Source organism: Pseudescherichia sp., from assembly GCF_031979925.1.
Taxonomy (GTDB): domain Bacteria; phylum Pseudomonadota; class Gammaproteobacteria; order Enterobacterales; family Enterobacteriaceae; genus Pseudescherichia.
This window is the reverse complement of the sequence record NZ_DALZFB010000001.1, coordinates 1-57671: the sequence shown is the minus strand read 5'-3', so window position 1 is coordinate 57671 and position 57671 is coordinate 1. Positions and strand designations below refer to the sequence as shown.

General features: G+C 53.5%; 49 protein-coding genes and 3 tRNA genes (1 of these 52 running past the window's edge). 33 read left to right on the top strand and 19 right to left on the bottom strand.

Annotation, left to right across the window (positions count from 1 at the left end):
- Positions 1–35 carry the 5' portion of a DegT/DnrJ/EryC1/StrS family aminotransferase gene (locus tag RTM13_RS00260; RefSeq protein ID WP_312209207.1) on the bottom strand. 1105 nt of this gene lie to the left of the window's left edge, so only the first 35 of its 1140 coding nucleotides appear in the window; it begins with the start codon at positions 33–35; the stop codon falls past the left edge of the window.
- A gap of 225 nt (positions 36–260) precedes the next feature.
- Between RTM13_RS00260 and RTM13_RS00255 the strand changes: the two genes are divergently transcribed.
- Positions 261–3827, top strand: a complete 3567-nt coding sequence (locus tag RTM13_RS00255) for a glycosyltransferase (RefSeq protein ID WP_312209205.1) — start codon at positions 261–263, stop codon at positions 3825–3827.
- Between the two features lie 50 nt (positions 3828–3877).
- Here the strand turns inward: RTM13_RS00255 and RTM13_RS00250 are convergent, their stop codons facing one another.
- The gene (locus tag RTM13_RS00250) at positions 3878–7528 is read right to left on the bottom strand and encodes a glycosyltransferase (RefSeq protein ID WP_312209203.1); all 3651 of its coding nucleotides are present in this window, start codon (positions 7526–7528) and stop codon (positions 3878–3880) included.
- Positions 7529–7852: 324 nt separating this feature from the next.
- Here RTM13_RS00250 and RTM13_RS00245 point away from each other — a divergent pair, with 324 nt between their 5' ends.
- Positions 7853–9004, top strand: a complete 1152-nt coding sequence (locus RTM13_RS00245; RefSeq protein ID WP_312209202.1) for a GT99 family glycosyltransferase N-terminal domain-containing protein — start codon at positions 7853–7855, stop codon at positions 9002–9004.
- Positions 9005–9094: 90 nt separating this feature from the next.
- On the opposite strand, the gene RTM13_RS00240 is transcribed toward RTM13_RS00245, so the two are convergent.
- The gene (locus tag RTM13_RS00240) at positions 9095–10000 is read right to left on the bottom strand and encodes a flagellin (protein WP_312209200.1); all 906 of its coding nucleotides are present in this window, start codon (positions 9998–10000) and stop codon (positions 9095–9097) included.
- Positions 10001–10182: 182 nt separating this feature from the next.
- Entirely contained in the window at positions 10183–11088 is a 906-nt protein-coding gene (locus RTM13_RS00235; protein WP_312209200.1) for a flagellin, read from the bottom strand.
- Positions 11089–11329: 241 nt separating this feature from the next.
- Here RTM13_RS00235 and fliD point away from each other — a divergent pair, with 241 nt between their 5' ends.
- The 4 genes from fliD (at position 11330) to amyA (ending at position 15123) form a co-directional block, all read left to right on the top strand.
- The gene (fliD, locus tag RTM13_RS00230; RefSeq protein WP_312209198.1) at positions 11330–12742 is read left to right on the top strand and encodes a flagellar filament capping protein FliD; all 1413 of its coding nucleotides are present in this window, start codon (positions 11330–11332) and stop codon (positions 12740–12742) included.
- Positions 12743–12764: 22 nt separating this feature from the next.
- Complete coding sequence (gene fliS, locus RTM13_RS00225) at positions 12765–13175, top strand: flagellar export chaperone FliS (RefSeq protein ID WP_312209196.1); 411 nt, start codon at positions 12765–12767, stop codon at positions 13173–13175.
- On the top strand, positions 13175–13534 hold the full coding sequence (gene fliT, locus RTM13_RS00220) for a flagella biosynthesis regulatory protein FliT (protein ID WP_312209194.1): 360 nt from the start codon (positions 13175–13177) through the stop codon (positions 13532–13534). Before fliS ends, fliT begins: the two co-directional genes overlap by 1 nt.
- Positions 13535–13635: 101 nt before the next feature.
- On the top strand, positions 13636–15123 hold the full coding sequence (gene amyA, locus RTM13_RS00215) for an alpha-amylase (RefSeq protein WP_312209192.1): 1488 nt from the start codon (positions 13636–13638) through the stop codon (positions 15121–15123).
- Between the two features lie 41 nt (positions 15124–15164).
- Here the strand turns inward: amyA and yedD are convergent, their stop codons facing one another.
- On the bottom strand, positions 15165–15578 hold the full coding sequence (yedD, locus tag RTM13_RS00210; protein WP_312209190.1) for a lipoprotein YedD: 414 nt from the start codon (positions 15576–15578) through the stop codon (positions 15165–15167).
- A gap of 188 nt (positions 15579–15766) precedes the next feature.
- Between yedD and yedE the strand changes: the two genes are divergently transcribed.
- Together yedE and yedF are read left to right on the top strand one after the other, a co-directional pair.
- Complete coding sequence (yedE, locus tag RTM13_RS00205) at positions 15767–16972, top strand: selenium metabolism membrane protein YedE/FdhT (protein ID WP_312209188.1); 1206 nt, start codon at positions 15767–15769, stop codon at positions 16970–16972.
- Complete coding sequence (gene yedF / locus RTM13_RS00200; protein ID WP_312209186.1) at positions 16969–17211, top strand: sulfurtransferase-like selenium metabolism protein YedF; 243 nt, start codon at positions 16969–16971, stop codon at positions 17209–17211. The genes yedE and yedF overlap by 4 nt, the downstream gene beginning before the upstream one ends.
- Positions 17212–17315: 104 nt before the next feature.
- Here the strand turns inward: yedF and lysM are convergent, their stop codons facing one another.
- Positions 17316–17774 (bottom strand): peptidoglycan-binding protein LysM, encoded by a 459-nt coding sequence (lysM, locus tag RTM13_RS00195; RefSeq protein ID WP_312209185.1) that lies wholly within the window; start codon positions 17772–17774, stop codon positions 17316–17318.
- A 450-nt stretch (positions 17775–18224) separates the two neighbouring features.
- On the opposite strand from lysM, the gene RTM13_RS00190 reads away from it, so the two are divergent.
- From RTM13_RS00190 to RTM13_RS00180, 3 genes are read left to right on the top strand one after another with little or no spacing between them, the layout of a single operon-like run.
- Positions 18225–18587 (top strand): GtrA family protein, encoded by a 363-nt coding sequence (locus RTM13_RS00190; protein WP_312210091.1) that lies wholly within the window; start codon positions 18225–18227, stop codon positions 18585–18587.
- Positions 18584–19507 (top strand): glycosyltransferase family 2 protein, encoded by a 924-nt coding sequence (locus RTM13_RS00185; RefSeq protein ID WP_312209183.1) that lies wholly within the window; start codon positions 18584–18586, stop codon positions 19505–19507. Before RTM13_RS00190 ends, RTM13_RS00185 begins: the two co-directional genes overlap by 4 nt.
- Positions 19504–20778, top strand: coding sequence for a DUF6056 family protein (locus tag RTM13_RS00180; RefSeq protein WP_312209181.1), 1275 nt, complete (start codon positions 19504–19506; stop codon positions 20776–20778). The genes RTM13_RS00185 and RTM13_RS00180 overlap by 4 nt, the downstream gene beginning before the upstream one ends.
- 132 nt (positions 20779–20910) lie before the next feature.
- On the opposite strand, the gene fliE is transcribed toward RTM13_RS00180, so the two are convergent.
- Entirely contained in the window at positions 20911–21222 is a 312-nt protein-coding gene (gene fliE, locus RTM13_RS00175) for a flagellar hook-basal body complex protein FliE (protein WP_312209180.1), read from the bottom strand.
- Between the two features lie 228 nt (positions 21223–21450).
- On the opposite strand from fliE, the gene fliF reads away from it, so the two are divergent.
- The 14 genes from fliF (at position 21451) to rcsA (ending at position 33061) form a co-directional block, all read left to right on the top strand.
- Positions 21451–23136 (top strand): flagellar basal-body MS-ring/collar protein FliF, encoded by a 1686-nt coding sequence (gene fliF, locus RTM13_RS00170; RefSeq protein WP_312209179.1) that lies wholly within the window; start codon positions 21451–21453, stop codon positions 23134–23136.
- Positions 23129–24124 carry a flagellar motor switch protein FliG gene (gene fliG / locus RTM13_RS00165; RefSeq protein ID WP_312209178.1) on the top strand — a complete coding sequence of 332 codons (996 nt, stop codon included), beginning with the start codon at positions 23129–23131 and terminating at the stop codon, positions 24122–24124. The genes fliF and fliG overlap by 8 nt, the downstream gene beginning before the upstream one ends.
- Positions 24117–24833: a flagellar assembly protein FliH gene (fliH, locus tag RTM13_RS00160; protein WP_312209176.1), complete on the top strand. Its 717-nt coding sequence runs from the start codon at positions 24117–24119 to the stop codon at positions 24831–24833. Before fliG ends, fliH begins: the two co-directional genes overlap by 8 nt.
- Positions 24833–26203 carry a flagellar protein export ATPase FliI gene (gene fliI / locus RTM13_RS00155; protein WP_312209174.1) on the top strand — a complete coding sequence of 457 codons (1371 nt, stop codon included), beginning with the start codon at positions 24833–24835 and terminating at the stop codon, positions 26201–26203. Before fliH ends, fliI begins: the two co-directional genes overlap by 1 nt.
- Before the next feature lie 24 nt (positions 26204–26227).
- Positions 26228–26671, top strand: coding sequence for a flagellar export protein FliJ (gene fliJ, locus RTM13_RS00150; protein WP_312209173.1), 444 nt, complete (start codon positions 26228–26230; stop codon positions 26669–26671).
- Positions 26668–27957, top strand: a complete 1290-nt coding sequence (gene fliK / locus RTM13_RS00145; protein ID WP_312209172.1) for a flagellar hook length control protein FliK — start codon at positions 26668–26670, stop codon at positions 27955–27957. Before fliJ ends, fliK begins: the two co-directional genes overlap by 4 nt.
- Positions 27958–28062: 105 nt before the next feature.
- Positions 28063–28530, top strand: a complete 468-nt coding sequence (gene fliL, locus RTM13_RS00140) for a flagellar basal body-associated protein FliL (RefSeq protein ID WP_312209170.1) — start codon at positions 28063–28065, stop codon at positions 28528–28530.
- A gap of 4 nt (positions 28531–28534) precedes the next feature.
- On the top strand, positions 28535–29539 hold the full coding sequence (gene fliM, locus RTM13_RS00135; protein WP_312209169.1) for a flagellar motor switch protein FliM: 1005 nt from the start codon (positions 28535–28537) through the stop codon (positions 29537–29539).
- The gene (gene fliN, locus RTM13_RS00130; RefSeq protein ID WP_312209167.1) at positions 29536–29955 is read left to right on the top strand and encodes a flagellar motor switch protein FliN; all 420 of its coding nucleotides are present in this window, start codon (positions 29536–29538) and stop codon (positions 29953–29955) included. The genes fliM and fliN overlap by 4 nt, the downstream gene beginning before the upstream one ends.
- Positions 29956–29957: 2 nt before the next feature.
- Positions 29958–30332 (top strand): flagellar biosynthetic protein FliO, encoded by a 375-nt coding sequence (gene fliO / locus RTM13_RS00125; protein WP_312209166.1) that lies wholly within the window; start codon positions 29958–29960, stop codon positions 30330–30332.
- A complete protein-coding gene (gene fliP / locus RTM13_RS00120; protein WP_312209165.1) occupies positions 30332–31069 on the top strand; it encodes a flagellar type III secretion system pore protein FliP in 738 nt (245 codons plus the stop codon). Before fliO ends, fliP begins: the two co-directional genes overlap by 1 nt.
- Before the next feature lie 11 nt (positions 31070–31080).
- Complete coding sequence (gene fliQ, locus RTM13_RS00115; RefSeq protein ID WP_312209164.1) at positions 31081–31350, top strand: flagellar biosynthesis protein FliQ; 270 nt, start codon at positions 31081–31083, stop codon at positions 31348–31350.
- Positions 31351–31359: 9 nt separating this feature from the next.
- Complete coding sequence (gene fliR, locus RTM13_RS00110; RefSeq protein WP_312209162.1) at positions 31360–32154, top strand: flagellar biosynthetic protein FliR; 795 nt, start codon at positions 31360–31362, stop codon at positions 32152–32154.
- Positions 32155–32437: 283 nt separating this feature from the next.
- Positions 32438–33061, top strand: a complete 624-nt coding sequence (gene rcsA / locus RTM13_RS00105; RefSeq protein ID WP_042391443.1) for a transcriptional regulator RcsA — start codon at positions 32438–32440, stop codon at positions 33059–33061.
- A gap of 48 nt (positions 33062–33109) precedes the next feature.
- Here the strand turns inward: rcsA and dsrB are convergent, their stop codons facing one another.
- Positions 33110–33298 carry a protein DsrB gene (gene dsrB / locus RTM13_RS00100; RefSeq protein WP_312209160.1) on the bottom strand — a complete coding sequence of 63 codons (189 nt, stop codon included), beginning with the start codon at positions 33296–33298 and terminating at the stop codon, positions 33110–33112.
- Positions 33299–33418: 120 nt separating this feature from the next.
- On the opposite strand from dsrB, the gene RTM13_RS00095 reads away from it, so the two are divergent.
- Positions 33419–33607 carry a hypothetical protein gene (locus RTM13_RS00095; protein ID WP_312209158.1) on the top strand — a complete coding sequence of 63 codons (189 nt, stop codon included), beginning with the start codon at positions 33419–33421 and terminating at the stop codon, positions 33605–33607.
- A gap of 294 nt (positions 33608–33901) precedes the next feature.
- Positions 33902–34717, top strand: coding sequence for a mannosyl-3-phosphoglycerate phosphatase-related protein (locus RTM13_RS00090; RefSeq protein ID WP_312209157.1), 816 nt, complete (start codon positions 33902–33904; stop codon positions 34715–34717).
- Here the strand turns inward: RTM13_RS00090 and dgcQ are convergent.
- From dgcQ to RTM13_RS00075, 3 genes are all read right to left on the bottom strand, one after another.
- Positions 34696–36405, bottom strand: a complete 1710-nt coding sequence (gene dgcQ, locus RTM13_RS00085) for a cellulose biosynthesis regulator diguanylate cyclase DgcQ (RefSeq protein WP_312209156.1) — start codon at positions 36403–36405, stop codon at positions 34696–34698. The genes RTM13_RS00090 and dgcQ overlap by 22 nt on opposite strands.
- 139 nt (positions 36406–36544) lie before the next feature.
- Positions 36545–36727, bottom strand: coding sequence for a DUF2158 domain-containing protein (locus RTM13_RS00080; RefSeq protein ID WP_312209155.1), 183 nt, complete (start codon positions 36725–36727; stop codon positions 36545–36547).
- Between the two features lie 76 nt (positions 36728–36803).
- A complete protein-coding gene (locus tag RTM13_RS00075) occupies positions 36804–37724 on the bottom strand; it encodes a DUF808 family protein (protein ID WP_312209154.1) in 921 nt (306 codons plus the stop codon).
- Positions 37725–37893: 169 nt separating this feature from the next.
- Here RTM13_RS00075 and yedA point away from each other — a divergent pair, with 169 nt between their 5' ends.
- Positions 37894–38805: a drug/metabolite exporter YedA gene (yedA, locus tag RTM13_RS00070; protein ID WP_312209152.1), complete on the top strand. Its 912-nt coding sequence runs from the start codon at positions 37894–37896 to the stop codon at positions 38803–38805.
- Here the strand turns inward: yedA and RTM13_RS00065 are convergent.
- Positions 38780–39277, bottom strand: coding sequence for a very short patch repair endonuclease (locus RTM13_RS00065; RefSeq protein ID WP_312209151.1), 498 nt, complete (start codon positions 39275–39277; stop codon positions 38780–38782). The two genes, yedA and RTM13_RS00065, sit on opposite strands and share 26 nt — an antisense overlap.
- Before the next feature lie 457 nt (positions 39278–39734).
- On the opposite strand from RTM13_RS00065, the gene ompC reads away from it, so the two are divergent.
- Entirely contained in the window at positions 39735–40880 is a 1146-nt protein-coding gene (gene ompC, locus RTM13_RS00060) for a porin OmpC (protein WP_312209149.1), read from the top strand.
- Positions 40881–40924: 44 nt separating this feature from the next.
- Here the strand turns inward: ompC and RTM13_RS00055 are convergent, their stop codons facing one another.
- Both RTM13_RS00055 and RTM13_RS00050 read right to left on the bottom strand, forming a co-directional pair.
- Positions 40925–41551 carry a hypothetical protein gene (locus RTM13_RS00055; protein ID WP_312209148.1) on the bottom strand — a complete coding sequence of 209 codons (627 nt, stop codon included), beginning with the start codon at positions 41549–41551 and terminating at the stop codon, positions 40925–40927.
- Positions 41552–41755: 204 nt separating this feature from the next.
- Positions 41756–41845, bottom strand: a tRNA-Ser gene (locus tag RTM13_RS00050).
- 93 nt (positions 41846–41938) lie between these two features.
- Between RTM13_RS00050 and mtfA the strand changes: the two genes are divergently transcribed.
- From mtfA to RTM13_RS00035, 3 genes are all read left to right on the top strand, one after another.
- Positions 41939–42736: a DgsA anti-repressor MtfA gene (gene mtfA, locus RTM13_RS00045; RefSeq protein ID WP_312209146.1), complete on the top strand. Its 798-nt coding sequence runs from the start codon at positions 41939–41941 to the stop codon at positions 42734–42736.
- A 100-nt stretch (positions 42737–42836) separates the two neighbouring features.
- Positions 42837–42912, top strand: a tRNA-Asn gene (locus RTM13_RS00040).
- A 255-nt stretch (positions 42913–43167) separates the two neighbouring features.
- A complete protein-coding gene (locus tag RTM13_RS00035; protein ID WP_312209145.1) occupies positions 43168–44220 on the top strand; it encodes a hypothetical protein in 1053 nt (350 codons plus the stop codon).
- Positions 44221–44402: 182 nt separating this feature from the next.
- On the opposite strand, the gene cbl is transcribed toward RTM13_RS00035, so the two are convergent.
- On the bottom strand, positions 44403–45353 hold the full coding sequence (gene cbl / locus RTM13_RS00030) for an HTH-type transcriptional regulator Cbl (RefSeq protein WP_312209144.1): 951 nt from the start codon (positions 45351–45353) through the stop codon (positions 44403–44405).
- Between the two features lie 100 nt (positions 45354–45453).
- Positions 45454–46371: a nitrogen assimilation transcriptional regulator NAC gene (gene nac, locus RTM13_RS00025; RefSeq protein ID WP_312209142.1), complete on the bottom strand. Its 918-nt coding sequence runs from the start codon at positions 46369–46371 to the stop codon at positions 45454–45456.
- A 333-nt stretch (positions 46372–46704) separates the two neighbouring features.
- On the opposite strand from nac, the gene RTM13_RS00020 reads away from it, so the two are divergent.
- A tRNA-Asn gene (locus tag RTM13_RS00020) sits at positions 46705–46780 on the top strand.
- 36 nt (positions 46781–46816) lie between these two features.
- Here the strand turns inward: RTM13_RS00020 and RTM13_RS00015 are convergent.
- The 3 genes from RTM13_RS00015 to RTM13_RS00005 form a co-directional block, all read right to left on the bottom strand.
- Positions 46817–51217: a SpvB/TcaC N-terminal domain-containing protein gene (locus tag RTM13_RS00015; RefSeq protein ID WP_312209140.1), complete on the bottom strand. Its 4401-nt coding sequence runs from the start codon at positions 51215–51217 to the stop codon at positions 46817–46819.
- Between the two features lie 49 nt (positions 51218–51266).
- On the bottom strand, positions 51267–55832 hold the full coding sequence (locus RTM13_RS00010) for a neuraminidase-like domain-containing protein (protein ID WP_312209138.1): 4566 nt from the start codon (positions 55830–55832) through the stop codon (positions 51267–51269).
- Between the two features lie 70 nt (positions 55833–55902).
- Positions 55903–57671 (bottom strand): LamG-like jellyroll fold domain-containing protein (locus tag RTM13_RS00005; protein ID WP_409456018.1); only part of this gene is annotated, 1769 nt, incomplete at its 5' end.

Sequence of the window (57671 nt, the reverse complement as noted above, 5' to 3'; positions counted from 1 at the left end):
AAAAGAGGACTGGTAACAAATATATTATCGCCCATGAAAAACCTGAAAGGTGGTGAGGAGTTAGCTCATATTACTCTTCTTAAAGACGCGCTTATCGGCGAAACAGCGGCACTTTCCAGTGCTAATTAAACGCTATCCCCTAAACAGAGCGGGAAAATAGCGGATATTTGGCAACTGAACGCCTGCCCTCCTGTGGCAAATTTTATGCCTACCGGTAGCCTAACCCTTACCTGCGCGTAGGGGGCGATGACGAAATGATAATGAACGAACATGCCCTGGTGAGCATTCTCACCCCAGCCTATAACCCTGAGTTTTTTGAAACAGCGTTGCTGAGCGCGCTTAACCAAGACTGGTTAAACTGCGAGATAATCGTTTGTGATGATAGCCGCGATGATACCATCCGCACACTTTGCGAGCGTTATGCACCACAGGCCTCAATACCTATCCGCTATTTTAAAAATGAGACCCGTCTCGGTGAAGTACACAATGCACAGCGCTGCGTGCTGGAAGCCAAAGGCAAATATATCAAGTTCTTATACGACGATGATATTATTCAACCGACTTGTATTACCCGCCTGGTTCATGCATTAAATTCGTCGCCCAATAATCGTCTTGCCTCTTCACGACGCACCCGTATCGATGAAAATGGCGCACTGCTAGCTGATATCACCGCAACCGCCTTCCCCTTCGCCTGTGATGTGATTATTAACGGCGCAGATATCATCGCCTTCTTTACTGATTACATGATCAATTTTATAGGCGAGCCAAGCGTTGTGCTCTGCTACCGGGAGGACTTGCTCTCGTTTGGAGATGAACTCTTCAAGCTTAACGGTGAGTCAATGCCCTTTTTGGCAGACGTCGCCCTGTATTTAAAATTACTTAATTTAGGCGATTTGGCGTTTATTGCTGACCCGCTGACCGCATTCCGCGTCTCGGAAAACCAGAGCAGCCAGCTTGCGCACACCGATAAATACAAAGCGATGGTGAACAAGACTTACACCACCATGCCACAGGTCATAAAAGAGTTAGGCTGGTATAAAGGTGACAGAGAGCAGAACCAGATTGTGAAGGTTGCACCTATGCATGCTCCCGAACAATTTCAAGAAGAAAACCTGCTTCAGGGATTGTTACAGGCTACCCAACGTTCAGCCGAAGATTTTCAGAGCCATATCCTTCAGCAATGGTTAAACAGTCGCGTCCTGCCTCCTCAACATCACGCCTGGGCGCACTCCTTCCAGCACAATAGAAATATTCATCATACGCTGCATATATTCATCACGCAGGCTGGCAAAGAGGCAGCATCGGTCGAAGCAACCCTGGCGAGTATTCGTGCCTTTAATGGCTATGGTCTTTCACTTATCCCTGTGGTGCTGGGTAAAAGAGCAGAGCTTGCTTTTCCAGATGTTCCGCTGATAGAGGTTACAGATGGCAGCTATGTACAGGCTATCAATCACTATCTTGCCGCGAACAATACGGACTGGGTGATGTTTCTTGACGCCGGTGAAACGGTATTGATGAGCGGAATGCTGATGTTCGATTTGGCCCTTGATAGCGCGATGGGCTGCGACGCTGTCTACGGCGATGAGTTTTATCGCTCGCAAGGCAAACTCGCACGCACGGCGCTGCGCCCGGACTTCAATCTTGATCTTTTGCTGAGTTATCCTTCAGCAATGGCGCGTCACTGGATATTCCGCGCCGGTACAGTCCTTGCCTTAGACGGATTTAATCCACGCTATACCCAGGCGTGGCAGTTTGAATTTATTGTTCGTTTGATCGAGCAAAAAGGGATCCAGTTTGCCGGACACCTGTCGGAACCCTTTGTCATTGGCGAGCAGCCGATGTTAAGTAACCAGCCTGAAGAGATTGAGATCCTGGCGGCACACTTGCGTACCAGAGGCTATCTTCAGGGTGAGGTAGAGATGCCACATCCAGGTTTATATGCTCTACGTTATCATCATCAAGAACAGCCGCTGGTATCCATCATTATTCCTACCAAAGATCAACTGGCGGTCTTAATTCCTTGCGTAACCAGTCTGCTGGAAAAAACGCGCTACCGTAACTATGAGTTAATTATTGTCGACAATAATAGCGAAACGCCGGAGGCACAGCAGTGGCTGGAGGGTATTTCGACAATCGATCCGCAACGTATCCGCGTACTGCGCTATCCTTATCCGTTTAACTATTCCGCTATTAATAATATGGCGGCACGTGAAGCAAACGGCGACTATCTGGTTCTACTGAATAATGATACCGCGATTATCAGCGATAGCTGGCTGGATCACTTATTAAACCACGGCCTGCGCCCAGAGGTTGGCATTGTCGGGGCGAAACTGCTTTACCCAACGGGTAAAGTGCAGCATGCCGGTGTTGTTCTGGGACTGCGTGGCCCGGCAGATCATCCGTTTATTGGCAGCGATAATGATATAGGTGGTTATATGAATCGGCTTCAGGTCGATCAAAACTACAATGTCGTTACCGCGGCTTGCCTGCTGATCCGTAAATCCGTGTACGAGCAGGTGGGAGGGCTGGATGAACAGAACTTCACCGTTTCATATAACGATGTTGATTTATGTCTAAAAGCGCGAGAGGCGGGTTATTTAACCGTCTGGACACCTCATGCTGTGGTAATGCATGAAGGTAGCGTAAGCCAAAAGAAAGTCGATAAATCGACTCAGGAAAAGAAGCGCCAGCGCTTTATGGCAGAGCAGGATACCATGTACCAGAAATGGTTACCGATCATCGCTAACGATCCCGCTTATAATCCAAATCTGTCGCTTGAAGATGCCGGTTTTAAATTTGTGGCGGACGGAAAGAACACCTGGCAGCCCCTACACTGGAAGCCGATGCCAACCGTCATGACGTTTCCGCTTCGTAGCCACCCTGCCAGCCAGCAGCGTCTGGCGTGGCCACTTGAAAGAATGCGCACCGAGGCTCTGGTGGATGGACAGATTAATTACCATGCCAGTACCTATGCTGAGATTGCGCGCTATGCGCCAACATCATTAGTCATACAGCAACAAATCTCGCCATTTATGCAGGAATGGCTACATCGCCTGCGTAGGATCTCACCTGTATTTACCGTATTTGATTTGGATGAGTACCTCCCTGCCTTACCGGCCAGTGCCACCTCACGGGAAAAACTCCCCCCGGATATACTTAATGCACTAAGAGGTACGTTGAATAATGTTGATCGGCTGGTTGTCGCCAGTGACGCCATTGCAGAGACGTGTCGAGGATTACATAGCGATATTCGCGTCGTAGAAACACGCTTATATCCAACGCTATGGTCAGGATTGACCAGCCAGCGTGCAGCCAGTAGTAAACCACGCATCGGTTGGGTAGGCGATGCTAATAACAAGGATGATTTAGATCTCATTCATAAACTTATTAGCCAGATGGCTAACCGGGTTGAGTGGATATTCCTGGGCTATTGTCCTCCCTCCTTACGTGCCTGGGTTACTGAGTTCCATGTTTCGGTTCGTCCGGAGCATTATCCACAAAAGCTGGCCTCGCTTAATCTGGATCTTGCCCTGGTCCCTATGGCAGATAATGCCTGGAATCGTCATCAGAGTGCCATCCGTTTATTTGAATATGGTGCCTGCGGCGTACCGATTATTTGCAGCGATATCGTTAGTTTGCGTAATCACCTTGCAGTAACGCGCGTGGAAAATCGCTATAAGTGCTGGCGTGACGCGCTTGAAATGCATCTCAGCGATTGGCAGGCGGCAGGGAAACTGGGGGATGAATTGAAAAAACAGGTATATGAAACGGGCATGCTGGAAGCAGGTAATCTGTTGCATCATGCTCGCTGCTGGCTACCCGATTAATAAAAAGGGCCGGATATCCGGCCTTATTAAATGGGTGATCTCCTCTATCGTTATCTGGACAGCCACCCCTGACGCCAGTCATCGAGACCAGCATCGCGCAGATACCAGTCGCGATGCACCGCTTCACGTAGAGCATCGCCCTGCGCCTTACGCCATGCCGAGTCATTTAGATGGAGCTGAATAGCGTTCATCCAGTCCTTGAAGCGATTTTCTACCAGCGTTACCGGCAGCCCACAGCGGTAAGGTGCCAGGTTACTGGCAACGATCGGTACCCCGCAGGTGCCAATCTCCAGCAGTCGTAGATTGCTTTTACACTCATTAAACTGATTATCATCCAGTGGCACCAACGCCAAATCCAGATTCAGGCTGGCCAGTTTCTCCGGATACATATCAAAGGGTACGCCGGGATGGAATTCGCATTTTACACCGCGAGGCTTCATCCCCATAAAGACCCATTCAACCTGCCCTTCGAGCGCCTTAATCAGGGGCAGCAATATTTCCAGGTCGCCTGCGTGCGAGCTACCGCCTGCCCAGCCGACACGAATTTTTTCACCCGTCTCGCGCAGGCTGCGTAGATGTTGCCACTGATCGGGAGCCAGACGGTTTTTCGCAACGCGAATATCATGATGGAAGCGGCTATAGGCCTCTGCCAGAGGCTCGGTCGCGACCACTATCCAGTCGGCGCTTTCCATGGTCCTGCGCAGGCTCTTAATCATATGCTGTGGGAACTTATGCCTGTTACCGTTCTTAACGGGCACGTTAAGTAGATAATCATCATATTCCAGCACGATCTTCGCATTACACACTTCACGATACTGACTTATAATTGCCGGGAAACGGCTGCCGGTAACCAGCTCGAGCAGAATAATATCCGGCTGTAGCTGTGCTGCTTCCATCACGCCCGGTACGCTATTGATCAGCCCGCCCTCCGCAAGCAGATGGCGTTCCAACGCCTTGAAGGGTTGAATAATGCGGTGGTTACCACATCCCTGCCAGTCAATATGATGGGCCATCACCACTGGCAGTGGCCGTCCCGGCAGCGGCTGATGAAGGCGGGCAGCGCTGTTACTAAGGGTAAAAGGCGCATTCATCTTTTGCATCAGCGGGTGATAAGAGGGTTCTGCCAATAGCCCCTGTTTCCACTCCCGGCGCAACGTTGCGTAGTCTTTCAGCAGCGGGCGCTCCTGAACATGGAATTTATTGCCTAACAGACGCGTCGCGCCGCCCATATGCCTAACACGGGCATAAGGTGTCCAGACGTTGAGATAGCCCGATTGCTGCGCTCGTAGGCCTAAATCAACATCTGCAAAATAGAGAGGATAGGTCTCCTGGTTGAAGCCGTTAAGTGAAACAAAGACCTCTTTACGCACCATCATGCAGGATGCGCTTACTGCCGCCAGATTACGCGGTGTTTTCAGATAGTGTTGATAACCATTGCTTTGCCCATCAGCCCCGTCATAAACCACCTCTATACCATGCTGGACGCCAGGCAGATAGCCGCCATGTTGAACACGGCCGTCGTGATATTCGAGGCGTGCGCCGACCATGCCGACCTCAGGACGTAAAGCATGCTCAAGCATGGCTTCCAGCCAGTCACCCTCAATAATTTCGCAATCGTTGTTTAAAAACAGCAGGATGTCACCCCGGGCCTGCTGTGCGGCTGCGTTGTTAATCTCGGCGAAATTAAACGGGGCATCGTAGCGTAGGATCCGTACCTGGTCGATCCCTAGCGCAGCAAGATCGTTGAGAAATCGGCAGGCATCCTCTTCAACAGACTGGTTATCAACAATGAGCAATTCATAATGCTGATACCGAGTTTTCTCCATCAGGCTTTCAATGCAGCGCTTAAGCAGCGCAAAACGATCGCGGGTAGGAATGATGATGGAAACAAGCGGCGCGGCCGCCCAGCGATAGCGCAGACGTTTAATAGATGGCGAGAGCCCCTTTTCCAGCGCTGCGGTGATACCAAGGCGCTGTAAATGCGCCAGGACACTCTGCTCACAGTCGCGGCGCACTGCGTCGGACTCGCTCCAGCGTGACGGCAGCCAGGGGCTTTCCACCAGGACGTCGGGAACATGCGCCAGCGCTCCAGCGCCCTGCCCCTCGACAAACCGCCACAGCAGATCAATAAATGGCGCATGTTGATATTGCGGATCGAGGCCACCGGCCTGCAACGCTATTTCTCGGGAGAAGAGCAGGACCTGGCCAACATACGGCGTCCCCCGCAGCAAATCGATATTTACATCCGGACGTAAGGCAGGGTTTGGCTCACCATTTTCCCCGCGCGTCATTTCATCGCAGTAAAAGAGCCAGGCGTTTTGCTTATGCATACGCTGTTCAGCAAAACGGAGCAGCGCATCCTCCAGGAGCATAAAGCCTGCCGGGATAACTAATACAGCATCCGCATCGCGGGTGGTTAAAAGCGCATTTACATCTTTGCCCCACCGCTCACCGATCTTAACGCTATCGACGCTGGCTGGCGCGAGCGATTGCGCCGCTAGCGAATTAAGCGTCCGCTCATACGCTGCATTATCCAGCCCATCATCGAGCACAATGACCCCAATGCTGCCTTTTTCCGGGTAGCTTTTAACAAAGGCCAGTAAGGCCTCGCGCCGTGCATCACTGATTTTGCGGTCGGCCAACCAGCGGGAGATTGAATAGTGCGTAGACTGCTGGGCAAGTACAGTTTTTCGATAAAAAGTCAGCGCATAGCGGGATTTTTTATCAAGCGAGCGTGATTTGTCGTTTAAGGCAGATCCGAGGATAGCGTCCAGTGCACGAGGAAGGCTCCAACGCTCTGCCAGTAGCTTACTCTGTTCTCTCGTCCATGCTGCAGTACTTTCGTAACCATTAATAAGTAATTCTATCCACTCTTCTGCATCCGGATTATTACGTAACGTTATGCCGCAAAAATGGTCATACTCATTGCGTGCCAGATTATCCTGATTGAGATAGCCCTCTACGTAGCCTTCATTAACGAGAAATACGGGGATCCCCAGAACCAACGCTTTTGGTACGTAGTTTTCATTACCCACTACCACATCATACTGTGCCAGCCAGTCCGGTTCGATTTTCTGCACTTGCGCACTCAGATCCAGCCACTCCAGCGTAATGCCCGACTCGGCTGCACGCTGTTGGATCTCATACATCTCAGCCGACATTTTTGACGCAATATAGAGCACGCGCTTAGGTTTTATCCCAGCACACTTTGCGCGGTAGACAATAAAATTGGTGGGCACTGTCCAGGGCAGCGTCTGCAGCTGGGTGCTATCCACCCCAGTTTGCAGGAGAAATTCATTGGTCCGGGATGAAAGTCCAAGCGTCAGAGAGGCAAATTGGTTTTCAAGCTGGACGCCATAGGGGATATAGAGGTCGTTGTAATCACTAAAATGGCGAAAAATCATTGGCCCCGCAAGGCGCTGCTCATTAACCGCGTTAAGCATTTTTTCACTAAAAAAACCACGATAGATCCAGATAGCGTCATAGCAGGCTGCTAATTCGCCCTGGCTATCGGTAATAAGTGAAAAATGTCCACCGTCGGATAGCCTCGCTATGTCAGCCGTTAACGCTTTACCTGCAGTAGAGCAAATAAGATCGATATGCCAGCCGGTGGCCAGTAACGTATCAGCAATGTCCATTATCTCAACGGAATGGGCAGAAAACGTGTCAAATTTATCAACGCTGATCAGTAAGCTTCGCATATGTCATCCTCTACATGGCCTGCGGCGGGCATGAGTGTAGTAATGCGATATTGTGCGTGACGACAGGGATTTTGAGGGGAAAAACAGATTAGGGAAAAGGGTCTAAATCTGACGATTGCACCAAAAATCGCGTGACCGTCTGGCTATCTGCAAATAAAAATGTCAAATAATAGGTTGTTCTCCCCTTAAGGGATAGCGTGTTCATTTAAACTATCCTCAGACTAAGAATCTCCCTGTCTGAGTTTACCGCGGGTTCTGGTTCATATCCTGTTGAAGCTCAGACTGACAGGGTCTCTATAACAAGATTTCACTTCAGGCACTGTTATGATAACTGTATTTTTAGCCCCCTATCCCTTTCGCGGACACCAGGCCCCGGACTTATGGTTCTTCTATAAGGTCCTGACCTCTGTCAAAGAGCCTGTCCATTTCATATTAAGCAAGGACTATTTTAACTCCGTAGAATACTGGCAAGAGCGCTTTCGGTGGGAGCCGAAGGAATACAATCAGAGAAAACATGGCTACACGTTGCCAACTCAGCAGCAGTTAGATAACTGTCAATTCACACTGCTGGATGAAGCGTTCTTTGAACAACATTTGCAGAACTACGCTAACCCAACCGAGTTTTATAAGGCCTGGTTGACTGAAGATATACCTGAGCTTCGCCAGAAACTTAAGTACATTCTGGCGAATATTAGCCATCCTGAAGCCGTGCTGGTTTGGAACAACTGTGCGTCACTTAACCTTGCCGCGGAGGCACTGAACATCCCGGTAGTGCATTTTGAGCAGGGTTCGCTGCGTCTGCCAGACTATTTTTCAACTTTTTTCTTCGATTTTCAAGGCGTAAACGGTTCAGCCGAAGCAGAGTCCCGCTACCTCAATGCTGCAGAAGAGTGCAAGCAGCAACTCTCTGTAAATGAGTTAAGGCACTATTTTTCAAAAGCATTACATGCTTCGCCTGCGGCGCCAGAGTATGATATAGGCGTAGCCCTACAGGTAGAAAATGATTCCAATCTTGTCGCATATGGGAATTCATTTAATAACTTTACTCTGCTGGAATATATGCGTGTAAAGCACCATGCTACAATGAAAAAGATTATTGTTCGTCCACATCCCTATGCGCTTTTCACCCCAAATGCTAAAGCCTCTTTCCAGATTGATTCATCGCCATGCAGCAATGATTTCATTTCCAGGTGCCATCATATTGTCACCGTCAATTCCGGTGTGGCTCTCGAAGCGATTCTCCTGAATAAGGAAGTGACGATCCTGGGCGAGGGTCCCTTCAAATTTATAGCCGAAGCAGAAAATGAGGCAGAAAAATGCCGTCGTCTCTACTTCTACCTTTTTGCTTACCTGGTACCTTATGAGTTACTACTCGACATGGATTATTTACGTTTTCGTCTTTCAAAGCCCAAAGATAGCGAGATTATCCATTGGCACAAATCCTGTTATGAGACTCAAAAGGCGTTACTGAGCTAGCTTTTTCGCTACAAAAAAAACCCGACCATAAGGTCGGGTTTTTTGGCGATGTATAAAACATCAAAAGATGATTTATAACTTAGCCTGGAATTAACGCAGCAGGGACAGCATGGTCTGCGGAACCTGGTTGGCCTGCGCCAGTACGGAAGAGCCGGCCTGCTGCAGGATCTGCGCGCGGGACATGTTGGACACTTCGGTCGCGTAGTCGGAGTCCTGAATACGGCTGCGGGCAGCGGTCAGGTTGCTCACGGTGTTGTTCAGGTTGGTGATGGTGGATTCAAAACGGTTCTGGGATGCACCCAGCAGGCTACGCTGGTTATCAACCGCTTTGATCGCCTCATCGATATCTGCCAGCGGGCTGCCGTCAGTGGCGCCGCCAGAGCCGACGGTACCTTTCAGAACGTCAAAACCTTCTGCAGCAGTGGTACGGGTGTTACCGTTAATGGTCTGACCGGTAGTTGCTGCCGATGCGCCAGAGGCGTTGTACAGGTTGTAGTCGTTGCTTTCGCTCAGGCTGATGGAGATGGTTTCGCTGTCTTTAGAGCCAACCTGGAAGCTGTAGCTGCTGGTGCCGGAACCGGTGTTCAGCACTTTGATGCCGTTGAAGTCGGTCTGCTTGGTTACGCGGTCGATCTCTTCCATACGCTGGTTAACTTCAGCCTGGATGGAGTCGATGTCAGATGCAGAGTTGGAGCTGTTCTGCGCCTGAACGGTCAGGTCACGTACACGCTGCAGGTTGTTGTTGATTTCGCCCAGCGCGCCTTCAGCGGTCTGTGCCAGGGAGATACCGTCGTTGGCGTTACGTGCAGCAACGCTCAGGCCGTTGATGTTGGAGGTGAAGCGGTTAGCAATCGCCTGGCCAGCAGCATCGTCTTTGGCGCTGTTGATACGCAGACCGGAAGAGAGACGCTCAATAGAGGTGCCCAGGGAAGACTGAGACTTGGTCAGGTTGTTCTGAGTCGTCAGCGACAGGGTGTTAGTGTTGATCACTGCCATGGTAAATATCCTTCTTTAAATAGTGGTAATGCTATTTCGGCATGTGCCCAACGGCCTCATCGCCTTCAATAATGTTATCGACACGAGATCGTGAAGCTTTAGAGTTTCTGAAGATTTTTTTTGCCGGCGAGAAAATAAAAAAGCGCCGACAGGCGGCGCTTTGGGTAAATCATATTTGCGAATTAACGCAGCAGGGACAGCATAGTCTGCGGAACCTGGTTGGCCTGCGCCAGTACGGAAGAGCCGGCCTGCTGCAGGATCTGCGCGCGGGACATGTTGGACACTTCGGTCGCGTAGTCGGAGTCCTGAATACGGCTGCGGGCAGCGGTCAGGTTGCTCACGGTGTTGTTCAGGTTGGTGATGGTGGATTCAAAACGGTTCTGGGATGCACCCAGCAGGCTACGCTGGTTATCAACCGCTTTGATCGCCTCATCGATATCTGCCAGCGGGCTGCCGTCAGTGGCGCCGCCAGAGCCGACGGTACCTTTCAGAACGTCAAAACCTTCTGCAGCAGTGGTACGGGTGTTACCGTTAATGGTCTGACCGGTAGTTGCTGCCGATGCGCCAGAGGCGTTGTACAGGTTGTAGTCGTTGCTTTCGCTCAGGCTGATGGAGATGGTTTCGCTGTCTTTAGAGCCAACCTGGAAGCTGTAGCTGCTGGTGCCGGAACCGGTGTTCAGCACTTTGATGCCGTTGAAGTCGGTCTGCTTGGTTACGCGGTCGATCTCTTCCATACGCTGGTTAACTTCAGCCTGGATGGAGTCGATGTCAGATGCAGAGTTGGAGCTGTTCTGCGCCTGAACGGTCAGGTCACGTACACGCTGCAGGTTGTTGTTGATTTCGCCCAGCGCGCCTTCAGCGGTCTGTGCCAGGGAGATACCGTCGTTGGCGTTACGTGCAGCAACGCTCAGGCCGTTGATGTTGGAGGTGAAGCGGTTAGCAATCGCCTGGCCAGCAGCATCGTCTTTGGCGCTGTTGATACGCAGACCGGAAGAGAGACGCTCAATAGAGGTGCCCAGGGAAGACTGAGACTTGGTCAGGTTGTTCTGAGTCGTCAGCGACAGGGTGTTAGTATTAATAACAGCCATGATGGTATTCCTTTGAAAAAGTTATCAGATTCAGGCATCTGCCTACGGCTTTCTCACCGTCAATGTGATTATCGACCGCCCTCGCATAACCTTTAGAAAAAAAGATCGCTTTTTTAAAGGCGCAAACTGCCTGGTTTTTCTCCGCTTTATTTCGCCATTGTTTTTTGTAAAACACTCTAATCTTTTTGCTGTCGCTGCCGATAGAGCATCCAGTGATTGTCTCAAATGAAAGGATGTTATTATGGCAACAGTAAGTTCGCTCGGTGCGGGCACCAGCATGAGTTCGTCGTTAAGCACATTATATGATGGGCTGGAGTCTGCGGAACAAACCCGACTGACGCCTATTACTCAGCAGCAGACCTCTTATAAGGCAAAACTGACCGCCTGGGGCGTAGTGCAGACGGCGTTGACCAAGCTGCAAACGGCTGCGGATGCGCTGAAAAACACCTCCGCCATCGCGTCGGCTAAGGTCTCCAGCACCAATACCGCATTCAGCGCGACGCTGGCCAACAGCGCCACGGCAGGCACCTACTCCGTTGAAGTCAGCCAGCTGGCCGCCTCGCAGTCTTTGCTAAGCCCGAAGGTAAGCAGCAAGGACACCGATCTCGGCGACAGCAGCCTGAGTTCGCGGACAATCACTATCACCCAGCCGGGTCAAAAAGATCCCATGACGGTGATGCTGGCCAGCGATAAAACCAGCCTTGCGGACGTTCGCGACGCGATCAATGCCAAACAGGGCAGCGTCACCGCGAGCATTATTAAAGCGGATGATAATAGCTATTACCTGGCGCTGACCTCCCGCGACAGCGGCACGGCGAACGCGATGACCATCAGCACTGACGACAGCGAGCTGGCGAAATATATCAGCTATGACGCCGCCGACAGTTCGAAAAGCACGATGACCCAGCAGGTGGCAGCGAAAGATGCGATTGTTGAAATTAATGGCATCACCATCACCCGCAGCAGCAACACCATTACCGATGCGCCAGAAGGTGTAACCCTGTCGCTGACCAAAACCAACGTGGGTAGCCCGGAAACACTGACCGTTGTAAAAGACAACGAGCCAATGACCACGGCGATCCAGGCCTACGTTGACGCCTATAACTCGCTGCAGACCACCATCACTAACCAGACCAAATATACGGCGGTAGATCAGGGCAGCGATAGCCAGAGCACCTCCAACGGTGACCTGCTTGGCGACGGCACGCTGCGTAATATCCAGACGCGTCTGCGTTCACAGCTCTCTACCAATCAGGGAACCGGCGCGATCGCTACCCTGTCGCAGATGGGGATTACCCAGGATATTAACGGCAAGCTGACGGTTGATAGTACTAAGCTGACCAAGGCGCTGAACGAATCCCCGACCGACGTGCTGACTTTCCTTTCCGGCGATGGCAAAACGACCGGCTTCGCGACTCAGTCCAGCAATCAGCTGAAAGATATTCTGGGCACCGACGGCTCGCTGCAGAACGCCACCGACGGAATCAACAAAAGTTTGAAGCAGCTGTCAGAGAAATACGATCGGGTAAATGACCAGATCACCGCGACGATGGCGCGTTACAAGGCTCAGTTTACTAGCCTGAGTACGCTTATGTCGTCTCTGGACTCTACGGCCAGCTATTTGACCCAGCAGTTTAATGCCATAAACAGTTAATGAGTGACGATTGAGGTTTGACATGTATACAAAATCGGGAATTCAGGCTTATGCACAGGTCGGCGTCGAAAGCGCCGTTCTGAGTGCCAGCCCACACCAGCTGGTAGTCCTGCTTTTTGATGGCGCACTCAGCGCCATGAAAAAAGCGGCCATCCTGATCGATCAGGGAGACATTCCCGGTAAAGGACAGGCGTTGTCAAAGGCCATCAACATCATCACTAACGGCTTACGCGCAGGGCTTAACCATGAAGTTGGTGGCGACCTTGCGTCAAACCTTGACAATCTCTATGACTATATGACACGGCGTCTTCTCCAGGCTAATTTGCACAATGACCTTGCTGCCATTGATGAGGTCACGAACCTGCTGACCAACATTGCAGATGCCTGGAAGGAGATCGGCCCCAATAATCAAAATGCGCGGGACACCTACTAATGGAAGCCGATTTCGGGTTGCTCCACCACTACCAGCAACTGCTGCTGACCAGCAACATGATGCTCAGCCTTGCTAAAGAGGGGCGCTGGGATGAGTTAATTCAGCATGAGGTGAACTATATCACCGCCGTAGAAAAGCTGACCCAGCTTCAGGATACGGCAGATACCGCGCCGACTATTCAGGGGCTGCTCCGCCCCCTGTTAAAACAGATCCTCGATAACGAAGTTGAGTTAAAAACGCTGCTGCATCAGCGCATGGAAGAACTACGCACTCTGGTTGGGCAAACGTCCCGGCAACACAACCTGAATTCAACCTATGGACGTCTCTCTGGTAATATCCTTTTCCCAAGCGAGCTTTGAACGCTGCCGCCTGTAAGCGGGTGAACTATTTTAACGCCCCCACCCGCTTCGTTTTCTGATTTTCATCCATACTTCAAGTTCCTTACTCTGGAGCATGGTCGATGAAAAACCCCACCTTATTGCAATGCTTTCACTGGTACTATCCGGAAGGCGGTAAACTCTGGCCGGAAGTGGCCGAGCGTGCGTCTGGTTTTAATGATATTGGCATTAACATGGTCTGGCTGCCGCCCGCCTATAAAGCAGCAACGGGAGGCTATTCGGTCGGGTATGACACCTACGATCTTTTCGATCTGGGCGAGTTCGATCAAAAAGGCACTATTCCTACCAAATACGGTGATAAGGCCCAGCTGCTGGCGGCCATTGGCGCGCTGAAGGAGAACGGCATCGCCGTGCTGCTCGACGTGGTGGTCAACCATAAGATGGGAGCCGACGAAAAAGAGTCGATCTGTGTCAATCGGGTGAATGAACACGATCGTAACCAAATCGACGACGAGGAGATCGCGTGCGAAGCCTGGACGCGCTATACCTTCCCCGCCCGTAAAGGAAAGTACTCAAAATTTGTCTGGGATCACAAGTGCTTTAGCGGCGTTGATCATATCGAAAATCCCGATGAAGACGGCATTTTTAAAATCGTCAACGATTACACCGGTGAGGGCTGGAACGATCAGGTCGACGAAGAGCTGGGTAACTTTGACTATCTGATGGGGTCCAATATCGACTTCCGTAACCGGGCGGTAACGGAGGAGATCAAGTATTGGGCGCGCTGGGTAATGGAGCAGACCCAGTGCGACGGCTTCCGCCTCGATGCAGTAAAGCATATCCCGGCCTGGTTCTATAAAGAGTGGATCGCCCACGTGCAGGAGGTCGCGCCGAAGCCGCTGTTCATCGTCGCCGAATACTGGTCCCACGAAGTGGATCGGCTGCAACAGTATATCGATCAGGTAGAAGGCAATACGATGCTGTTCGATGCCCCGCTGCAGATGAATTTCCATCAGGCATCGCTGCAGGGTCGTGACTACGACATGAGCCAGATTTTCAGCGGCACGCTGGTAGAGGCCGATCCTTTCCACGCGGTAACGGTGGTGACTAACCACGACACCCAGCCGCTGCAGGCCCTGGAAGCGCCGGTGGAATCCTGGTTTAAGCCGCTGGCCTACGCCCTGATCCTGCTGCGCGAAAACGGGGTCCCGTCGGTGTTCTATCCGGATCTCTACGGTGCAAGCTATGACGATACCGGCGGCGACGGCGAGACCTACCACATCGATATGCCGATTATCGAACAGCTCGACCAGCTAATCCTGGCCCGTCAGCGCTTTGCCCACGGCGTACAGACTCTGTGGTTCGATCACCCGAACTGCATCGCCTTTAGCCGGAGCGGAACCGAAGAGGATCCGGGCTGCGTGGTAGTGCTCTCTAACGGCGACGAGGGTGAAAAGACGCTGGAGCTGGGAGCGAACTACGGTAATAAGATGTGGCGCGACTACCTGGGCAACCGTGAGGAGACCGTAGCCACCGACGAAAACGGCACCGGCACCTTTACCTGCAACGGCGGCAGCGTCAGCGTGTGGGTACTGGAAGAGGTGCTGTAACTGAATACGCTGAGTGAGGAGCCTCACTCAGCGTTGTTATCTTACGGCAGCGGCGTAGGCAGCGGGCTTTTAGCCAGCACCTCGGCACACTCGGCGGTTGGCCGGTCAACCCGCTTCAGGGTCATTCCCGCATATTCAAGCATTGCCCCTTCCCGCTCAAGGGAGTAAACCTCTACCTTCTGCGTGACGTTATAAAAATCATCTCCGCGCAGCGTCAGCTTGCCCGGAAGGGCAATCACCCTCTGCCACTGACGGCAGTCCAGCGTATCCCCGGCAGGGGTTACCACCAGACTGGCTATCGCCTCCGGACTCACCAGCTTGCTTTGTGGCCCGGCAGATTGCCAGTACCCGGCCAGACCTGCTGGCGCAGGGTGTTTTACCACCTCGTTATAGTTATCAATCTGTGCACAGCCGGTCATCGCCAGCAATGCGCTAAAAAATGCTACTTTTTTCATCTAATGTCCTGCCTGCGAAGAAAAAATTATTCTGGCATTAAAGCGTCACGCCCGCCAGCGATAACCTTCGCGAGTTAAATTGATCTGCACCGTATAAATGCCATTTACCGCTGGGCAAACGTACCGTTCCGTGTAGGATCGCGGTTCCGCTTTATACGATAAACCTTCTGAGTTCAGAGGCTATTACCATGTCCTGGCAACACTTCAAACAGCGCTGGCTGATTACCTTTTGGGCGCCTTTGCCCGCCGTTATCGCCGCCGGCATTCTCTCAACCTACTATTTTGGTATTACCGGCACCTTCTGGGCCGTCACCGGGGAGTTTACCCGCTGGGGCGGTCAACTCTTACAACTGATGGGCGTTCATACGGAAACCTGGGGCTACTACAAGCTGATCCATCTGGAGGGCACGCCGCTGACCCGCATCGATGGCATGATGATTATCGGCATGTTTGGCGGCTGTTTTGCCGCCGCGCTGTGGGCGAATAACGTCAAATTGCGCATGCCCCGCAGCCGGATCCGTATTATGCAGGCTGTTGTTGGTGGCATCATTGCCGGATTCGGCGCACGGCTGGCGATGGGCTGTAACCTGGCGGCGTTCTTTACCGGTATTCCGCAGTTTTCGCTCCATGCCTGGTTCTTTGCGCTGGCCACGGCGGTCGGCAGCTGGTTTGGGGCGCGCTTTACCCTGCTGCCCCTGTTTCGCATACCGGTCAAAATCCAGAAGGTATCAGCCGCCTCACCGTTAACCCAGAAGCCTGCCCAGGCTCGCCGCCGCTTTCGCCTCGGCATGCTGGTGTTTGTTGGCATGCTGGGATGGGCGCTGCTAACGGCGATGAATCAGCCCAGGCTGGGTCTCGCCATGCTGTTCGGCGTCGGCTTTGGCCTGCTGATTGAGCGGGCGCAGATCTGCTTTACCTCCGCCTTCCGTGATATGTGGATCACCGGCCGCACCCATATGGCGAAGGCTATCATCCTTGGCATGGCTGTCAGCGCGATCGGCATTTTCAGCTACGTCCAGCTAGGAGTTGAGGCCAAAATTATGTGGGCTGGCCCTAACGCCGTGATTGGCGGCCTGCTCTTTGGCTTCGGTATTGTGCTGGCAGGCGGCTGTGAAACCGGCTGGATGTACCGCGCCGTAGAGGGCCAGGTGCACTACTGGTGGGTAGGGCTGGGAAATGTCATCGGCTCAACGCTGCTGGCCTACTTCTGGGACGATCTGGCTCCCTCGCTGGCAACCCGCTGGGATAAGGTCAATCTGCTGAACACCTTCGGGCCGCTCGGAGGTCTGCTGGCCACCTATGGCCTGCTGTTGGCCGCCCTGCTGCTGGTCGTGGCCTGGGAAAAACATTTCTTTAAGCGCGCCGCCACGCTGGCGGTTAAGGAAGCGGTATGATTACGAGCACAACGATAATCCCAGATTACCGCCTTGATATGGTGGGCGAGCCCTGCCCCTATCCTGCCGTCGCCACGCTGGAAGCGATGCCGCAGCTAAAGAAAGGTGAGGTTCTGGAGGTGGTGAGCGACTGTCCGCAGTCCATTAACAATATACCGCTGGACGCACGCAATCACGGCTATACCGTACTGGATATCCAGCAGGATGGGCCGACGATTCGTTATTTGATTCAGAAATAGACCAAGGGAACGGGGACGTAGGCCGGGTAAGCGTAGCGCCACCCGGCGAATGCAGTAATGCCGGGCGACGGCTAACGCCTTGCCCGGCCTACGGCGCTGGCAGATTACTGCGGAATACGCAGCACCTGGCCCGGATAGATTTTTTCCGGGCTTTTCAGCATCGGTTTGTTCGCTTCGAAAATTTTATTGTACTGGTTAGCGTCGCCGTACACCTGTTTAGAGATAGCGCTCAGGGTGTCACCAGATTTAACCGTATAGAACTGGCTCTCTTTGGCAGTCGTATCGGCGGCTGGCGCGGCCTTGACGTTGTCAGCTACGCTGGCGATACCGGAGATGTTACCCACAGCGACCAGAATCTTCTCTTTAGCTTCCTGGCTCAGCCCTTCACCCGTTACGGTGGCCTGGCCGTCTGCAACCTGCACGTTAACTTTATCCGCGTCCGGGATACCGGTTTTGCTCAGATGCTCCTGCACCTTTTTCGCTTGATCTTCCTTGTCATCATGCCCGGAGACGGCGTCCCACAGCTTTTCACCTGCTTCTTTTACAAAATTGAAAAGACCCATTTTCAGCTCCTTACCGTTAAGTTAAGACTCTGAAAGTGTAGCAGAGGCCAGGTGAAGCGGCTGACGTAAGCATAATTTAAGGAAGTTCTGATCTTGTCCCTCTGCTTACTCTCAGCTCTATGGCGTTTGGATCATTAAGAATAGCCAATAAAAAATTGAACAAAAAATAATGATTAACTATGCCATAAACCATGTGTTTTGAAATGTTACATTGCAATTGATAAAAATAATATCATCCATATGAATGATTGCTATATATAATATTTGCGATTTTTATTAATGGTTGGCAATCTGGCGCTTTCAATAAAAGTAAAAACCGCTCATTAATATGAATAACATGATCTACATCATTTAATATCGTTTTTATGCCGCGTGTACTTTATAGCAGTAGTGACTGTACCTTTGACCACTGTTAAGCTGTATAGCTTCATGAGCTTACTGATTTTAATGATGCTAAATATATTCGTTAAGTATGCAACCGTAGGTATTTTTAACACGCTTATCCACTGGTTGGTGTTTGCTGCATGTTTTTATATCACTCATTCAAATCAATCAGTTGCAAACTTTACTGGTTTTTTTGTCGCAGTAAGTTTTAGCTTCTTTGCTAATGCACGAGTTACATTTAAGTCTTCAACTACTACTTTACGCTATCTTTTATATGTCATTTTTATGGGTATTATGAGCGCTGCGGTTGGGAAGGTTGCCGATCTCTTTTTCCTGCCGCCCATACTGACCCTAATATTTTTTTCTGCAATAAGTCTTGTTTGTGGCTTTATCTTTTCTAAATATATTGTATTCAGAGATGCAAAATGAAGATTTCTCTCGTCGTTCCTGTGTTTAATGAAGAAGATACCATTCCTATTTTTTATAAAACGGTTCGCGATTTTGAAGGTTTGAAACAGTACGAGGTTGAAATTATATTTGTTAACGATGGCAGCACAGATGCCACTGAAAACATTATCAATGCCATTTCATCTGCTGATCCGCTGATTATAGCCATATCCTTTACCCGAAATTTTGGTAAAGAACCTGCTCTTTTTGCCGGGCTGGAACATGCTTCAGGCGATGCGATTATTCCCATTGATGTGGATTTGCAAGATCCTATTGAAGTTGTACCTCTATTAATTGAAAAATGGCTCGCCGGTGCCAGAATTGTATTAGCTAAAAGAACCGATCGCTCGACCGACTGCTGCTTAAAGAGAAAATCCGCAGAATGGTTCTACAAACTACATAACAAAATCAGCAATCCTAAAATTGAAGAAAATGTAGGTGATTTCAGACTCATGTCACGCGTAGTCGTAGACAATATTAAGCAAATGCATGAACGTAACCTTTTTATGAAAGGTATTCTTTCATGGGTTGGCGGTCATGTTGAGGTAGTCGAATATACTCGCGCTGAACGCGTTGCTGGAAGTACTAAATTCAATGGCTGGAAATTATGGAATCTGGCACTTGAAGGTATAACCAGTTTTTCCACGCTTCCTTTAAGAATATGGACATATATCGGATTTATAGTCGCAGCCATTTCCTTTTCTTATGGTTTATGGATGATAGTAGGCACACTTGTTTTCGGTAGTCAGGTCCGTGGATATCCATCCCTTCTCGTATCTATACTGTTTCTGGGTGGAGTTCAGTTAATGGGCATAGGTGTTCTCGGAGAGTACATCGGCAGGATTTACATCGAGGTTAAAAGACGACCAAGGTATGTTTTAAAAAAGGTAGATAAGCAATGAGCAAAACGTTAAGAGCGTTGATATTTATGCAGGCCGCTATCGTATTCTGTATCTATGCAGCTACATTCCACTTCTCTCCACTAAATGGAGAGGACTACGGTCTTACAAAGCGATTTGTTAACGAAAGCTTAAATGAGCGTATTGCCTGGGCCACGTCAAGATCGTTATTGCAAATACAAGGGTGGAATGCCCGTTTAGGCGAGCAGCTATCTATATTTTCACTAAGCATGCCGGACTATTTCTTTTTCATTATCGCAATTGCCTCTGTTGCAGCCCTTTGCTATTTATTGGCAACGTTGCTTTACGATGATAATGATAAATTGATTGCGTTTACTATAAGCATTCTAATTACATTTTTAATGTGGCCAGGATTTGAGCTATTTCTCTGGCGGACAGTAATAACTGGGTACACTGTGCCTATGATTATTACATTGGTTATTGTAAAAAAGTTTATGACCGAACAACGCAGAAATAAACTATACTCGAGTAAATTTTTGCTCAGTGCTTACTGCGTGCTTGCTTTTTTATCTGGACTATCATTCGAGAATGTGCCGGTAGCAACAATACTATTTCTACTTTGTGTTCTGTTTAGCAGTAAACAGGTTGTTAGCAGGTTATTACTTATACCCCTTTCAACTCTCATTGGTTGGGGCGCTCTCATGATCGCACCATCTACCATCTATCGCAGAATGAAATATCATGAGTGGTATCACCAAAACATTTCTTTTTTCGATGGTATAAAAAATAGAACAGTAGATGTCGTTTCAATATTTGCACAGACATCAGGTGTGCTATTTGTGGTTGCGCTAATTGCTTTCGCTTATCTGTTATACAAAAAAGACATTCGAAAAGAGCACTGTTTTCTTATAGTTTCTGCCGCTCTGGTGGTTGGCTCAATGATAGCCTCACCTTATACTGAGCCAAGGTCATATATGTTCGCCTGGTGCGTTATGTTGGCTTTTGTTATCAGCGTTATACAAAAGAACACAGGAGTAAGGAATTATTATGCATTTGCTCTTTTAATAATTGGAGTCTTTTCAGTTTACACATGCCTCACAGTATATAAGGTCAACCACAAGTATTATACTATTATGCAAGAACGATCCTTAAGAATCGAATCTCAACTTAACAGCCAGGCATGTAAACAAGGAATAAAAGTAAATTTGATCAAGGGTTTTAAAAAATACAGATATCTTAATAATCGTGATGAATGGTATTACTATAATCTTCCGAAAGTTTCTGAGTATTATGGTTGCAAAATAGTCGGTTAACGATAGGGCGAAAGACTTTTAATTACAAACATGTACCCATTGACTCTCATCCTATCAGCATAAGCTAATGGCTAGCTTAGGCGTCAAGAAGGGTCAATGGGCTACGCGATTTTCACGCGATAATTAAATCACCTACACCTGCATGCTCATCACTTCCTGATACGCCGTCACCAGTTTGTTACGCACCTGGATCCCCATCTGTAACGACACGGATGATTTTTGCAGATCGGTCATCACGTCGTTCAGGGCGATGCCCGGCTCGCCAAGGGTGAATTTCTCAGCCTGCGTACGCGCGGCGTTCTGCGTATCGCTGATGCGATCCAGTGCGGCATGCAGCTGGCCCGCAAAGCTAACGGTGGACTCAGCGCCAACGCTCTGGTTTTTCGCCACGCCGGCCGTTGCCTGCAGCTGGCTGATGACGCCCTCAATCCCCTGAATAGACATGGTTTAACCCCTACATGATTTGACTGGCGACGAGATTACCAGCTTGTCAATAAGATGAAGGCGGTAAATAGCGACAAAAAACCAGGTTATTTGACCCATAGAAATTCGTGAATCATCAAATAATGGCGGGGCCATCAACATGGAACTTTTGTCGTGTTTGCCGACCCGGGAGTCCGTTTTGCTTCATTACACGAATAATGCCGTCCACCCAGAGTTACGAGGTGTGCAATGAGTGCGACAGCAACCGCATCACAGAATAAATCTCTCGAGTGGATGAACCGCCTGCGCGCGAATCCCAGAATTCCCCTGCTCGTCGCCGGTGCTGCCGCTATCGCCATCATCGTGGCCATGGTGCTGTGGGCGAAACAGCCCGACTACCGCGTCCTCTATAGCAACGTCTCCGATCAGGACGGCGGCGCGATTGTTACCCAGCTGACGCAGATGAACATCCCCTACCGCTTCTCTGAAACCGGTGGCGCGATTGAAGTGCCCGCGGATAAGGTGCACGAGCTGCGCCTGCGCCTGGCTCAACTGGGGCTGCCGAAAGGCGGCGCGGTGGGCTTTGAGCTGCTGGACCAGGAGAAGTTTGGTATCAGCCAGTTTAGCGAGCAGGTCAACTACCAGCGTGCGCTGGAGGGCGAGCTGGCCCGGACTATCGAAACCCTCGGGCCGGTAAAATCAGCGCGTGTTCACCTGGCGATGCCTAAGCCATCGCTCTTCGTGCGCGAACAGAAATCCCCGTCAGCCTCCGTTACCGTCAACCTCGCACCGGGCCGCGCCATGGACGAGGGTCAGATTAGCGCCGTGGTCCATTTAGTTTCCAGCGCCGTTGCCGGCCTGCCGCCGGGTAACGTTACCCTGGTCGACCAGAGCGGTCGCCTGCTGACCCAGTCCAACACCAGCGGTCGCGATCTTAACGATGCCCAGCTGAAGTATGCCGCTGACGTCGAAAGCCGCGTACAGCGCCGTATCGAAGCGATCCTCTCCCCTATCGTCGGGAATGGCAACGTCCATGCTCAAGTTAACGCCCAGATCGATTTTGATAATAAAGAGCAGACGGAAGAGCAGTATCACCCTAACGGTAACCCGTCCGAGGCAGTGATGCGCTCCCGTCAGCTGAACGAAAGCGAACAGGTGGGCGGTCCCTATCCGGGCGGCGTACCGGGTGCGCTCTCTAACCAGCCGGCTCCGGCCAATAACGCGCCGATTACCGCGAATGGGCCGCAGAACGGCCAGCAGAACCAGAATGCGCAGCAGACCACGACCAGCACGGCAAACAGCGCCGGTCCGCGTAATACGCAGCGCAATGAGACCACTAACTACGAAGTCGATCGTACTATTCGCCACACCAAAATGAACGTGGGCGATGTGCAGCGTCTCTCCGTGGCCGTGGTGGTGAACTATCGCACCCTGACCGATGGCAAACCGCTGCCGTTGACCGCCGATCAGCTGAAGCAGATCGAAGACCTGACCCGCGAAGCGATGGGCTTCTCCCAGCAGCGCGGCGATACCCTCAACGTGGTGAACTCCCAGTTTAACGCTACTGATGAGAGCGCGGGTGAGCTGCCATTCTGGCAACAACAAGCCTTTATCGATCAGCTGTTGTCCGCCGGTCGCTGGCTGCTGGTGCTGATTGTCGCCTGGATCCTGTGGCGTAAAGCCGTCCGTCCGCAGCTGGTGCGTCGCGAAGAGGAGCGCAAAGCGCTGCTTGAGAGCGCGCAGACACGCCAGATGCCGGAAGAGGAAGCGGTGGAAGTTCGCCTGAGCAAAGACGAGCAGACGCAGCAGCGCCGTGCTAACCAGCGTCTGAGCGCCGAGGTGATGAGCCAGCGTATTCGCGAAATGTCAGATAACGATCCGCGCGTTGTGGCGCTGGTCATCCGCCAGTGGATGAGTGGTGAAGAGCATGAGTAACCTTACCGGAACCGAAAAGAGCGTCATCCTGCTGATGACCATTGGCGAAGACCGCGCGGCGGAGGTGTTCAAGCACCTCTCCCAGCGTGAGGTCCAGCACCTGAGTACCGCCATGGCCGGCGTGCGTCAGATCTCTAACAAGCAGCTGACCGACGTCCTGCAGGAGTTTGAGCAGGAAGCCGAGCAGTTCGCTGCGCTCAATATCAACGCCAACGACTACCTGCGTTCGGTGCTGGTGAAAGCGCTGGGCGAAGAGCGCGCGGCCAGCCTGCTGGAAGATATCCTCGAGACCCGCGATACCACCAGCGGCATCGAGACGCTCAACTTTATGGAGCCGCAAACGGCAGCCGATCTTATCCGCGATGAGCATCCGCAGATTATCGCCACCATTCTTGTGCATCTTAAGCGCGGCCAGGCGGCAGATATTCTCGCCCTGTTTGACGAGCGCATGCGTCATGACGTAATGCTGCGTATCGCCACCTTCGGCGGTGTCCAGCCAGCGGCGCTAGCGGAGCTGACCGAGGTGCTGAACAGTCTGCTCGACGGCCAGAACCTCAAACGCAGCAAAATGGGCGGCGTGAGAACGGCGGCAGAGATCATCAACCTGATGAAGACCCAGCAGGAAGAGGCCGTCATTACCGCGGTTCGCGAATTCGACGGCGAGCTGGCGCAGAAAATTATCGACGAGATGTTCCTGTTCGAAAACCTCTCCGAGGTGGACGATCGCAGCATCCAGCGCCTGCTGCAGGAAGTGGATTCCGAATCCCTGCTTATCGCGCTCAAAGGCTCCGAACAGCCGCTGCGCGAGAAGTTCCTGCGCAACATGTCTCAGCGTGCTGCAGATATCCTGCGCGACGACCTTGCCAACCGTGGGCCGGTGCGTCTCTCCCAGGTGGAGAACGAACAGAAAGCGATCCTGCTTATCGTTCGTCGTCTGGCCGAGACCGGCGAGATGGTAATTGGCAGCGGCGAGGATACCTATGTCTAACGAACTGCCGTGGAAAATCTGGACGCCAGAAGATCTGGCGTTGCCGGTGAGCGAGTTCGTTCCGGCGGTGGCACAGGATAGCGATAGCGACGATGCCCCGCAGGAAGGCGAAGAGATCGTTTTAACCGACGAGCAGAAGCAACAGCAGCAGCTGGCGCAGCTGCAGATCCAGGCCCACGAGCAGGGATACAGCGCCGGCCTCGCCGAAGGCCGGCAGGCGGGTCACAGCCAGGGGTATCAGGAGGGGCTGGCCCAGGGCCTTGAGCAGGGTATGGCCCAGGCCCAACAGCAACAGGCACCGGTCCATGCCCGGATGCAGCAGCTGGCGAGCGAGTTCCAGCATAGCCTTGACGCGCTGGACAGCGTTATCGCCTCCCGCCTGATGCAGATGGCGTTAGAGGCGGCACGCCAGGTGATTGGCCATACGCCGAGCGTCGATAACACCACCCTGATTAAACAGATTCAGCAGCTGCTCCAGCAGGAGCCGCTATTTAACGGTAAGCCGCAGCTGCGCGTCCACCCGGACGATCTCCAGCGAGTGGAAGATATGCTGGGCGCGACGCTGAGCCTGCACGGCTGGCGGCTGCGCGGCGATCCGACCCTCCATCCGGGAGGCTGTAAAGTCTCTGCCGACGAAGGCGATCTGGATGCCAGCGTCGCCACCCGCTGGCAGGAACTGTGCCGCCTGGCGGCACCGGGAGTGATCTGATGACCGCGCGCCTGACCCGCTGGCTCACTACGCTGGACAACTTTGAGAACAAGATGGCGCAGCTGCCCGCGGTACGCCGCTACGGGCGGTTGACCCGTGCCACCGGCCTGGTACTGGAGGCGACTGGCCTCCAGCTGCCGCTGGGGGCAACCTGCGTTATCGAGCGTCAGGAGAATGGCGAGACGCGGGAAGTAGAGAGTGAAGTGGTCGGCTTTAACGGCCAGCGTCTCTTCCTGATGCCGCTGGAAGAGGTGGAGGGTATCCTGCCCGGCGCGCGCGTTTATGCCCGCAGCGCCAGCGCCGACGGTCTGCACAGCGGAAAACAGCTGCCGTTAGGTCCGGCGCTGCTGGGCCGGGTACTGGACGGCGGCGGCAAACCGCTGGACGGCCTGCCCTCCCCTGACACCACTGAAACCGGGGCGCTGATCACGCAGCCGTTCAACCCACTCCAGCGAACCCCCATAGAGCATGTACTCGATACCGGCGTGCGGCCGATCAACGCCCTGTTAACCGTGGGCCGTGGTCAGCGTATGGGCCTGTTTGCTGGCTCCGGCGTGGGTAAGAGCGTACTGCTGGGGATGATGGCCCGCTACACCCAGGCCGACGTAATTGTGGTTGGTTTGATTGGCGAGCGTGGTCGTGAAGTAAAAGATTTTATCGAAAATATCCTTGGCGCAGAGGGCCGCGCCCGGTCGGTGGTGATCGCCGCCCCGGCGGACGTCTCGCCGCTGCTGCGTATGCAGGGGGCAGCCTACGCTACGCGCATTGCAGAAGACTTCCGCGATCGCGGCCAGCACGTGCTGCTGATTATGGACTCCTTAACTCGCTATGCGATGGCCCAGCGTGAGATCGCCCTGGCGATTGGCGAGCCGCCAGCGACCAAAGGTTACCCACCCTCGGTGTTCGCCAAACTGCCGGCGCTGGTGGAACGCGCCGGTAACGGCACCCACGGCGGCGGATCGATTACCGCCTTCTATACCGTGCTGACCGAAGGGGATGATCAGCAGGATCCGATCGCCGACTCCGCGCGCGCCATCCTTGACGGCCACATTGTGCTGTCGCGGCGGCTGGCGGAAGCGGGCCATTATCCCGCTATCGATATTGAAGCCTCTATCAGCCGGGCCATGACCGCATTAATTAGCGAGCAGCACTACGCCAGGGTCAGACATTTTAAACAGCTGCTCTCCAGCTTCCAGCGCAACCGCGATCTGGTGAGCGTGGGAGCCTACGCCCGGGGCAGCGATCCAATGCTGGATAAAGCCATCGCCCTGTGGCCGCAGCTGGAAGCCTATCTCCAGCAGGGCATTTTTGAACGCGCCGGATGGGAAGAGTCCATCCAGGGCTTAGAGCTTATTTTCCCGACGGTGTAACAGAACAGTGGGAGGGCGACGATCGTGACGCAGACTAGCGCATTAACGACGCTAAAGGATCTGGCTGAAAAAGCGGTGGATGACGCAGCAATACGCCTCGGCGAGATGCGCCGGGGATGCCAGCAGGCGGAAGAGCAGCTCAAGATGCTGATGGATTATCAGAACGAGTACCGCAATAACCTCAACACGGATATGACCCAGGGCATTGGCAGCCAGCGCTGGCAGAACTACCAGCAGTTTATCTCGACGCTGGAGAAAGCTATCGATCAGCACCGCCAGCAGCTGATGCAGTGGACCACGAAAGTCGAACAGGCGCTGAACGCCTGGCGAGAGAAGAAACAACGTTTACAGGCGTGGCAAACCCTACAGGATCGGCAGACCGCTGCCACCCTGCTGGCAGAAAACCGCCTCGATCAGAAAAAAATGGATGAGTTCGCCCAGCGCGCTTCAATGAGGAAACCAGAGTGATCACTTTGCCAAAACTGCTTGTTACCGATGCCGATACCCCCAGCGGCCTGCAAACAGGTAAAGCGGCGACGGGCGCAGAAGACTTTCTTGCCCTGCTGTCGGGCGCGCTTACCGGCACCCAGACATCGGGCGAGGAGACTCCCCTTACCCTTAACGATCTGCGTTCGGCCAGCGCTACGCTACAGCAGAGCCTGCTGAAAGGCGGCGCGGATGAGACCGATACCCGCTCCCCGGCGGTACAGCTGGCCGCCCTGCTCGCCCGCACGCCAGCAGGCGCTGCCGCGGCAACTGCGGCTAAAGCTGAAGAATCCGGAGATTTGACCCAGACCAGCGCGCCGTTGCAGAGCGAAGCACAGGCTATCTTAGCCAGCCTGACCGGCGGCCTGAAAGGCATCGCATCTGCTCCCACAGCGCAACAGGCGCAGCCAGCAACCGCCGCCGCAGACGATGACACGAGCAGCGATCTGAGCGCAGAGGAGTTGGCCGGGCTGAGCGCTCTGCTGGCGATGCTGCCGCATCAGCAAGCGGCGACTGCCGCCGTACCGAAGAGCGACGCCGCTACTTCAGCCACGCCGGTGACCACCGCCGCTGGCCGCAGCCCGGTTCTGGCATCTCTTACCCGCGATGCCGATCCAGCTCTCACCCCGGCGGCGCAGGATGATACCGACGGCCAGCGCTTTGCCGCTGCCGTTGACGCCAGTGCGCAGACCAGCCAGCTGACCGCAGCCGCACCGACAAAAAGCGCCATGGAGACCGCCGTGCAGGCAGTCAACACCAGCGTCAGCGTCGCGCCTGCGGTGACCACCTCCGCCCCGGCACAGGCCAGCGCCCCGGTTGCCGCGCCGGTGATCAGCGCCCCGCTGGGCAGCAGCGAATGGCAGCAGACCATCAGCCAGAATATCACCCTGTTCACTAAGCAGGGCCAGCAGAGCGCCGAGCTGCGCCTGCATCCAGAAGATTTAGGCCAGGTGCAGATTAGCCTGAAGATCGACGACAACCAGGCTCAGCTGCAGATGGTCTCTCAGCACAGCCACGTCCGTGCTGCCCTCGAAGCCGCGCTGCCGGTGCTGCGCACCCAGCTGGCGGAAAATGGCATCCAGCTCGGTCAGAGCAGCATTAGCAGCGAAAGTTCCGCCGGGCAGCAGCAGTCGTTTTCCCAGCAGCAGCAGGCCTCCCGCTCCGGCCACGGCGGCACCTTTGCCGCTGACGAAGAGGATGCGCTGACCGTTCCAGCAAGCCTGCAATCTCTTGCTCGCGGCAACGGCGCAGTAGACATCTTTGCCTAAACGCAAAAGGTAGCATGATTATCCCCGTCTTTTCCGCCCTTTGACGGACGCAGGACACGGGATAATCAGCCCATAAGCAGTACCGAAACAGGAAGCACGTAAGAGATGACTGACGCCGCAATTAGCAAGAAGAAAAAACGCTCAATCTGGATCCCGCTGTTGGTGTTGATCACGCTCGCCGCGTGCGCCACCGCTGGCTATAGCTACTGGCGTATGCACCAGCAGCCAGGCGAGGAGGTGAAAGCCGAAGAGCCGCCGCCACCCGCACCGGTCTTTTTCGCGCTGGATACCTTTACCGTCAACCTGGGCGAGGCCGATCGCGTCTTTTACGTCGGCATTACCCTGCGCCTGAAAGACGAAGCCACCCGCGCACGCCTGAGCGAGTATCTGCCAGAGGTGCGTAGCCGCCTGCTGCTGCTCTTCTCCCGTCAGGATGCCGCGCAGCTGGCAACTGATGAAGGCAAGCGCCAGCTGGTCGCCGCCATCAAAGAGACGCTCTCTCCGCCGTTAGTCACTGGGCAACCAAAGCAGGAAGTGACTGACGTTCTCTATACAGCTTTCATTTTGCGGTAAAGACATGGGCGATAGCATTCTTTCACAGGCCGAAATTGATGCGCTGCTCAACGGCGACAGCGAACAGAGCGATGCTCCGCAGCCCGGCAAGGGGGGCGAGAGTGATATTCGCCCTTACGATCCCAATACCCAGCGCCGGGTGGTGCGTGAACGCCTGCAGGCGCTGGAGATTATTAACGAACGTTTTGCGCGTCAGTTCCGCATGGGGCTGTTTAACCTGCTGCGTCGCAGCCCGGACATTACGGTGGGGGCGATCCGCATTCAGCCGTACCATGAGTTCGCGCGTAACCTGCCGGTGCCGACCAACCTTAACCTGATCCACCTGAAGCCGCTGCGCGGTACCGGTCTGGTTGTCTTCTCGCCAAGCCTGGTGTTTATCGCCGTGGATAACCTGTTCGGCGGCGATGGCCGTTTCCCGACCAAGGTTGAAGGACGCGAATTTACCCATACCGAGCAGCGGGTGATCAACCGCATGCTGAAGCTGGCGCTGGAAGGCTACAGCGACGCATGGAAGGCGATCCATCCGCTGGACGTTGAGTATGTTCGTTCGGAGATGCAGGTGAAGTTTACTAACATCACCACTTCGCCGAACGATATCGTCGTCAATACCCCTTTCCACGTGGAGATTGGTAACCTGACCGGCGAGTTTAATATCTGTCTGCCCTTCAGCATGATTGAGCCGCTGCGCGAGACGCTGGTTAACCCGCCGCTGGAGAACTCCCGCAACGAGGACCAGAACTGGCGCGATAACCTGGTTCGCCAGGTACAGCACTCGGAGCTGGAGCTGATCGCTAACTTCGGCGATGTCCCGCTGCGCCTGTCGCAGATCCTGAAGCTGCAACCCGGCGACGTGTTGCCGATCGAAAAACCCGATCGCATCATCGCCCACGTAGACGGTGTACCTGTACTCACCAGTCAGTACGGCACCATTAACGGCCAATATGCCCTGCGCGTTGAACATTTGATCAACCCGATTTTGAATTCGCTGAATGAGGAACAGCCCAAATGAGTGATATGAACAATCCGTCCGATGAGAACAGCATGGCAATGGACGATCTGTGGGCTGACGCGTTGAACGAACAAAAAACCACTACCAGCAGCAGCAAAAGCCCCACCGACTCGGTGTTTCAGCAGTTTGGCGGCGGTGACGTCAGCGGCACCCTGCAGGATATCGATCTGATTATGGATATCCCGGTGAAGTTGACCGTGGAACTTGGCCGTACCCGCATGACTATCAAAGAGCTGCTGCGCCTGACCCAGGGATCGGTCGTCGCCCTGGACGGTCTCGCCGGTGAGCCGCTGGACATCCTGATCAACGGCTATCTGATTGCCCAGGGTGAAGTCGTGGTTGTCGCCGATAAGTACGGCGTGCGTATTACCGATATTATTACGCCGTCCGAGCGTATGCGTCGTCTGAGCCGCTAAGCATGAAAACCCAGGCTACCGTTGTCCAGCCCGCTGCCGTCTCTGGTTCTCCGCTGGTGCAGGTTAGCGGCGCGCTGCTGGGCATTATTGCCCTGATCCTTGCGGCAGCCTGGCTGGCGAAGCGGATGGGCTTTGGGGGTAAAACGGCCAGCGCCCGTGGCCTGAAGGTGAGTGCCAGTACCACCGTCGGCCCACGTGAGCGGGTGATTATCGTTGACGTTGACGATGCGCGGCTGGTGCTGGGTGTGACGCCGTCACAAATCAGTTTGCTGCACACGCTTCCCCCTGCGCCGCCCGTTAGCGACGCACCGAAAGAGAACACCCCGGATTTTCAGGCCGTGTTAAAGAATTTGATCAAGCGTTCCGGGAGATCCTGATGCGCCGTTTGTTACCCTTCGCGCTGGCTGGCTTAGCGCTGGTTGCGCCCTGCGCCTTTGCTCAGCTTCCCGGATTGATCAGCCAACCGCTGGCTAACGGCGGCCAGAGCTGGTCCCTGCCGGTGCAGACTCTGGTGTTTATCACCTCGCTGACCTTCCTGCCTGCGATCCTGCTGATGATGACCAGCTTTACCCGCATCATCATCGTTTTTGGCCTGCTGCGTAACGCGCTGGGAACGCCCTCCGCGCCGCCTAACCAGGTGCTGCTCGGCCTCGCGCTATTCCTGACCTTTTTTATCATGTCGCCGGTGATCGATAAGATCTACACCGAGGCCTACCAGCCGTTTAGCGAAAGTAAAATCTCTATCGATGTGGCACTGGAAAAAGGTGCTCAGCCGCTGAGAGAGTTTATGATGCGCCAGACGCGGGAAGCCGACCTGGCCCTGTTTGCCCGCCTGGCGAACAGCGGGCCGCTGCCTGGGCCGGAAGCGGTGCCGATGCGCATCCTGCTCCCGGCCTACGTCACCAGCGAGCTGAAAACCGCGTTTCAGATTGGTTTTACCATCTTTATTCCGTTTTTGATTATCGATCTGGTGATCGCCAGCGTGCTGATGGCGCTGGGGATGATGATGGTTCCGCCCGCCACCATCGCCCTGCCATTTAAGCTAATGCTGTTCGTGCTGGTGGATGGCTGGCAGCTGCTGGTCGGCTCGCTGGCGCAGAGCTTTTACAGTTAAGGAGTGCGGAAATGACACCAGAATCGGTCATGATGATGGGCACCGAGGCGATGAAGATCGCCCTGATGGTGGCCGCCCCCCTGCTACTGGTCGCCCTGGTGACTGGCCTGGTGATCAGTATTTTGCAGGCGGCAACGCAGATCAATGAGATGACCCTCTCGTTTATCCCAAAAATCATTGCCGTTTTCGTTGCCATTATCGTTGCCGGCCCGTGGATGCTCAACCTGCTGCTGGACTATATGCGCACGCTATTCAGCAACATTCCTTATATTATTGGATAAGCAACCCTTATGGTGTCGGTAACCAGCGATCAGTGGCTCCAGTGGCTGAGCCTCTATTTTTGGCCGCTGCTGCGCGTGCTGGCCCTGATTTCGACCGCGCCGATCCTCAGCGAGCGTAGCGTACCCAAGCGGGTTAAGCTGGGGCTGGGGTTTGTCATTACGATCGTTATTGCCCCCTCCCTGCCCGCCACCAATGTGCCGATCTTCTCCGGGGACTCCCTGTGGCTGGCGCTGCAGCAGATCCTCATTGGCATTGCGCTGGGCTTTACTATGCAGTTCGCCTTTGCCGCTATACGTACCGCCGGAGAGCTGATTGGCCTGCAGATGGGCCTCTCATTTGCTACCTTCTTCGATCCCGGCAGCAATCTCAACATGCCCGTGCTGGCGCGCTTTATGGATATGCTGGCCCTGCTGCTGTTCCTGACCTTTAATGGTCATCTGTGGCTGATTTCAATGCTGGTGGATACGTTCCATACTCTGCCCATTGGTGGCGATCCGGTGAACAGCAATGCGTTTCTTGCCCTGACGCGGGCGGGCGGGCTGATTTTCCTGAATGGCCTGATGCTGGCGCTGCCGGTGATCACCCTACTCCTGACGCTGAACCTCTCCCTGGGGCTGCTGAACCGTATGGCTCCGCAGCTCTCTATCTTCTCGGTTGGTTTTCCGATTACCCTCGGCGTGGGCATCATATTGATGGCAGCCCTGATGCCGCTCATTGCCCCCTTCTGCGAACACCTGTTCAGCGAGATCTTTAATCTGCTGGCCGATATCATCGGTGAATTACCGCAGGTCTCCAGCCCTTAATCTTTGCAGGGCTTTGTTGAGGATAATCCTAAAAAGGAATTTCAATAATACCCGCCAGGATATACGGGGCGCGGTTTATTTGTTTTTATGATTATCACATATCCGAAAGTTTACTTTACTTTAAGATGTTTCCTGGCAAATTATACCTAACTTTACGGGATAGTGTGTTCGCCTGAAAGTCCTGTCCTGCTCATAGGTTTTCAGAATATTTTCATCCGTTTTACTGTTATGAGACTCTCAGGCAGGTGGTGAATTATCGTTACGCATTGAGTGAGGGTATGCCATGTCAACGATTATTATGGATTTATGCAGCTATACCCGGTTGGGATTAACCGGTTATCTGGCAAGTCGAGGGGTAAAAAAACGAGATATCAAAGACGTATCCAGCGTCAGCGAACTCGGTTCCGCATGCGAGGCCTGGCGGCCTGCGGTGGTGTTTATTAATGAAGACTGCTTCATCCACGATCTCGAACAGAGTCAGCATATAAAGCAAATCATTAATCAGCATCCAAAGACGTTGTTTATTGTATTTATGGCAATCGCTAATATCCATTTTGATGAATACCTGCTGGTCCGCAAAAATCTATTAATCAGCTCTAAATCGATTAAACCTGAATCGCTGGATGAGTTCCTCGCAGATTACCTCAATAAAGAAGCGAAGGGTCAAAAAGGGATTAACCTGCCTACACTATCGTTAAGCCGTACTGAATCCAGTATGCTGCGAATGTGGATGTCAGGACAGGGAACGATTCAGATTTCCGACCAGATGAATATCAAAGCCAAAACGGTTTCATCACATAAGGGGAATATTAAAAGAAAAATAAAAACGCATAATAAGCAGGTTATCTACCATGTAGTACGCCTGACGGACTACGTTACCAGCGGGATCTTCGTCAATATGCGCTAAGAGGGCAAGCAGGCACTTACCCTCCCGGGCATGAGGGTAGTGACAGCGTTACTCTTGCATCTCTACAAATACCCCGTCCGGATGCCCTTTTTCATTAAAGAACCAAATACCGAGCGGGTAATCATCAAGTGATACCAGATACATCGTCCCTTCATTAAACTCTTCAATTGCCAGTACGACACCCGGGCGGCGTGGCCCCCCGTCCGTTTTAACTGTAACCCGATCGTTAACCTTCATCGTTTTCCTCCTGTCGCATTTTTGCCAGTGTAGAACAAATCCCGTGCTCTTACAGCGCCCACCGTTATGATTGCTGCTTTTCTCTACCGTCTATACTTAGGGAAACGGCCTGCGGGAGAAATGATGATGAAAACCAGCGATGAGAGAACCTTGAACGATGCTGAAGTTGACGCCCTGCTGGCGTCGATCGATCGCAGCGGCCCGGAAAAACGCGCTGAAGGCCGGGTGCATAATGGCGATGAGCCTACGGTTGCCAACGCCTGGGAGCTGGATATTCATGATAGCAGCGTGGCGGAGCTGAGCCGCTAAAAGAAAAAATCCCGGTCTGGGGAGACCGGGATAAAGCTTGCGTTTGCAAGAAGCACTTGAAAATTCGTTACACCAGGAAATCTGATGCGGATATGAATGTATCTGCAAATTATTTGCAGGACAAGAAAATATTCATCAACCTAATTATTATTTATCTTAACTGTCCTGGTACTAACGTATGAGAAGCCAGACGGCATCGACTCTGGCGAGCTATGTAATTCAGGTATTTATAGTGCATGTTTTATAATTTGAGACTTTTCCTACTACCCCATTGCGCGAGTGAAGGAGCAAACCATGCCAGGCCTTAACGATACGCTGCTGATATTTACTGATATCGACGGTACCCTGCTTGATAGCCATACTCACGAGTGGCAGCCAGCTGAAGTCTGGCTTACCCGTCTGCGCCAGCATGAGATACCGGTTATCTTATGCACCAGTATGACGGCGGCAGAGACTGTGGCGATCCAGAAAATGGTAGGGCTTCAGGGGCAGCCGTTCATCGCCGAGAACGGGGCAGTGATCCAACTCGATGCGCGCTGGGAGGCACATAAAAATTCTCCTCGCCTCATCAACGGTGCGACCCACGATCAGATTATGACCGTCCTGACCCCGCTGCGGGAAAATGAGGGGTACAAATTTACCACCTTTAGCGATCTTGAGGTTCCCGTGCTGGTGGAGTTAACCGGATATACTCCTGCTCAGGCTGGCCTAGCCCGCCTCCATGAAGCCTCAGAGACGCTGATCTGGCGCGACAGCGACGCGCAGTTGGCAAAATTCGATGCCGACCTGTCCCGCTTCGGCCTGCGCCTCGTTCAGGGTGCGCGTTACTGGCATATCATTGACCAACGCGGTGGAAAAGATCAGGCGGTAAACTGGCTGACGCGTCAGTACTGTCAGGTTGAGGGCAAAGAGTACACCACTCTCGGTCTGGGAGATGGACCCAACGATGCCCCGATGCTGGATAACGTCGATTTTGCCATTGTTGTTAAAGGACTTAATCGCGACGGCGTGACGCTACGCCATGATGAGCCGTCGCGGGTCTATCGAACTAATCAGACCGGCCCGGCGGGCTGGCGAGAGGGGCTGGATCATTTGTTCGGGGGTTCCTGAGCGGCATCCTCTGCGCAGACACGGTTACGACCGCCCCGCTTCGCCAGGTAGAGTCGTCCATCGGCCACCATCTGCAGATACTCGAAAACATAGCTCTGGCTCGGCTCAGCGCTACTGACCCCTAGCGAGGCGCTAATGCGAATCGTCTGGCTGTTATGCACCAGAATCTCCTTGCGGCTGATGCGGTCACGTATCCGCTCTGCAACGCGCTGCGCCTGAAGCAACGTGCTACCAGGCAGAACGATACAAAACTCCTCCCCACCCACGCGTCCAGCCATATCTTCTCCCTGAAGAGAGCCAGTAATGAGACGTGCGGCGTGGGTAAGCACTAAATCGCCCACCTGGTGGCCATAGCGATCGTTCACGCTTTTAAAGTGATCGAGATCGAGCTGGATCACCGAGAATGGCCGCTGCTGCTGCTGACACTGCTCTGCCAGCGTTTTTGCGCGCTCAAACAGCGCGCCGCGGTTAAGCAGCCGCGTCAGGGGATCGTGCCACGCCTGCCACTGCAACGAGTGCTGCATCGCATACATATTGCTGACCATGCGGCGGATGACCACCCAGGAGCTAAGCAGCATGGCGGTAAACAGCAGCCACAGCAGCGCCAGCGCAATGCTGATGGTACCGAAATCACCCTGCAAGCCTTCCCGTAGAGTATGGATGCGCAGCAGCAGCCCATCAAAGTGATCGAGTTTCTGCCAGACGACAAAGGTAGGCCCAAGACGCAGGCTGCCGCTATTGCTCTGCGTTATCGCCTGGGTCAACATCTCACGCTGCGCCTGGTTAAAAGTGCGCGGCTGCACGCCATCAGGCAGGGAGGTGACCACCCGTTCAAGTTTGTTATTGTAGAGCTGATACTCGCCCTGCTCTTCATCCCTGAGCGCCTCCTCTAACAGCTGCTTTACCGAGGAGAAGGAGTAGTCAATTGCCAGCACACCGTACCAGTACTGGGCATAGTCCAATGGTACGCTCACCGTGACGATAGACTCCTGCTGCCCAGCACGTTGTGCCGAGGTAAACCAGCGCACACCGCGAAAACGGTTGGCGTGGATGGACTGCCCGGTAAACCAGGGCTGGGCCAGCAGGCTCTCATAGCGCGCAACGCTCTCTGCCGACACGGCTGCGGGTCGCGAAGAGAGGAAAAAGCCAGCGCGTGAGACATACCAGGCGTGCTTAGGCATCGCCGGTATCGCCGTGGCGAGACGCATGATATAACCCACTTCCAGCGCGGCGGTCATCTCATTGTGCATCTGCGGATCGCCGCGGCTAAGCAGAGGATGGCGAGCAACAAAGGCGTCAGAGACGCCGGTAATCGGCAGCGTGCGTCGCTGATCGACGCTGATACGCCAGAAAGGCTGCTGCCGCTGTTGGGCAAACTCAACCTGCACGTTTTCCAGCACCCCGGAGGCCAGAGGCGTCTGCACCGCCGCTCTCATCGCATTGCGAAAGAAGAGCAGCGCGTTAACCCCAATCTCCATCTGCCGGTCGAGCGCGCTGGAGACCTTATCAAGGGTATTACGCTGACTGGCGACGTAGGCATCCTCCAGTACGACGACCTCGCGCCAGGTCAGCAGCGTTGAGCTAACCAGTACAATCACAAAACAGAGATTAACGACCCGAGCGGGCACGAGATAGTTGCGAATGTTGTTCAGCCGTGACGAGCCTGCGGCAGCGGTAGAGAGTGGCACGACGTCTCCATGATATTTGCTGAAATTATCCAGTCATTACAATCCATATTATCGGCACGCCGACGCCAGACTTCATATCGGGCCGGGGGTATCTATTCGATGCCAATAAAAACGCCCGGTCTGGCCGGGCGCTGCGCAATCACGCCTGCTGGTGAACCTGCTGCTTCTCTCCCGGGATAAGCTCTTCCTCACGGAACGCCTCCCGTTTAACGCCGTAACCATCATACCAGCGGCACTCCACCATGCCGCTGGCGTAGCCGGTGACGACCATTTTGGGACCACCTGCTTTAGGCTGAACTTCATCGCTGACAAAAAAGAGCATTGCCGCCTCCTGTATCAGGGTGAAACGCATAAAACTTAGCTTAAATTTTGTACTTCTGCATCCTGACCCGCCAGGACTAGTGGGCGGCTCCGCGCAGGCGCGAGACCATCTTCACCAGACCCACGACAATCAGGCCAATAATGAACCCGAGCACCAGGTTTGCCAGTGTAGGCAACGTTGCGGCAATGAATGCCCCCTGCTCTGCGGCAAAATGCTCAATCGCATGGTGCAGCGGCGCAACACCGTGTACCACGATCCCGCCGCCCACCAAAAACATTGCCAGCGTGCCGACGATTGAGAGCGTCTTCATCAGCCAGGGCGCAACCACCAGCAAACCTTTGCCAAAAGCCTGGGCCAGCGCGCCTGGACGCTCGGCTAACCAGTAGCCCATATCGTCCAGCTTAACGATGATCCCTACCAGGCCATAGACACCGATAGTCACCAGCACGGCGATGCCCGACAGCACCAGCACCTGGTTGAGTAGAGGCGCATCGGCCACGATACCCAGCGTAATGGCGACGATCTCTGCCGACAGGATAAAGTCGGTGCGAATGGCACCTTTGACCTTATCCCGCTCGAACTGCTTTGGATCCTGTTTAGCGATCGCATTCAGCCGCTCCTGCGCCTGGTGAGGATCCTCTTTGTGCTTGCGGGCGTGCAGGCTGTGCAGCACCTTCTCCACCCCCTCAAAGCAGAGAAACGCCCCGCCGACCATCAGCAGAGGCGTAATGGCCCAGGGAATAAAGGCGCTGATGAGCAGCGCCAGCGGCACCAGGATCACCTTATTAAGCAGTGAGCCTTTCGCCACGCTCCAGACCACCGGCAGCTCCCGGTTAGCCCGCACGCCGGAAACCTGCTGAGCGTTGAGCGAGAGATCGTCTCCGAGCACGCCAGCGGTCTTTTTCGCCGCCAGCTTGCCCATCAATGAAATGTCGTCAAGCAAAGTGGCAATATCGTCCAGTAAGGTTAATAAACTACTTCCTGCCAAAATAAACATCCTTCTCTAACTGCTGATAATAGAAAGATTATGGAGCATAAACGCTCATTGCGGAAATTTAACCTTAAAGTCAACAAATCATTAACATTCGAAGCGCAATTAATTGCTCGCCAGTCTGATTGTTTTGGCGTTTACTCTATGGGTCCATTCTATTACGCCGTGAGGGAGTATGCGTTTCAGGCAGCTTTTACCGCTTATTGGCGCGCTTTTTGCGCTCTACATTATTTGGGGTTCCACCTACTTTGCGATTCGCATCGGCGTCGAGAGCTGGCCGCCGTTGATGATGGCCGGCGTGCGCTTTTTCTCTGCCGGGCTTCTGCTGCTGGCTTTTTTACTCATTACCGGCCATCGCCTGCCCTCCCTGCGCCCGCTGCTTAACGCAGCGCTGATCGGCGTTCTGCTGCTGGCGGTGGGTAACGGCATGGTAACGGTGGCGGAGCACCAGAACGTCCCGTCCGGCATTGCCGCCGTGGTGGTCGCAACGGTTCCGCTCTTTACCCTCTGCTTTAGCCACTTTTTTGGCATCGCCACGCGCAAGCTAGAGTGGTTTGGCATCGTCATCGGCCTGTCGGGCATTATTCTGCTTAACAGCGGCGGTAACCTGAGCGGCAATCCGTGGGGGGCAGGAATGATCCTCATCGGCTCCCTGAGCTGGGCCTTCGGCTCTGTCCTGGGTTCACGCATTGAGCTGCCCAGCGGCATGATGGCCGGCGCCATTGAGATGCTGGCCGCAGGCGTGATACTGCTGGCCGCCTCGGGAATGAGCGGTGAACGGCTCACGGCCATGCCGACGGTTTCCGGATTGATGGCCGTCAGCTACCTCACCATTTTTGGGTCGATTATCGCCATCAATGCCTACATGTTCCTGATCCGCAACACCTCACCGGCGGTGGCCACCAGCTATGCCTACGTCAACCCGGTCGTGGCGGTGCTGTTAGGGACAGGATTTGCGGGCGAAAGCCTCTCGCTCATCGAGTGGCTGGCACTGGGAATTATCATTCTGGCGGTGGTGCTGGTGACGCTGGGTAAATACCTGCTCCCTGCCCGTCCGGCAGTTACGCCCTGTGGGGCGGAGAAGTGACCAGGCCGCTGGCCTGAATGCCCCGAGTGTCGATCTGCGCGGCCGTCCCGCCGCTGCAGATCCACTCTTCCAGCCGCTCGCCGAGCGCCGCATCGCTCAGTTTTGCCCGCCCCCGGATTGCGCACTCCCAAACAATCAGCACCCGCCAGCCCTCCGCCAGCAGCAGCGCACAGTCGCGCCGGTCGCGTTCGACGTTCTTGCCAATTTTCTCCAGCCAGAATTCCGTGCGCGTGGCCGGTACCTTAAACAGATAGCAGTCATGATGGTGCCAGAAACAGCCGTGAGTGAAGATCACACAGCGGTAGTCATCTATAACAAAATCTGGCTTGCCGGGAAGCGCCGCATCCTGCACGCGAAACGCCAGCCCGCATTCGGTCAGCAGTGCGGCAAGCCGCTTCTCTATGGCCGTATCCCGGGTACCGATGGCGCGCATATTTTTGCTGCGCGTGGCTTTATCGTGCACGTCTGCCATGCTCTCCCCTCGTTACTTTAACACTGGCATTTAATAGCGTAATAATCTTAGCATTGAGGCTAATTGTGGACTGATTTTTTTAATCTACTGTGCAATCATTCCTGCCGTTATTAATCCAACATCCATTACACGCTTTACCCTCACTCTTCTCGACAATGCTTGGCTCGGCTTAACTAAGCTGAGCTTTTTTTTTGCTTTCCCCCCGGTTATTCTTCAAATAAATACCAACTAAATAATTATACAATAAACATATAGAAACCATTAATTAAGTGAATACCGAAACGGCAATTTATTCATCATGAAAATAATAATAGCCAATGAAACTTTTAGCAATAAATAATACCATTTGGTTACATGATTCCTTTAAAAATAAATGAACTTAATCGCTAGTATCACAATTGTAATTCGGGTAGTTAAATAACCATTTACATAAACTATGATCCATAGGAAATGCATAATGAAAAGAAAAGTATTGGCGATTATTGTCCCGGCATTATTAGCCATGGGCACAGCACATGCAGCAGAAATTTATAATCAGAACGGTAACAAGCTCGATCTCTACGGCAAAATTGACGGCCTGCACTACTTCTCTGACGATAGCGGTTCTGATGGCGATAAAACCTATGCGCGTTTAGGCTTTAAAGGCGAAACGCAAATTAACGATCAGCTGATCGGCTTTGGTCAATGGGAATATAACATTCAGGCCAACAACACCGAGAGCAGCAGCAACCAGAGCTGGACCCGTCTGGCATTCGCTGGCCTGAAGGCGGGCGACTACGGTTCATTTGACTATGGCCGTAACTACGGCGTGCTGTATGACGTGGAAGCCTGGACCGATATGCTGCCGGAGTTCGGCGGTGACAGCTACACCTGGGCTGACAACTTTATGACCGGGCGTGCTAACGGTGTCGCAACCTACCGTAACGACAATATGTTTGGCCTGGTGGACGGCCTGACGTTTGCTGTTCAGTACCAGGGCAATAACGAAGACGATGGCAACGGTAACGAAGGCACCAGCAGCCCGCGTGATGTGCGCTTTGAGAACGGCGACGGCTGGGGTCTCTCCTCTACCTATGATATCGGCAGCGGCTTCAGCGTGGGTGCGGCGTATGCTTCATCTGACCGTACCGCCGATCAGGAAAACCGTGGCAATGTCGCTAATAGCACCTATGCTGGTGGCGAAAAAGCAGACGCCTGGACTACCGGTCTGAAATATGACGCCAATAATATCTACCTCGCGGCGATGTACTCCGAAACCCGCAACATGACCCCATATGGCAGCACCGACAACGGCGACCTTGGCGGTATCGCGAATAAAACGCAGAACTTTGAAGTCACCGCGCAGTATCAGTTCGACTTTGGTCTGCGTCCGGCAGTCTCTTTCCTGATGTCTAAAGGTAAAGATCTTAACTACAACGGCGCTAATACCGATGAAGACTTGGTTAAATACGCTGATGTAGGTGCAACCTACTACTTCAACAAAAATATGTCGACCTACGTCGATTATAAAATCAACCTGCTTGATGACGACGATGCATTCTATCAAGATGCTGGCATCGCTACCGACGATATCGTCGCGCTGGGTCTGGTTTATCAGTTCTAAAAACAGATGTAAAAAACAAAGCCCGCGAGTAGCGGGCTTTTTTATTATCGAACCGGAGCGGACTGCTGCTTTGTCACTTTGTCACGCTGCATCATACCAAAGGCAATAATAAACAGCCCCAGCATAAAGGGAACTTCATACAGCTCCTCCAGCAGATCCTGATCGCGAGCATCATATAAAACTAACGAGGCGATAAGTCGGTGATGCTCTACCGCATCGGAAAACATAAAAGTGATAACCACCAACAGAACCGTCCAGAGTGGGAACATTTCATGGCGAAAACGTAGCGCTATCTCTTTACGCAAAATGCCAGAGAAGAGTACCGGCAGCACAAGAGCTGCGATGAGAACCACGGAAATCACGCGAAAAATCAGCCTCGGCTCATCCGGGAAGTAGACTCTGCCCCAGCTGGTACTGCGCCCTAGCAGTACGACCCACCAGGCAACGGACCAGAGCCAGAAGGCTTTCTGACCGGGTGTTAGCGTCCAGGACTTAATCCAGAAAAGCGTGAATAGTGCGCCAAACAGTAGCCACAACGCCTGCCCGTTCTCAATCCAGTTTACCAGCCTCGCTTCGCTTACGGGCAGCGGTATATCTGGAAAGAAGGGAAAAAGAATGGATAGAATAAAAAGCAGTGCCGTAATAAACGGTAGCTGAGCGTCCAGTTTCATCGTTATTGTTACCTGGAAAAAGAATAGCCAGCTATTCTATCTGGTTTTGTTTTTTTCTTCTTTGCGAACTGTGCGGATCTAACGATGCAAATTAGGATAATGATGATTCACGTCAGGAATAGAAGAGAACTACCTTTCAGAGGCAACCAGTATAAGAGTTGTGATAGACGTCGTTGAAAGCGGTACGGGTAAGTGCTTGAATAGTGGCGGAGAGAGGGGGATTTGAACCCCCGGTAGAGTTGCCCCTACTCCGGTTTTCGAGACCGGTCCGTTCAGCCGCTCCGGCATCTCTCCGTTTTGATGGTTGCCATCATGCCAGGATATTTGGCATTTTAACAGACCCAATCCGGTCAATTTTGTTCAAGTGACGAGTTTACGAGCAAAGCGATGATAAAGTGGCCCTGGAAAGCAAATGAAGCATCACGGATGACAACCTATCCCTGGGAAGAGGCGCTTGCCATCCCGGTTCTGGCAAACCTGACGCCGGAGGAGCAGTATCGTCTTTCACAGCTGGCCGAGCGCTTTTTACAGCAGAAGCGTCTGGTGGCCCTGCAGGGTTTCGATCTCGATGCGCTGAAGAGCTGCCGTATTGCCCTGCTCTTCTGCCTGCCGGTACTTGAGCTGGGGCTGGAGTGGCTCGATGGCTTTCATGAGGTGCTGATCTATCCTGCGCCCTTTATTGTGGATGACGAGTGGGAAGATGATATTGGTCTGGTGCATAGCCAGCGGGTCGTGCAGTCCGGGCAGAGCTGGCAGCAGGGGCCGATTGTTCTTAACTGGCTGGATATTCAGGACTCTTTTGACGCCTCTGGCTTTAACCTTGTTATCCATGAAGTCGCACACAAGCTTGATACCCGCAACGGCGATCGCGCCAGCGGCGTACCCTTTATTCCACTGCGCGAAGTTGCCAGCTGGGAGCACGATCTCCACGCGGCCATGAATAATATTCAGGATGAGATCGATCTGGTGGGTGAAAACACTGCCAGCATCGATGCCTATGCCGCGACCGATCCCGCCGAGTGCTTTGCCGTGCTGTCAGAGTATTTCTTTAGCGCCCCTGAACTTTTTGCGCCACGTTTCCCCTCTTTATGGCAGCGCTTCTGTCAGTTCTACCGCCAGGATCCGCTTGCCCGGTTACGTGCAAATACCTCAACTTCAGCTACAGGACGCTATCGCGTTCAGTAAAAGCGCAGGTTGTGCTTTAATTAACCAGTTAAATCAGCGCGTTAATTTTACTGTTGACACAAAAAATCGAGGCCAGTAATATGCGCCTCGTTCACACGATTCCTCTGTAGTTCAGTCGGTAGAACGGCGGACTGTTAATCCGTATGTCACTGGTTCGAGTCCAGTCAGAGGAGCCAAATTCTTGTTTCTATCCTTCTTAGCCTGTCTTTATACTCTTTTAATAGTAAATAACCCCGCTTAGCTGCATATCGATTGTACCGTTCCCGGCAAACCTTCTTATTTTCATAATATAAAAATATTGGCCATCTTATGTAGAAGATGTGTTCCAAAATTGATGCATTCTGAAGCTAAATGAGTATCTTTGTCCGCTCTATCTGAGATGAAATATAAAAAAAACAGAAATTCACTTATCTCAACGAGAGGCACTAAAGATGAAAAAATATGCACAGCTATTTTTAATTCCTGGTATCATTTTCTGCGGTAGTGTACAAGCTTATGTTCCAGAAGTTAATATGGAGATATACGATACACAGATTTCGTTATCCCCCCAGGATCAAGAAATTCTGATTAATGAGGGTAGAGATCTCTACTCCCGGACAATAAACATACTGACATCTGAAAAATACTGGGGAAAGCATGGTGATTTTACAGGCATCGATGAAGAGACCCAAGGTAGTTTAGCATACGGGATGGCGCTGAAAGGAAATTCTGACCTCGACATAGGTTTCGTATATAAATATAACGATGGCGAATCCCAAAAAAATCTAAACGCCTTCACATTAAAACAAGAAGCCCTGGACGCATTTAAGTCAGTTTTGGGAGATACATACACCTATACATTAAAATATCCAGTAATAAATATTGCCGGAAATGGCGTTGACATTGATGTGGCATTTTTTAATGAGTTAAAAGAATCAACCGACGTCTGCTTTGTAACCAATCGTTGTTCAGAGATGAACGTTGGCATCGATGATATGACCTCAGCATGGAACTTATCAGAGAGGTTATCTTTATACTCCAGGTTTGACACGGTGTTCAGCACAAACTCTCATAAAAGAACAATGATAAACCGGGTTGGTAAGCTATTAAAGCAGTGGCGCAGCATTCAATTTGCCAATTCCGTTATAAAAGTCCCTTCAATTGCTTTGATTTCTGGATTGTATCAATACATTGATTACCTAAATAATTCATCATTAATCGACTACACTAATTCCATAAGGTTACTTTCACACACGGTCGACTTTATGCTTAAAAATGATTTTGGCAACAGTAACTGTGAAGACACTGAAAATATGGTCATAAATCTCCCTGTCTACCAAAAGGATCAGAACTTATTAGATAAAATGCCAAGTAACAATAAAAAGGAGTTATGTAATGATATGGTGGATTTCAGTACAACACTTCATGAAGCATCATTGCATTCAACTTCTGTAGTTAAGTCAATTGCTATTTTAAGGCCTTACCTTGGACCTATACCTTATTGAAAGTTTAAAGCATCTATGGTTATATTGAGTAATAGCTAAAACCTGACCATTATCTACCTTTAATTCTGACCTACGATTACCATTACATTTATAGCCGGACAAAATCAGCCTGATAAAATTAAATGTTGCTGGTGAACAGATTAACCCGGTATCCCCTCAGGATCGCCGGGTTTTTTATATCATTAGATCTGGTAATCCAACGCGATCTCATCTGGCTCCATCACCTGGCGTTTGATATCCTCCACAGAAAGGCCCGCATTGCACAGTTCGATAAAGCGCCAGACATAGTTGCGTTGCAGCTGGCCACGCTTGAGGCCCAGCCAGACGGTGTTGGCGTCAAACAGATGGCGGGTTTCGAGACGAATAAGCGTCCCGGTCTCCTGCTCGCTGCCTGACTGTTCGGCAACAATACCCACCCCCAGGCCCAGCTCAACGTAGGTTCTGATCACATCAGAATCCTGTGCGCTCAGCACAACGTCCGGGATAAGTCCCTTGCGACCAAAGGCTTCATCGATACGCGATCGGCCGGTAATACCCTGTCGGTAGGTAATCAATGGCCAGCGGCTAATCTCTTCCAGCGTGAGCGGAGAGGCGCTGGCGAGCGGATGATCCTGCGGAATCAGCAGGCTGTGATGCCATCGGAACCAGGGAAAGGCCACCAGCGCCGGATCGTTACTTAGACGTTCACTGGCAATACCGATATCTGCTCCGCCGTTATGCAGCAGTGACTCAATTTCCTGCGGCGTCCCCTGGATCAATTCAAGCCGAACCTCGGGAAAGAGCGTGCGGAAGGATTTAATTACCGGTGGCAGGCTGTAACGTGCCTGAGTATGGGTGGTGGCTACGGTTAAGACTCCGGAGGTGTCGTTGGTAAAGAGATCGGCAAGCCGACGGACGTTGCTCGCCTCATTGAGGATGCGTTCGGCAATGACAAGCAGGGCTTTGCCTGGCTCAGTCATACCCAGCAGGCGTTTTCCCCTGCGAATGAAGATCTCAATTCCCAGCTCCTCTTCCAGCTCACGAATATGGCGGCTAACGCCGGACTGCGACGTATAGAGCATATTGGCGACTTCCGTCAGGTTATAGTCCCGGCGCGCCGCTTCCCGAATTATTTTTAGTTGCTGGAAATTCATCCTACCCTCCAGAGCCATCAGACATATCGCTATTGTTAAAGTCTGAGGCCTGGCAGGACAAATAATAAAAACCAGCATCTTATTCCATTATGGAATAACTCTAGCCAACCAGTAGCAGCTCGCGGTTCTCCAGAGTTGGGCGGCTAACCAACGACATAAGAATATCTTTGACAGCCTGCGCCTGCGGCGATAGTGACCCATGGGCAGACGTATTCAGCGAGAGCGGCAGGCTCATAGAGGGGGCTGTAATGCGGGCCATCCAGCCGTTTGCCGCACTGCACAGGGAGCGCGCAGCGGATTCAGGCAGTACCGTAACGCCCATCCCGCTGGCAATCGCTGCGGTTAAGGTGGTAATGGACTCAATCTCACCAATGATTTTTGCCGTCAGGCGACGCAGGGAGAAGGCTTCGTCGACTCGCAGGCGGACCGCACTATAGTCACGGGGCAGGAAAAGATTCATCTCCGCCACGGCGGTCAGATCGACGCTCTGCCCCGGGCAATCCCGGGTACCCACCAGAAAGAGATCCTCTTTCAACAGCGGCTGGCTGGCGATCCCGGCCGCCGGTGCGCGTTCGTAAAGCACGGCCATATCCAGCTGGCCACCTAGTAGCTTATCGTTGAGATCGGTCCCGCTGTTTTCGTGCAGATAAACCATGACGTCCGGTAACTCGTTGCGCACGGCCTGTAACAGAGGCATGGTGATGGACGATGCCGCCGTCCCGGGTGCAAGGCCAATCGCAACCTGCCCGCGCAGAGTCTGGCCAACGTTATTGACCGCCAGCTGGGCCTGTTCACACTGGCGTAGAATGGTGCGTGCGTGAGTATAAAGAATTTTTCCGGCTTCGGTCGGCGTCACACCACGCTTGGTACGAATCAACAGCTGCTGATCCATCTCTCCCTCAAGCGTAGCCACCTGCTGGCTCAGCGCAGGCTGCGCGATATGTAAGACTTCCGCAGCCTGGGTCAGGCTACCGATATCGACGATTTTTACGAAATACTTCAGCCGTCTTAAGTTCATTTTGCCTCCGGAACTAAACGCGTAGGTTGGTGCGTGTAAGTGTCTTGTCGGAGGAGTTGCAAGATGCTTGCCAGTTTTTAAAAGGTCATTTTGATATTATCTAACAGGCTGGATTATAAGAGTTTCTGATTACCTTACCCGTTGTCACTACGGAGATCGGCCTGGTTATCCTGCCCCATAAGGGGTAGTTTTGCACTCATATGGTGCATACGTCATCGTTTTTGCTGATGATTCAAGCAGATTGCTGCAAAACTCCGCAAACGATCGCCACAGCTTAACTCAGGCTTTGACAAGCGGATCTTCCGCCGCTAATATTCGCCCCGTTCACACGATTCCTCTGTAGTTCAGTCGGTAGAACGGCGGACTGTTAATCCGTATGTCACTGGTTCGAGTCCAGTCAGAGGAGCCAAATTTAAGAAGCCCGCTTTTTAGCGGGATTTTTGCTTTATTGGTTAATCTCCTCTGGTAATCCTGCGGTGTCGTTCTCATCCTCCGCCACCGTAAACCACGAGTACCATGTATTACGTCGTAGGTAGCCTTTCGCGGTGACCGTGCGGATATTGCGTCCCAGCGCATCGTAGTACAAAGTATCGCTGTAACCCTGAGTCCGCATCGAAGCATCGCTAGCGTACAACCAGCTATCGAGGAAATAAGGCTGGTAGCTGCGTACCACCTGTCCCTTATTGTCATACTCAACCCGGCCAGAGATTGCCCAGCGGGGCGCGGCATCGACCTCGGTGATATCCACCTCGCCATCCTCGTCACGATGCCAGGCTTTTCCATCCGGCACCAGCGCGCACTGCTGGAGAGCACGACCAAAGCCATCGCTGTAGGCCACGCCAATAGCCGTCTGCTGGAGCCGCTTCGTGGCATCGTCAGGATCGACGGTATCCGGGTAGTTATCCGCCGTCAGCACCGCGCTATGAACCGGAACCTGTTCGCTCTCTGCCAGCAGCGTCGCCAGCGGATCGTTGGCGTTCTCCTGCGCCCACTGGCGACCCGCCGGACGGATATGTCCGTCAAAGGTGATGAACCGATTAGCCAGAAGTGAAGACCAGCCCCCTGCCGCTGCTGCATTTGCCGTGCTCTCGGTGACCGTTCCCATCCAGCTAAACATATTGCTTACGCTGATGGTGGCCAGCTGCTGGAGATAGCCCGGCGCGGTCGCCGCGTCGATAGCTTCCTGCACGCTCAGGGCCGGATCGACGGCATAATCAGACACCATGCCGAACCCGACCTTCTGCCCACCGTTTTCGGTGCCATACACGCTGCCGCCTCTGGCCTGCCCGAGCGCATTGAGCTGCACCTCCTGAATATTGGCGTTGATATCGGTCGTCTGCCAGGGCGTTAGGAAACGGTAGTCATAGGCAGCCGAAGTGCTGTTTCGAGTGTCGCTCTGTCCGATCACGCAAAGCGCGTAGCGGTCATATTGATAGTTAACGGCTGTAACGCGCTTCGTTGACTGGCTGCCGCGCGGTAGATAGAACGGCAGATAGTTACCTTTATCATCGGTGAACAAGGTAAAGCTATGTTCCGTTCCCCAGAGCGGATTGGCCGCATCGTCGGACATGGAGACGTAGCCGAGCTTGTCCCATGCGTACTCAGACGGAATATCAATTCCGTCATAGGCTTTGAGGGCGGTGCTGTCCAGTACGGCGGTCCGCTGATGATCCACCAACGCCAGCAGGTTCGGCGGCGTGGTGACATAGATCACCTCGCTCTGCCCGTTCAGATAGCGCGTTTGACTATCTGCCAGCAACCCATTCGGATCGCTCAACGTCTCATAGCTAATACCGCCTGCGGGTATGCGGTCATATACTAGCTGGTTGCTGCGGCTGGTATCCGGCAATCCCAGCCGCCAGCCCTGCGGATCGGTAAGATGGATAACGGATGCCAGACTCTCCGTCAGCCGCAGCTTCTGCTGCTGCTCGTCGTAGGTGTTATCCCAGGCATCGGCAGGCATATTATTGGGATAGGGAGAGAGCGGATGCTGCGCCCGGCGGGGATAGGCTACGCTCACCTGCTGCAGCGGCGTGCCGTAGTCGTCCCGTACCAGAGTGACCTGCTGAACAACGACGGGATCGTCCGCCCTCTGCTCATAGCCGCTGGCGACCTGCTCCAGGCCAAACGGCAGCACAATCGGCACCTCCCCTGCCTGTACCAAACGGACCTGCATACGCTGTTGAGTACAGGCGTACGGTGCCGGGCTTTCACCCTTCTCCCAGGTTTCACTGCGCAGCACTGAGCCTTTCAACGCCCGAAAGAGCCACCAGCGGGTGTCGTCGTCCGGCGTATCCAGCACCGTATCTTGTCCATCCTGCCAGGAGGTAAGTAAGGTCGGATTGAGCACCACCGCCTCGCTGTCTCCTGACCACGGCTCGCCGTAAAGAGAAGCTTCATCTCTCTCCCGGCCACAGTGGTACCAGGTTTTGCTCAGCAGCGTGGCGGCAAGCGGGGTGTCATTCCCCACTGGCAGGGCATCGCTGTTGGTGTCTTCGGTTTCGACGTAGCCAAAGCCACGGAACTCACGCTCGCGCCCGTCGTACACGCCCTGGTAATAGCGGCAGCTCTGGCTAAGCTGATTACCGGTGATCTCATCCAGCGTAATGGTTTTCACCAGCAGCTGCATAGCGAAAGGCAGCGCGGGCACCGCATCCGGGTTCTCTGCTTTCTCATCCAGCCACGCCTGTGCCGAGCTGCGGTAGCAGAGCGTATGGCTGGCACCCAAATTATTATTTACTCCATTCAGCAGATAGGGCTTGGCGCTGTTGAAGACGTAGCGCCAGTGGGTGGGTGTCATGTAGGGAATAGAGAGCACCAGCTCTGCCATCCCGTTACCCTGCACGTCGGCGACGGTCACCTGGCAGAGGCGATCGTAGAAGACGTTTTCCGGCAGGAGAATCGGCTCCCCTACGACAAAACTGTTCCCGCCCTGGTTAAGCCAGATCTGCACTCGATCGTGCTGCATATAGATAATATCCGGCGCGCCCGAACCATCGGTGTCCGCCAGCAGCACATCCTCTGGATTAAAGGTATCTTCATCCAGACTCTCAATAGCGGGCAGCGGCAGGCTCACCGGCGAGCCAAACCGACCGTGTCCAAGGTTAGGCCAGCAGGTGACTTCGCTATAGCGGATGCGGCAGAGATGCGACTGGCCGGATCCGAGCATGTCGGCAAACACCACCAGCTCGCGGGCGTTGCGGCCTGGGATCGGCAGCGTAACATCTTCTCCCTGCGCAACGTCGAGGCCGATGCTAAAGCTTTCCCCTTCGTTGGCATAAAAGCGTACCGATCGTGGCCCGATCAGTGCCAGGTCGGCCAGACCGCTGCCAACCAGAGAAGCAAACTGCGCCTGCGGATGGAAAAACTCGGTGGGCAGCGCGCTAAATGGCGTAAAGCCACTCCAGCTCTTATCAGGCCGTTGGGTAAAGAAGCCCGCCATACCCGGCTGGGCAACAATCCAATCCAGCTGACCGTCACCGTTGATATCCATCAGCCGGGCAGCATCGCTCTGCATCGCCGGGACGCTGGGCAGCACCTGCCAGTCGGCCCAGGAGACGCTATCCCCGCCCTCTTCGCCGCGCTGCGGTGCACGGTAGCGCCATTCGTTTCCGGTGCGGCACAGCACCCCCGGCAGCCCTTCACCGTAGAGATCCACCAGCGCATAGGGCCAGCTCTCCAGCCCTGGCATAGCGGGCATCTGCTGCCAGTCGGCACGGCTCTTTGCCTCAGGCTGACTGAACTGCAGCTCCAGCGGCGGCAGCGACTGCACGTAACCATCCGCTTCGTAAGCCAGCGTCCGGGCGCTGGTTAACTGGGTCAGGGTTGGATTTTCGTCATACTCCAGCAGCAGGCGGGAGACCAGCGTATCCTGCTCTCCCAGCTCATCTGGGAAATGATGAAACATCAGTACCTGACGGCACAGGCGATGCACGCGGATCTCAAATCCGTAGTCGTAGCGGGAGTAAGGATCCTGGCGTGCAAGCCATTTCCCTGAGGTGATATAGGCAGGCGGCGTCTGTGGATCGACCCCGCGCTCGCCATAGTCAAACACCAGGGTGAAGTACCAGTCAACACCCGGCTGATCCCGGCTCCAGAGGTAGAGATCGGGGGCGGGATCGACATTGCCATACTGCACCTGGCTAAGGTAGCGCATTGCGCTGCTGCTGCGATCGCTGGCCGCCACGCCGTCGCCGTTTTCCGCGAGGTATGAGTAGTAGACGTGCTCCCCGGTCGGGCTGACCGACTCCTCCAGCAGCCACTGCGCGGTATGCGTGGCGTTCTGTGGCTCGCTAATGCGTGCCGCTGAGGTTTTGCCGAGCAGGTGCAGCGAACCGTCGCTGCCGTGCAGCAGCCAGAAAGCATCATCGTTATCATCACCGTGCCAGTACTCCAGGCGGCTGAACGATCCCTCAATGCGCGGCTGGTAGCGAGTCACCGAATAGGTTTGTGAAAATTTAACGCCGCCGTAGGCAGAACAGGTCGTCGGATTGGGCTCGCTGGTGGTGCTGGCGCTCTTCACCAGCACCTCGCCGTCCGGTCCCAGAAACGCATCGTTTTCATCATACTGCGGCACGCCGTGGCTGGTGCGGCGAGTAATGCGCATCGTTTCGCAGAACCAGCCCACGCCGAATACGCTGTTCCCGCCGCCGCTGCTGTAGCTGAGCGACAGGCCGGGAGCAAAACCACGCCCGGCGGTGATGGGCAGCGGCAGCGCCATGCTGGCCAGCCCCGTCGGGCCTGCCTGGCCCAACGATTCACCCATCCCTGTCAGCGCGCCGCCGCCTTTCGGTAGCGAGGGTGGCGTGACGGAAACTGCTGAAGAAAAAGCATTTTGTTGTTGCATAAAAAATTCCTCCTGAAACGGGCCGCCCGCAGACGGCCCGGATTATTTCTTACAGCGTTCCGCTAACCGCCTGTTCAAAGGTGCTGCCGCCGTACAGCGCGGTGTAGTGCACCTGGATAATGACGTCGTTCAGGGATTGCAGCAGGGCCTGCTGCTCAGCTGACTTAACGTTCGGGAACTTCAGCTGCCAGTCAGATATCGCCCCCGTGCCTTCAAACGGCAGGTAGCGCTCGTCGCCGAAGTTCAGCACGAACATCCCGCTGTCGTTCAAACCGGACGAGACGGCGATCTGCTGGCTGGCCCGCAGGTTAGTGATGATGTTGCTGGCGCTACCCGTAGTGCTGTCGTTGAGGTAGTTCACGCCGTTAACATCTGCCTTCAGCAGCGTGCGGCTACCGGACTGGGTCAAAGTCATCCGCACGTCCTGATACGGCCCGACCAGCGCGGGCAGCGAGACGGTCACGTACTTGATCTGCCGCAGGTAGTGGCCAGGGTAGTCGTTATCGAACAGCGACTCGGTAAGCGAGAACTGTGTGACACCGTCCGTCACCAGACTGGTGAAGGCATCGCTATCCAGCTGCTTCAGGGAGACCGTTTTGGTCAGCTCCAGACGGCGCGAGTTACGCGTCAGCCAGGTGGACTCCATCTGCTGCAGGTTGAGCGCCAGCGTCTCGCCCACCAGCAGGCCGTGATAGCTGTCGTTCCACGCCCCGGTCTGGATAAAGGTCGAGGTCATGTCGCCCATCTCATACTGCCAGCAAGCCTGAGCGCTCAGGCAGAGGGAAAGCACCGCGTCGTAGGCCTGGTAGTAGAGCGCCGAGAGCTGCCCGGTCAGCCAGTTATAGAGCGAAGACTGGGTGAAACGGGTGGTCAGGAAGTTCAGGGTCGACTTCAGGTTGTCCTGCTGCGCCTGGGCCAGCTGCAGGGAGGTCACTGCCCCCAGTCTGCGCACGGCCAGAGCATCGAGCTGGGCGTTAATGGTGTCGATCTCCGACTGCGCCTGCTGGAACTGGATCTGCCACTCCTCGCTGCGGCGGCGGTAGCCCTCTGACATCTCCGTCTGCTGGGCGGCAAGGCCGGTAATGTCTGCCGACATCTGGAGCACGATCCCAGCGGCCAGCGTAGGTGCACCGACCTCCTGGCCACCGTCTGAGAAGCCGAAGATGTTAGGGATCGTTTTCATTGCCATACCAGCGGTGATCAGCGGCGAAGCGGCGGTCATCACCGCCGACGCGCTGTCGCGTAGCGCCATGGCGCTGGTCTCCCCTGCCGAGACGCCGGTGTTGTAGAGGCTGAAGTAGTGATCGTAACGCTGCTGGGCCATGCTGCGGCTGGCCTCCAGCACAATTTTATCCTGATCCAGGGCATCGATGGCGTTCTGCCCCAGCGTCAAGGTATAGGCGGAGATATCCAGCGCCAGCTGGGCGTCCAGCTCCTGCAACCCGGCGGCCTCCTTGCGCTCGTAGTAGCTGAGCAGCGTCTGGCCGAACTGGCTCAGGGTGGAGACAGCAAAGCGTGCGCTCTGCAGCATAGTGCTGAAACGGTACGGCGGAATGGTCGCCGTCATGCCGGACGAGGCGCTAATCAGGGAGCCACCCTGTACGCTCTGCTCCATCAGCACCGTCGGGTTAACCGGCGGGGCATAGAGCGGAACGGTCATCGGCAGGCCGTCGATGGTCAGCTGGTGACGCAGATTGTAGAGTCGGGAGTCCAGCGTGTTCCAGTAGCCCAGCAGCTGGCTGTTAACCGGGGCCATAAAGCTGTCGCTGGTGGCCACGTCCGCCGCCACGCTGAGCTGTCCGGCGAAAGCCGGCAGCGCCGGGGCCTGCTGCTCATAGCTCAGCAGAGCCACGTTGCTCTCCGCGCTCTCCGCCAGCTCGGCCAGCGTTTCCGGTGCCCAGTGGTTAACAATCAGGGCGTCAGGGCGGATGCCGAGCAGGTCTTTCACCTGGCCGTACTGCAGGCGGGCGAGGCTCAGGCCGTCATTAGTCAGCAGGCGGTAGCTGGCGTCAGCGGCGGCCATCAGGGTGCTGACATAAGCCATAAACACCGCTTTCTGGTAGTGCACCGGATAAGCTTTAGCCAGCGCATCCGGATCGGTGGTTAACCATGCAACCGTCGCCTGAGTGGCGGACGAGGCGCTCTCCACCAGCGGGCGTACGCTCCAGTAGTCCGGCTCCGGGTACTGCTGACGGATGTCGCTGCTGTTGTCGCGCCCACGCGCAGCCGGGTCGAAGATGTAGTTGTACCAGCTCAGGGCATCGCTGTACTCCTCCTCCTGACTCAGACGCCATGCCACCAGGTACGGCATATAGAAGAACAGCTCCCAAAAATAGATGCCGTTTGCACCGCTGAAGTCCATCGGGACGGCGGTATCGTTGGTCATGCCCGGTTCGAGGGTGAGCTGGGTGTCCCAGTTCAGCAGGGCCTGGATGCTGGCGCTGGCCTTGTTGATAAGTTCTTTAGCGAAGAGGGTATTGAGGCGGATCGGAGAGATGGCTGTGCCGTCGCTGAATTTGCTATCGGTGAAGTTAAGGTAGACCGCTTTCCCCAGCGTGTCATTGATGTTCACTGAAATATAAGGTGTAACTGGAAGCTCTGTAGCACGAATTAAGTCTACGAGATACTCCTGGCTAATTGTGTTCCCCAGAGCATCGGTATAGCCATAGGAGATATAACGTGAAATTTCTGAGCCAGATATTTCATCGGAAGAGAAATCAGAGATGCTGAATGACCAACTGTTTCCGGTTCTTGAAAACTCTGGTTGAGACGTGCTGAATACTTTTGAGCCAGACTGCCAGCTATTTGGAGCCGAGTCATAAAATACATCAAACTCCCAAGGAGAGGATAGAAGGTCATCGTAAGAAGATGGATGACTAGTTTCTATATTATAACCCCTGCGATCGGTATCATAAAAACTAATCCTACCAGCACTAGATAAATCTGACATAGCAACGAAAGAAAAATCCTCTACAGCAATTTCACCAACAGAAATCTGATATTTCCTTGAAAAATAAAAATCACCCCATAAGAATTCATCAGTACTTTCAACAGCATTAAAAGTATTGAATGAATCGTCTACAAAATCTATCTTCATTATCACATCAGAGTATGACATTGTTCCTGGATTATAATTAAAATTAATAGTCCCGGGAACATAAGTGGTTGAGTCTTCTGTTGTTCTTAATGAAAGGCCATTATATGTATAAGTATCGAATGTTGTAGTATTAAATAACTGAGGTATACTTCCTTTAAGGGAAAGGGTCCCATTCGAGTTATAGGCTACTGAGAAATTTTCCTTTAACAACGCAGGGATAAACGCCAGCCCATAAAAATCATTTTTTTCACTGTCGGCTTGCAGTACCACACTTGAAACCGCAAATTGCCCCAATGCATAGGCTGACTGAACGCGCATCTGGGCTTTATTGGATTCCGGGTTGTTTTTCTCGCCTGAACGCGTCATATAGAGATATTGATACTGTGCCAGTGGGGTGGGTTCAGTCCCCATGCTTGCTGAATCAATCTGCTCAATTGCAAACCAGTAGTCAATCTGCAGCGAAAAATCACTATAGCCACTTAGTGAGGGGGAAGAGGCCGATTCATCCGCATCATAGAGTGACACCGTAAGCATATCGTCGGTCTTATCATAGAGACAGACAGTACAGAGATTGTCTGAACTAAACAGTTTACCGCAGTAAGTATTCTGTTTAGGGTCTGATACTATGACCTCATTACTAATAGACGCCAAAAAATAGGGCGCTGACCAGGTATTGCTGAAATCACAATAGGAAGAGTAAGCCGTAATTTGATCATACGGTTTCGCTTCAGTACCCTCACCGACATTTCCCGCCATTGTCCGTTCAAACCAAAATAGATAGAGACGGTTATTAAAATAGGTCAGTCTGGGGATGCCCTGTAACGCCTCCTCGTTAATGGCGGTATTCATCGGATACCATTCCGACCAGGCGCTGCTAGAGGTCACGTTATCGACGTTCAAATCCATATCAAACGAGCGCCAGTAGTACTGCACCGGTGACGTAGTGGATTTACCGAGGAAATAGTATTTGCCGGAAGTCTGATCGGTGCTGTCAAGATATCCACTGACAATCGTCAGGTTTGCTACCTGCTCGAACTTATTCAGGTAGTTCATCACCGCCTGTTGTGACGTGTCGCTGTTAATAGTGTTCTGGTTCAGATCGGTGATCAGATCCTTAAAATAGGCGGTCTGGCTCTGGCGCAGAGTCGGATCGATATAGTTCTCCGGATAGGTATCCAGCTCTACCTCACCGGCCCAGATATCATACTGGCTTAATCCACTTTTCCAGCTGTTGATATTATCCTGGTCAAGAAACTGGGTCTGGTAACCCGGCTCCATGTTCATAGTGATGCCGTTGATATACTGCTGAATACTCGACATTGCCTGGGCCACGCGGGAGGTGGGTACAGCATTGCTGACCAGCGGATCGATTAGCAGGTACTCATAGACGTCTTCCGGCGTCTGGACCAGACTCACCAGATCGTCATTGCCGCTGGCGGGAATATACTGCCCCAGATAGTAGGATAGCAGGGCGTTACGCTGACGCTCGTTCAGCGATGCTGCGATATCAATGCTCATAATGTATCAACCTTAAAATTGAGGGTAAGCGCGGCACGGCCGTGTGTGCCGTAAAGAAAAAAAGTTTCTATTACCGTTGTCCGCTTTGTGCGGCCACGAGCGACTCGCCTGCCGACTGCCAGGCGTCCCATGTGTCAGTCACACTGCCTGGTACCAGCTCACCGGTTGCCAGCAGCGGCGTTACCGACAGCCCCGTCTCTGTTGAGAGCTGCTGCAGGCGCATCACGTAGTCCACGTCCGTCACGTTTTTTGCCAGCCCGCCGGGAAGTGCCGCCGTGGCATCCGCCACCTCGCTGCTCTCCCAGTCCAGCAGCAGGGCCAGCGCCTCAGCAGCCTGGGTGGCGTCCGGCGGCGTGGAGCCGTTCATTCGGCTGAGGTAGGCCAGCACCCGGTCCTCGTCACCCGCCACTTTCAGCCAGTCGCCGTAGCGGCTGAGACGGTAGAACAGCGTCAGGGTGAGCGTGGTGTCATTCACGCCGAACCACTCCGGGTTGGCAAGGAAGGCGCTCAGGGTGGCGGGTGTGAGGCTGAAAGCAGTGCTGATGCCCGCACGCTGGCCGAGGACAAAGAGGTCTGTGAGATAGGTCGCCGGAACCTGAGACGGGTCGGTGAGCGCCGCGCCGTTGTTCAGAGCCAGGGTGTCCGAGAGCAGGCGATATTCGCTGTCCCCTGCCCAGCTCAGCAGAAGCGGCGGCAGGGACTGCGCGGTGCTGAACATCTGCGCCAGGGCGCTGTCGGCAATGCCGTTCTGGGTCAGGCGGGCCTCGTTGATGATGCCGGAGAGGGTGCTGATGGCTTGTTCACGGTCGGCTTCTGAGGCAAAGGTAATTTCAGCGACATCAAGATCCGCACTGACCATGGAAGCGATAACGTCATAGTCTGTTGCGACGGGTAATACCAAACCGTTGCTATCGATAAGGTCGCAGAAAAGATCGCTATTACTCGACAGATTGGCAGGTCGAATAAGCTTGGCAGGTTTTCGGGATGCCACAATCTTGGTGATATCATCTTCGGTAAGAACGCGGTCCCACAGGGTGACATCGTCATAGCCTAAGGTTGCATTAACATCATTACTAAGACCCATCGCGTCGCTCTTGCCCAAAGTCCAGACGTTATCATCCTCTCTGAACAGTGACCCACTCCAGGTAAGCTTGCCTGTTGATTTAATGCTACCGTCTTCTGACCAGACATAAAAAGTTGTGCTGTTTTGTGCAACATCTGTAACAACCCCCAGCCACAGCCATATGTCAGCCTGTGATTCAAGACCAGACTCAAAATGTAAAGACTTCCAAGTCTTATCTGTTGTAACGCTAGCCCCTATTTGATAATCATTTTTAGTAGGGAATAATGTAGTAATAACACTAATGCCGGGTTTGACTGATGAGCTAAAGCTCTCTGAATTACCTAAAATAGGGAAGTTTTCACTTGCCCCGGATCCCATCTTCACCCACATACCAATGGTATAACTACTATTCCCAGCAGCGAGTGTATTTGCCGCGCTGCTCAATACACCGTACTGCCTAAGGGTTGAATCCAGCTGAATACCACGTGCAACGCCTTCCGGGCTGTCGACCGTTCTATCGCCACCGTAAATAGTCAGGAATGAGCTTTCAGGCAAAGATACACCTCTGAAGCTCTGCTCGCTGAGCAGGGCCGCGGGCAGCTGCTGTTTGATACCGTTGACGAAGTTCACCGTCACCGACGTCGCCTCCAGCGCATCCGTCTCTGGCTGCAGCGCAAGGTAACTTTTCACCCACGACAGCCTGTGCTCAGCCGCCCACTCTGCCGCCGCGTCCAGGGCCATCAGCAGGTCAAGAATATCCCCGCCCGCAGGCTGTC

What these genes read in the sequence shown, in the direction of transcription:
- RTM13_RS00235 (WP_312209200.1), bottom strand. Translation starts at nt 11,088, where the DNA reads ATGGCTGTTATTAATACTAACACCCTGTCGCTGACGACTCAGAACAAC.
- fliT (WP_312209194.1), top strand. Translation starts at nt 13,175, where the DNA reads ATGGAAGCCGATTTCGGGTTGCTCCACCACTACCAGCAACTGCTGCTG.
- RTM13_RS00055 (WP_312209148.1), bottom strand. Translation starts at nt 41,551, where the DNA reads ATGAAACTGGACGCTCAGCTACCGTTTATTACGGCACTGCTTTTTATT.
- RTM13_RS00095 (WP_312209158.1), top strand. Translation starts at nt 33,419, where the DNA reads ATGATGATGAAAACCAGCGATGAGAGAACCTTGAACGATGCTGAAGTT.
- RTM13_RS00190 (WP_312210091.1), top strand. Translation starts at nt 18,225, where the DNA reads ATGCTAAATATATTCGTTAAGTATGCAACCGTAGGTATTTTTAACACG.
- fliD (WP_312209198.1), top strand. Translation starts at nt 11,330, where the DNA reads ATGGCAACAGTAAGTTCGCTCGGTGCGGGCACCAGCATGAGTTCGTCG.
- RTM13_RS00065 (WP_312209151.1), bottom strand. Translation starts at nt 39,277, where the DNA reads ATGGCAGACGTGCACGATAAAGCCACGCGCAGCAAAAATATGCGCGCC.
- fliI (WP_312209174.1), top strand. Translation starts at nt 24,833, where the DNA reads ATGACCGCGCGCCTGACCCGCTGGCTCACTACGCTGGACAACTTTGAG.
- fliQ (WP_312209164.1), top strand. Translation starts at nt 31,081, where the DNA reads ATGACACCAGAATCGGTCATGATGATGGGCACCGAGGCGATGAAGATC.
- RTM13_RS00090 (WP_312209157.1), top strand. Translation starts at nt 33,902, where the DNA reads ATGCCAGGCCTTAACGATACGCTGCTGATATTTACTGATATCGACGGT.
- amyA (WP_312209192.1), top strand. Translation starts at nt 13,636, where the DNA reads ATGAAAAACCCCACCTTATTGCAATGCTTTCACTGGTACTATCCGGAA.
- rcsA (WP_042391443.1), top strand. Translation starts at nt 32,438, where the DNA reads ATGTCAACGATTATTATGGATTTATGCAGCTATACCCGGTTGGGATTA.
- cbl (WP_312209144.1), bottom strand. Translation starts at nt 45,353, where the DNA reads ATGAATTTCCAGCAACTAAAAATAATTCGGGAAGCGGCGCGCCGGGAC.
- ompC (WP_312209149.1), top strand. Translation starts at nt 39,735, where the DNA reads ATGAAAAGAAAAGTATTGGCGATTATTGTCCCGGCATTATTAGCCATG.
- RTM13_RS00015 (WP_312209140.1), bottom strand. Translation starts at nt 51,217, where the DNA reads ATGCAACAACAAAATGCTTTTTCTTCAGCAGTTTCCGTCACGCCACCC.
- dsrB (WP_312209160.1), bottom strand. Translation starts at nt 33,298, where the DNA reads ATGAAGGTTAACGATCGGGTTACAGTTAAAACGGACGGGGGGCCACGC.
- lysM (WP_312209185.1), bottom strand. Translation starts at nt 17,774, where the DNA reads ATGGGTCTTTTCAATTTTGTAAAAGAAGCAGGTGAAAAGCTGTGGGAC.
- fliR (WP_312209162.1), top strand. Translation starts at nt 31,360, where the DNA reads ATGGTGTCGGTAACCAGCGATCAGTGGCTCCAGTGGCTGAGCCTCTAT.
- fliE (WP_312209180.1), bottom strand. Translation starts at nt 21,222, where the DNA reads ATGTCTATTCAGGGGATTGAGGGCGTCATCAGCCAGCTGCAGGCAACG.
- RTM13_RS00250 (WP_312209203.1), bottom strand. Translation starts at nt 7,528, where the DNA reads ATGCGAAGCTTACTGATCAGCGTTGATAAATTTGACACGTTTTCTGCC.
- mtfA (WP_312209146.1), top strand. Translation starts at nt 41,939, where the DNA reads ATGATAAAGTGGCCCTGGAAAGCAAATGAAGCATCACGGATGACAACC.
- fliP (WP_312209165.1), top strand. Translation starts at nt 30,332, where the DNA reads ATGCGCCGTTTGTTACCCTTCGCGCTGGCTGGCTTAGCGCTGGTTGCG.
- fliO (WP_312209166.1), top strand. Translation starts at nt 29,958, where the DNA reads ATGAAAACCCAGGCTACCGTTGTCCAGCCCGCTGCCGTCTCTGGTTCT.
- RTM13_RS00255 (WP_312209205.1), top strand. Translation starts at nt 261, where the DNA reads ATGAACGAACATGCCCTGGTGAGCATTCTCACCCCAGCCTATAACCCT.
- RTM13_RS00180 (WP_312209181.1), top strand. Translation starts at nt 19,504, where the DNA reads ATGAGCAAAACGTTAAGAGCGTTGATATTTATGCAGGCCGCTATCGTA.
- fliH (WP_312209176.1), top strand. Translation starts at nt 24,117, where the DNA reads ATGTCTAACGAACTGCCGTGGAAAATCTGGACGCCAGAAGATCTGGCG.
- fliM (WP_312209169.1), top strand. Translation starts at nt 28,535, where the DNA reads ATGGGCGATAGCATTCTTTCACAGGCCGAAATTGATGCGCTGCTCAAC.
- yedD (WP_312209190.1), bottom strand. Translation starts at nt 15,578, where the DNA reads ATGAAAAAAGTAGCATTTTTTAGCGCATTGCTGGCGATGACCGGCTGT.
- RTM13_RS00245 (WP_312209202.1), top strand. Translation starts at nt 7,853, where the DNA reads ATGATAACTGTATTTTTAGCCCCCTATCCCTTTCGCGGACACCAGGCC.
- fliG (WP_312209178.1), top strand. Translation starts at nt 23,129, where the DNA reads ATGAGTAACCTTACCGGAACCGAAAAGAGCGTCATCCTGCTGATGACC.
- RTM13_RS00010 (WP_312209138.1), bottom strand. Translation starts at nt 55,832, where the DNA reads ATGAGCATTGATATCGCAGCATCGCTGAACGAGCGTCAGCGTAACGCC.
- yedE (WP_312209188.1), top strand. Translation starts at nt 15,767, where the DNA reads ATGTCCTGGCAACACTTCAAACAGCGCTGGCTGATTACCTTTTGGGCG.
- fliS (WP_312209196.1), top strand. Translation starts at nt 12,765, where the DNA reads ATGTATACAAAATCGGGAATTCAGGCTTATGCACAGGTCGGCGTCGAA.
- fliN (WP_312209167.1), top strand. Translation starts at nt 29,536, where the DNA reads ATGAGTGATATGAACAATCCGTCCGATGAGAACAGCATGGCAATGGAC.
- RTM13_RS00035 (WP_312209145.1), top strand. Translation starts at nt 43,168, where the DNA reads ATGAAAAAATATGCACAGCTATTTTTAATTCCTGGTATCATTTTCTGC.
- yedF (WP_312209186.1), top strand. Translation starts at nt 16,969, where the DNA reads ATGATTACGAGCACAACGATAATCCCAGATTACCGCCTTGATATGGTG.
- RTM13_RS00185 (WP_312209183.1), top strand. Translation starts at nt 18,584, where the DNA reads ATGAAGATTTCTCTCGTCGTTCCTGTGTTTAATGAAGAAGATACCATT.
- nac (WP_312209142.1), bottom strand. Translation starts at nt 46,371, where the DNA reads ATGAACTTAAGACGGCTGAAGTATTTCGTAAAAATCGTCGATATCGGT.
- fliF (WP_312209179.1), top strand. Translation starts at nt 21,451, where the DNA reads ATGAGTGCGACAGCAACCGCATCACAGAATAAATCTCTCGAGTGGATG.
- fliL (WP_312209170.1), top strand. Translation starts at nt 28,063, where the DNA reads ATGACTGACGCCGCAATTAGCAAGAAGAAAAAACGCTCAATCTGGATC.
- yedA (WP_312209152.1), top strand. Translation starts at nt 37,894, where the DNA reads ATGCGTTTCAGGCAGCTTTTACCGCTTATTGGCGCGCTTTTTGCGCTC.
- RTM13_RS00240 (WP_312209200.1), bottom strand. Translation starts at nt 10,000, where the DNA reads ATGGCAGTGATCAACACTAACACCCTGTCGCTGACGACTCAGAACAAC.
- RTM13_RS00075 (WP_312209154.1), bottom strand. Translation starts at nt 37,724, where the DNA reads ATGTTTATTTTGGCAGGAAGTAGTTTATTAACCTTACTGGACGATATT.
- RTM13_RS00080 (WP_312209155.1), bottom strand. Translation starts at nt 36,727, where the DNA reads ATGCTCTTTTTTGTCAGCGATGAAGTTCAGCCTAAAGCAGGTGGTCCC.